Consider the following 53,551-nt stretch of genomic DNA (forward strand, 5'->3'; position numbering starts at 1 on the left):
TTCGGGACACATGGGCGGGCAGATTTCCGACCACGCCTTTCCGCTCACCCCAGCGAAGGCTGGGGTCCAGATGGCGAACTCTGGGCGTGCCGGATTGAAGACGCCTTCGCCCAAGCCGCCTCAGTCTTACGATCTGGACCCCAGCCTTCGCTGGGGTGAGCGGTGGAATAAAGCTACGCAGCGTCTTCCGACGCCGTGATGGTCGCCAGCACCGCGCCGTCGGTCACCTGATCGCCCACCGCGACGCCCAGTTCGCCCACCACCCCGTCGAAGGGCGCGGTCAGGGCGTGCTCCATCTTCATGGCTTCCAGCACGACGATGGACTGGCCCTTGGCGACGGTCTGGCCGGGCTCGGCCGAGACGGCGACGATCTTGCCGGGCATGGGCGCGCGGAGGGAGCCGTCGGAGGCGGCGGCGGTGGCTGACCCGCCGACGGGCCCGAAATCAAAGACGGAGACGTCGCCGTTGCGGAAAGTCCGGATAACGGTCTCGCCATGCGTCGTCGGCAGAGGCTCGCCGGCGTCCAGATCGCTGTAATCCAGTGGGGCGCCATCAACTGTGAATTCGAAGTCCCAATCGCCAGCGCGTTGCACCACACTGATCTCCGCCTCGCGCGGCGTACCGTCCTGCCTGAACTTCAGACGTGCCGACTGCCGCTCGCCGTTGAGCCGGAACCCGAAAAGATGCGCGGGAGAAGGGCCCCAAAGGTCGTTGTCGTGAGCGGCGCCGACGAAGTCTTCAACCTTCCAGCCCAAGGCGGCGGTCAGCGGCAAATCACTCGCCGGCGCGGAGAGAAGAGTCTCCTCCTCCGCGCCGATGAAGCCCGTGTCCACATCCCCCTCCACGAAGCGCGGGTGCTCCAGGCAGCGCACGAGGAAGCCAGCGTTGGTTTTCACCGGCCAGACCTCGACTGCGGCACAAGCTTCGGCCAGCGCTTCGGCCGCCTCTTCCCGCGTCTCCGCCTGCACGATCAGCTTGGCGATCATGGGATCGTAGTGCTGGCTGACTTCGCCTCCCTGCTCCACGCCGGTGTCGACCCGGGCGTCGTCCGGCATGACAAAATGCTCAAGCTTGCCGATGCTCGGCAGAAAGCCGTTGGCCGGGTCCTCGGCGTAGAGGCGGGCCTCCATGGCCCAGCCGTCCAGCTGGATCTTGTCCTGTTGAAGCGGCAGGGGCTCGCCCGCAGCCACGCGGAACTGCCATTCCACCAGATCGACGCCCGTGATCGCCTCGGTGACCGGGTGCTCCACCTGCAGACGGGTGTTCATCTCCATGAACCAGATGCGGTCGGGCTTGAGGCCCTCGGAGGCGTCGGCGATGAACTCGATTGTGCCGGCGCCCACATAGTTCACCGCCTTGGCCGCGCGAACGGCGGCGTCGGTGACGGCCTTGCGCGTCTCGGAGTCCATGCCGGGGGCCGGGGCCTCCTCGATCACCTTCTGGTGGCGGCGCTGCAGCGAGCAGTCGCGCTCGTACAGGTGGACGACCTCGCCGGTGGAATCGCCAAACACCTGCACCTCGATGTGGCGCGGGCGGGTGATGTATTTCTCGATCAGGACGCGAGGATCGCCGAACGAGGCCTCCCCTTCCCGCTGGGCGCCCGCGAGACCGGCGGCGAAGTCAGCCGAGCGCTCGACCTTCTTCATGCCCTTGCCGCCGCCGCCGGCGACGGCCTTGATCAGCACCGGATAGCCGATGGCGTCGGCCTCCTTCTGGAGGCGTTCCAGCGACTGGTCCTCGCCCAGATAGCCGGGGGTGACGGGCACGCCTGCCTTGTCCATCAGGGTCTTGGCCGCGTCCTTCAGGCCCATGGCGCGGATGGCGGCGGGCGGCGGGCCGATCCAGACCAGCCCGGCGGCCATGACCGCCTCGGCGAAGTCGGCGTTCTCGGACAGGAAGCCGTAGCCGGGATGGATGGCCTCGGCCCCGGTCTCCTTCGCGGCGGCCAGCACCTTCTTCGCGTCCAGATAGGACTCGCGGGCGGCGGCCGGGCCGATCAACACGGCATCGTCCGCCTCACGCACATGCAGGGCGTCGGCGTCCGCCTCGGAATAGACGGCGATGGTGCGCACGCCCATGGCGCGGGCGGTGCGGAAGACGCGACAGGCGATCTCGCCACGGTTGGCGACCAAAACGGATTTGAACATGGGGCGACCCTATCCCAGACCACGCGATCTGGCGAAAGCCCTGTCGTTACTCCGCAACCGGGACGGACGGGGCGAAGTCGGCCCGGCGTACTTCCTGAACCCCATCGCCCTCCAGACGGCCCTCGACGATCTCGTAGCCCATCAGGGCGAATATCCGGTCGCCGAGGAAGATGGGACGGGCGTTGCCGTACCAGTCCACGCAGGACACCCGGCAGCCGTCGTCGCGGACGCCGTCCCCGGACGCGTCCAGACGCCCGAGCGGGGACAGCGCGCGCGTCTGACGCCGCAGGAACAGCATGGCCGCATGGGGCGTCCACTCGCCCCATTCCTCATCGGGCGGCCGGTTTGACAGTATGGGCAGGCCCAGCAACCCGTCCTCGCCCCCCGCGTCGGGCCGGAAGAAGAAGGCGTGGCTGCGCGACTCCGTCTGGCTGGCGCGGGGCTGAACGTGACGGGGCCCGAGCGTGGGCGCGCCGGATGACAGATCCAGGGTGGTGAAGGTGACCTCTTCCTGTCCGCCGACGGCCAGGGCGTCGCGCCCGATCTGTTCGATGCGCGCCACGCCGTCAGGCAGGTCGAGGAGCACGGGCTCGCCGGGCGCGATGGGGACCGCCACCAATTGGGCGGGCATGGTGGCGGCCGGCTGGCCGTAATAGGCGCCCGGCCCTGTGGTCGTGCTGTAGAAGGCCCAGTCGCCGATGAAGCGGTGGGCGGTGATGAGGCTGTGGTAGAGCCCCTGGCCCGGCGTGAACTGGTAGTCGGACAGCATGGGCGCCCGCGACCCGTCGCCAAAGCGCGACGTGGGCAGGCGCAGCAGGGCAACGCCCGTGGGCTGATCACCCCATTGCGGTATGGATCCGCGCGCGGCCACGAGCATGTCCAGGCGGCCGGCTTCCGTATTGGCGTGGAAGCCTAGCGGACCGAGCGGGGCCTCCCAGACCTGGGCGGCGGTCACCGGACCGCCGTCGTGGCCGAAGCGATAGACGAAAGCGAACTCTCCGATCTCGTGAGCGACCTCGTTCCAGAGATAGGCCGCGTTGTGCGAGACGAAGAAGGTCGCGTAGTCGTCGCCCATGACCATGGTCGCGGCGCAGTCCAGCTCGACCGCCGCCAGGTCGCAGCGATAGACCACATGCATCATCGCGACGTATTCGGCCCCGGCGCGCTGCAGGACGCGCGGCATGTAGACATCCTGGCTGCGGGCGATACGCCGGAACGCCGGTTCGTCCTGGCCCTCGGTCCAGCGGCTGATCCCCGGCAGGGCGTTCAGGACGTCATCCCCGTCGTAGCTGAAGCGCAGCGGTGAATAGACGATCAGCTGCGTCCCGATCAGGCGCGAGGCGTAGTTGCTGTACGAGAAATAGTCGCTGGCCCGCAGCTGATGGCTGTCGACGAAGGTGAAACGCCCCTCGGGCGACAGGCGGAAGCGATTGATCTCGGTCCCGCCGCGCGAATAGCTGAAGCCGATCACCGTCACCATGTCGCCGATGACCAGCATCTCGTCGTACCAGGTGTGGCTGGGATCGACTCCGGGCGCGAAGGCGTCGATGGCGTCCACCGGCTCCAGCGCGCCGTCGGCCATGGAGACGCTGAACACACGGCCCCGGCGCAGGATCACCAGATGCTCGCCGGAGACCTTGACGATGCCGCCCTCGTCGATGCCGGCCAGCTGGGTGTTGGTGATGGAGGGCGCGTTCGGCGTCGCAGGCTGGGCGCCTGGAGGCGGCGGCGGCGCGGGCGGCGGCGGCGGCGCATGGGGCGGCGGCGCACGAACCCTCAGATGGCCCTCACTGTCCGTCAGGAAGCGGATCAGTTCTGCATCAGACCGGAAATTCGGTACCGACTGGGCGACGACCGAACCGGCCGCCCCGATCAGAATGACCCCGAGCACGGCGGCGAAGACGGCCGCCATGGCCGCGTGACATGAACGCATGATCCCCTCCCGGCCCCCGCCGCCGCTACTGTGGCGAACGACGTTCCTCCAGACAAGTCCGGGCTCAGCTCGCCATTTCGTTGAAGGCGAGAAACAGCCACAGCAGCAACATGAAGCTGCCTGCGATGGTGGTGGCCGTGAACAGGACGAACATGCGCAGCAGGGTCATGGCCGTGTTGCTGGCGTAGGCCCCGCGCATGTGGACGAACAGATGCACGGGCGACAGCCACAGCAGGCTCCAGGCGACGGGCCCGATCCCCATGGCCAGCAGGAAAGTCGTGGTGATCAGCAGCAGCTGGAACGACAGGGAGTGCATGGAGAAGATCAGGTGGTCGAACAGGAAGACCTCGCGCCGCCAGAAGAACATACAGGCCAGAATCAGGGCCGAGACCGGCAGCAGGAGCATGACCACCCGCTGGGCCCAGACGGCGAGGAGCAGGGAGAAGCGGCGAGGTTCCGCCCGCATCCCCTCGGCCCGCTCGTTCACCCAGGCCCTGAAAGCCGTGAGGTTTTCACTGTCGGCGGGGTCAGTGGCCTGCTGCTCGACGATCTGGTCGGCTTCCCGGGCCGCCGTAATCCCCGCAACCAGGCCACCCCAATTGCGCTCCAGGGCCGCCTCGGCGATGCGCTTCTCCTCCTCGGTCATGCTTTCGTCCGCGGCGATCTCCGCGCGCGCCTGATCGAGGGCGGACCGGGGATCGGCCGCCGAGGCGCCGGCCTGCCCGACAAACTCGTCGGCGCTGCCTCTGTTCAGGGCGCACTGGCCCACCACGAAGGTGAGCAGGAGGATCACCAGGAACATGCGCAGCGGCGGCACCTGAAAGGCGCGCTTGCCGTCCAGATAGTCGCGGGTCAGGCGGCCGGGGCGCAGGATCAACTGCGGCAGGGTGCGGGCCAGACGGCCGTCCAGATGGAAGAAGCTCTCCAGCGCCTCCTTGCCCAGCTTCCAGAAGGACTTGTGGAAGTCCTCGGCCAGCTGGCCGCAGGCATGGCAGTAGGTCCCGACCAGCGGCGTCTCGCAATTGGCGCAGGGCGTGCCGGGCGGGATGTCCGCCTGTCTGCGCCGGAAGCGCAGCCAGCCCCCCGCCGAGGCCGCCGCCGCGGTCTCCAGTTCGTTGGTCATGCCCCCTGCCCCCGTTATCGGCTACTTCGCCCAGTTCGGCTTGCGCTTGTCGAGGAAGGCGCGGACGCCTTCCTGGCCCTCGACGCTGACGCGCGCGCGGGCGATCAGGCGGGCGGTGTCGTCCATCAGGCCGGAATCAATGCGCCGGTTGGCCACCAGATGGACCACCCGCTTGGCCTCGCCCATGGCGCCGGGCGCGCAGGCGGTCAGGGTGCTGGTGATCTGGTCGATGAAGCCGTGCAGGGCGTCCACGTCGGGCACCACTGCGTCCACCAGCCCCACATGAGCGGCGTAGTCCGCGTCGAAAGGATTGCCCGTCAGGAACAGGGCCCGGGCCCGGCGGGCGCCCACGGCCTCGACCACATAGGGGGCGATGGTGGCGGGGATCAGGCCCAGCTTGACCTCGGAGAAGGCGAAGGTGGCGCTCTTGACCGCCACGGCCATGTCGCAGGCGGCGACGATGCCCGCCCCGCCGCCCATGGCCGCACCCTCGACCAGGGCCACCGTCAGGGCCGGAATGTCGTAGAGCGCCTTGAGCATGTCGGCCAGGCCCATGGCGTCGTCGCGGTTGTCGCTCTCGGACCAGTCGGCCGCGTCACGCATCCAGTTCAGGTCCGCGCCCGCGCTGAACACACCGCCCGCGCCGCGGATGAACACGGCACGCACATGGTCGGCGCCGTGCAGCGTCTCGAACGCCTCGCGCAGGGCCGCGATGGTCGCGGCGTCAAAGGCGTTCTTTTTTGACGGCCGGTTGATGGTGATGAACACCATGCCGTCGGGGGTGGAGTCGATCACCGCCAGCTTGTCGTCGGCGTCCGGCGCGGCGCCCGCCACCAGCGGATGGTTGATGCGGTTCATCTCGGCGGCCTCGGCGTCGGTGACGTCCAGGGCGTTGAGGTCTTCGGGGGTCTGGGCCATGTCTTGCTCCATTGGAATTACATCCTGAACACGCCGAAGGTGGTGTCCGGTATCGGGGCGTTCAGGCTGGCGCTGATGGCCAGGCCCAGGACGTCGCGGGTCTGGGCCGGGTCGATGACGCCGTCGTCCCATAAACGCGCGGTGGCGTAATAGGGGTTGCCCTCGTCCTCGTATTTCTGGCGGATCGGGGCCTTGAAGGCCTCGGCGTCGGCCTCGGACCAGCTGTCGGCGTCGCGATGGACGGTGGCCAGAACGCTGGCGGCCTGCTCGCCGCCCATCACCGAGATGCGGCTGTTGGGCCAGGTGAACAGGAAGCGGGGCGAATAGGCCCGACCGCACATGCCGTAGTTGCCCGCCCCGAAACTGCCGCCGATCAGGACGGTGAATTTGGGCACTTCCGCGCTGGCCACCGCCGTCACCAGCTTGGCCCCGTGCTTGGCGATGCCCTCGGCCTCGTACTTGCCGCCCACCATGAAGCCGGAGATGTTCTGCAGGAACACCAGCGGGATCTTCCGCTTGCAGGCCAGTTCGATGAAGTGGGCGCCCTTCTGGGCGCTCTCGCTGAACAGCACGCCGTTGTTGGCCAGGATGGCCACCGGCTGGCCCCAGATGCGGGCGAAGCCGCAGACCAGCGACGTGCCGTACAGGGCCTTGAACTCGTCGAAGGTTGAGCCGTCGACGACGCGGGCGATGACCTCGCGCACGTCATAGGGGGCCCGCACGTCGTCGGGGATGATGCCGTAGAGCTCTTCCGGATCGAAGGCGGGCGGGACCGGCTCGGCCAGGTCCAGCTCCACCCGCTTGACCGTGTTCAGATTGGCGACGATGTCGCGCACGATCTGCAGGGCGTGTTCATCGTTCTCGGCCACATGGTCCACCACGCCCGACAGGCGGCCGTGGGTCTCGGCGCCGCCCAGCTGTTCGGCGCTGATGACCTCTCCGGTGGCGGCCTTCACCAGCGGCGGGCCGGCCAGGAAGATGGTGCCCTGATTGCGCACGATGACGGTCTCGTCCGACATGGCCGGCACATAGGCGCCGCCGGCGGTGCAGGAGCCCATGACACAGGCGATCTGGGGGATGGACCGGGCCGACATGCGGGCCTGGTTGAAGAAGATGCGGCCGAAATGGTCGCGGTCGGGGAAGACCTCGGCCTGGTGGGGCAGGTTGGCGCCGCCGGAGTCCACCAGATAGACGCACGGCAGATTGTTCTGTTCGGCGATCTCCTGGGCGCGCAGGTGCTTCTTCACCGTCATGGGGAAGTAGGCGCCGCCCTTCACCGTGGGGTCATTGGCCACGATCATGACCTCGCGCCCCGAGACCCGGCCCACGCCGCAGATCATGCCGGCCCCCGGCGCCTCGTCGCCGTACATGCCATTGGCGGCCAGCTGGCCCACCTCGAGGAACGGCGAGCCGGGGTCCAGCAGCCGCTCCACCCGGTCGCGGGGCAGCAGCTTGCCGCGCGAGACGTGGCGCTCGCGGGACTTCTCGGACCCGCCCAGCGCGGCTTTCGCCACCTTGTCGCGCAGCTCGTCGCGCAGGCACCGGTTATGGGCCTCCAGGGTCTTGAAGGCAGGGGAATTGGCGTCGATGGCCGAGGTCAACTTGGGCATGGCGCAGGCATAAACGGCGCCGGGCTCCGGGGAAAGGGCGTGCGTAAACCCGGACCTGTGCCAAGGCGGAACAGGGCCTGATGCATGCCCGCCACAGTCCGGCCCCAATTCGCTCAAGCGAGGTTCATCCGTCCACGGCCATGCTTCGTCTGCTGTCGATTCTGCGTCAGCATCGTCGTGAAGGAGCGATCATCATGGCCGGCAATGGCAAGACTGAACCGAACCTGCGCGTGGTGAATGCCGAGGCCGAGGTCTATGACCTGATGCGCAAGCCCGAGACCACGGGCGAGCGGGTCAGGCGTCTGCAGCTGGAGGCCCGCGCCCTCGCCGTCGAGCAGGTCGAGACGCTGGAGCGGCTGCTGCTAGAGGCGACGGCCCTGTCGAAAGAGATCGCCGAGGGCGGCGACGCCTATCCGGTGGGCGCCCGCGAGATCGCGTCCCGGCTGGTCGCCGACCTGCCGACCAAGGTCGAGACCATGAAACAGATCATCGGCCGGATGCCGGTGAAGTAGAGCCTCAGAGCAGGATCTTCTTCGGCGACCGGAACGGCTGGGCGCCCACCTCAAGGCGCAGGGCGCCGGGCGTGCGCAGGTTGCGGGCGTGCCAGAAGGACCAGCGCTCCCAATAGATCAGCCGGTCCAGATTGAAACCCCCGGCGCCGAAGCCGCTGTCCTTCGCCCCCGTCAGGGAATCGGCGCGCCAGGCGCCCAGGATCAGCGGCGTGCGCGAGATGGCGACGCGACGGGGGCCGAACAGCTGCACCAGCCGCCACCAGTATTCATTGTCGGCACCGCTGAGCACCTGATGGAAATAGCCGGCGCGCCTCATGACCGGTTCGCGCTCGAACATCAGGGTCGACGGGGCCCAGCGGGTCAGGGGCCAGACGCCCCGGGCGTGGATTTCGCCTTCGGCGTCCACACGCAGGCTGCGGCCGGAATGTGCGGTCAGTTTGCGCGCCCGCATCTCGGCCACCTGACGGGCCAGCCGGTCCGGGTGGGCCCATTCATCGGAGTCCTGAACCGCCACCCAATGTCCTTCGGCCCGGGCCAGAGCGGCGTTGCGGGCGGTGTAGGCGCCGCCCCGTTCGGACTGGCGGATCAGGACGAAGCGCGGATCACCATTGGCGGCGGCCAGCGCCCGCTCGGCGGTGTCGTCAGTGGAGGCGTCATCAACGAACAGGAACTCCAGGTTGCGCCAGCTCTGGTCCAGCACCGAGCGCACCGCCGCCGCGACCCAGCGGGAGGCGTTCCGCGACGGCATGATGACGCTGATCAGGGGGCCGTCGACGGCGGGCGAGGCGTCGGCGCGGGCGTTGACGACACTGACAGGGAGGGCCGGATCGAGGGGCTCGGGCGGCGACAGGCTCCACGCCCCGTAGCCCTCGCACCATGCGAGGTGGGCCTTTGCCGGATCGTGGCGGTCCAGCGAAGCGCACAGAAAGCCGGCCTGCGGGCCCAAGGCGGTGTCCAGGGTGCGCCGCGCGTCATCCCCGCGCCCCGCGGCCAGCATCAAGGCCGCGCGCAGGGAGGCGTCGGGGCCTGCGTATTTGGTCAGGGCCAGGGCCGGATCGAACGCGCTGAGGGACAGGGCCAGATCATGCTCGGGCCGGGGCGCGACGGTGCGGGCGACGTCCAGCGCCTCCCCTGCCCGGCCGGTCGCGGTCAGGCACCGGATACGCTCCACCGGAAAGGCGCGGGCGGCGGCGGGATCGCGGTCGAATGCGCGCGCAGCCAGCCGGTGCAACTCCAGCCGCGACAGGGCGACCGGATCGCCCATGGCGCCCATGGCCAGGGCGGCGGAGCGGCGGCGCTGTCGGATCAGAAGACGGGCGATCGGGTTCATCAAACCGGACATCCCTCGCCGCTTGGGAAAATGGTGGATGCGACAGGGATTGAACCTGTGACCCCCTCGGTGTGAACGAGGTGCTCTCCCGCTGAGCTACGCATCCATCCGGACCGGGTTCGAAGGCTCGAACCGTCGGGAGGCGCGGACATAGCCCGGTCGCCGGGCGGGCGCAAGACCCGTGCGCGGTCAGGCGACGACCAGCGCCTCCAGCACCTTTCGCACGGCGTCGGGAATGGGGACCGGGCGGCGGGTTTCGCGGTTCACATAGACATGGGTGAAGTGACCGAAGGCGGCGGCGTCGGGCTCGTCGTTTCGGAACAGGCCGACTTCATAGCGCACGCTGCTGGTCCCGATGCGGGCCACGCGAAGCCCGGCGTCCACCCGGTCGGGAAAGGTGATGGGGGCGGCGTAGCGGCAGCCGGTCTCGATAACCAGGCCGATGACGGGGCTGATGGCGGGGTCCAGCACCCCCTGCTCGATCAGGTGCGCGTTCACCGCCGTGTCGAAGAAGCTGTAATAGACCACATTGTTGACGTGGCCGTAGACGTCGTTGTCCATCCAGCGCGTGGTGATGGACCGCAGGACCGGGAAGTCGGCGCGGATCGGCAGCGGCTCGCTCACAGGGCTTCCTCATACAGGGCGCGGGCGTCGGCGAGCGTCACCTCGCGCGGATTGTTGATCAGCAGGCGCTGCACCTGCATGGCGTCATGGGCCAGATGGTCCAGATGCTGGACCTCGACCCCGAGGTCAGACAGGCGCTGCTCCATGGGCATCTCGGCGGTCAGGGCGGCGATCTCGTCCACGAAGGCGGCGGCGTCCGGGTTCAGCCCGATGGCGGCGGCCAGTTCGGCGTAGAGCGGCCCGGCGGCGGGCAGGTTGAACCGCAGCACCGGCCCCAGCACCAGGGCGTTGGACAGGCCGTGGGGCGCATGGAATATCCCGCCGATGGGATAGGCCAGGGCGTGGACGGCGGCCACCGGCGCATTGGCGAAGGCCATGCCCGCCAGCAGCGACCCCTGCAGCATGGCCCGTCGCGCCGGCAGGTCAGAGCCGTCAGCGATGACCCGGCGGATGTTGGCGTGCAGCAGCTTGAGCGCCGCGACGGCCAGGCTGTCGGACACCGGGTTCTTCTTGTGTTTCGATGTGTAGGCCTCGATGGCGTGGACCATGGCGTCGATCCCGGTCATGGCCGTGACGCGCGGCGGCAGGCCCGTGGTCAGGGTCGCATCGAGGATGGCCGCGTCGGGATACAGCAGGGGCGAGACCACCCCCTTCTTCTGGTCGACGGGGGTGGTGACGATGGCGATGCTGGTGACTTCCGACCCGGTGCCCGCCGTGGTGGGAACCTGAATCAGCGGCAGGCGCGGCCCCCGAGCCAGACCGATGCCGTAGATGTCGGGCAGGGCCTGATCGGTCCCCGCCAGCAGGGCCACCAGCTTGGCGGTGTCCAGCGACGAGCCGCCACCCAGGCCCACCACGCCGTCGGCATCCGCTTCCCGCGCCGCCGCCACGGCCGCCATGATCGAGGCCTCCGGCGGGTCGGCCAGCACATCGCTGAAGACTGTGGCGGTCACACCCGCCGCGTCCAGGGCGTCCAGAATCGGCTGGACCACGCCCGCGCCGACCAGTCCCGCGTCGGTGACGATGAACGGGCGGGTCACGCCGATGCCGTTCAGGAATTCCGCCAGCTTCAGGGCAGCGCCGTCCTCGCACAGGATTCTCGGCGTGGTCTCGAACGAAAAGCCGGTCATGGTCGCATCCTCCGGGCCGCAGCCAAGCGCGGATGGCGGGCGGCTGCAAGATCACCCAGGGTCAACTGGCGCGCGCGGATCAAGCGTGGCAATGGGCCGGGATGACCGTCGTTCACATCCGCCCCTACACGCCAGCCGATCTGGACACGTTGATCGCCCTGTTCAACGGGGCGGTGCGGCGCGTGGCCGGGCGGGACTACACGCCCGCGCAGATCGCGGCCTGGGCGCCCGGGACGCCGGACCGGGCGGCATGGGCGGCGCGTCTGCTGGGGCGGCCCACACTGGTGGCGGAAATCGAGGGCGTGATCGCCGGTTTCAGCGATCTGGAGCCGGACGGCCACATCGACATGCTGTTCGTGGACGCGGATCATCAGGGCCGCGGCGTGGCGGGCGCCCTGCTGGACCGGATCGAGGCCATGGCGCGGGATCAGGGTCTGGCGCGGCTGTTCACAGAGGCCAGCATCACCGCCCGTCCGGTGTTCGAACATCGCGGCTTCCATATCGTGGCCGCCCAGGACGTGGCGCTGCGGGGCCAGACCTTGCGCAATTACCGGATGGCCAAGGCGCTCTGAGCGCGGCGCCGGCATGGCTGGCGCGGCGAATCCGTGGCACGGTTCGGCCATGACCGCGCATCGCCATCTGATCGTCTTCGCCGCCGCCAACGGGGCCATGGCCGTGATGCTGGGCGCCTTCGCCGCCCACGAGGCGGGCCCGGCGGTCAAGGCCCTGCTGACCACCGGGGCGCAGTATCAGATGGTGCACGCCGTTCTGGCGGTGGCCTGCGCCCTGTGGAGCGGCGGCGGGCGGTGGGCGCGGATCGCCGGCTGGCTGGCGGCGTCGGGCGGGCTGGTGTTCGCGCTGGCGCTGTCGATGATCGCCCTGATGAGCCTGCCGGCCATGGGCATGGTGGCGCCGGTAGGCGGGGCGCTGATGATCGCGGGCTGGGTCGTGTTGCTGTTCGCCGCCCTGCGGGGTGACGGCTGATGGCGCGGGACGCCTGCGCGGTGATCGGCAGCGGCGGCCATGCGCGGGTGGTCATCGCCGCCCTGCGGGCCTCGGGGGCCCGGGTCACGGCCCTGTATGACGAGCGGCCCGAACGGCAGGGGGAAACCGTGGACGGCGCGGTGGTGTCCGGCGACTGCGAGGCGGGGCTGAACACGCCCCTGCCCGCCCATCTGGCCATCGGCGACAACGGCGTGCGCCGCGATCTGGCGGCAACGAAGCCGCCGGGCGGCTGGATGCAGGCGGTGCACCCCTCGGCCCTGGTGGATCCCGCGGCGCGGATCGGGGCCGGCAGTCTGGTGGCGCTGGGCGCCATCGTCCAGGCGGGGGCGTCCATCGGCGCCCATGTGATCGTCAACACCGGGGCCATTGTCGAGCACGACTGCGTGGTCGAGGATTTCGCCCATGTGGCCCCCGGCTCGGTTCTGGGCGGCGGCGTCCATGTGGGCCAGGGCGTGCTGATCGGTCTGGGCGCGCGGGTCCTGCCCGGCGTGCGCATCGGCGCCTGGGCGGTGGTCGGCGCCGGGGCCGTGGTCATGAAGGACGTGGCCGACGGCCAGACGGTGGCGGGCGTGCCCGCCCGGCCCACCCGATGATCCCGCTGTCGGCGCCCGAGGTCGGCGCGCGCGAACAGGCGCTGGTCGCTGAAGCCCTTGCGGCCGGCGATGTGGCCATGGGGCCGCAGGTGGCGGCGTTCGAGACGGCGTTCGCCGAGTTGACCGGCCGCGCCCACGCGCTGGCGGTGTCGTCCGGCACGGCGGCCCTGCATCTGGCGCTGCGCCTGCTGGACCTGAAGCCCGGCGAGGCGGTGATCTGCCCGACCCTGACCTTCATGGGCGGGGTGGCGCCGGTGATCTATCAGGGCGCGACGCCGATCTTCGCCGATGTGGACCCGGTCACCTGGGGTCTGGACCCGGCCTGCCTGCCCGAGGCGTTCGACGTGGCGCGGGCGCGGGGCCTGAGCGTGCGGGCGGTGGTTCCGGCGGACTTGTACGGCCAGTGCTGCGACATCGGGCCGATCCTCGACATCGCGGCGGACCGGGGCGTGCCGGTGGCCCTGGATTCAGCCGAGGCCGTGGGGGCGACGCTCAATGGACGCCACGCGGGTGCCGGGGCGCTCATGGCGGCTTACTCCTTCAACGGCAACAAGATCATCACCACCGGCGGCGGCGGCATGCTGGTCAGCGACGACGCGGCCCTGATGGAGCGGGCGCGCTATCTGTCGACGGCCGCGCGACGGCCGGCCGTTCACTACGAGCACGACGAGGTGGGCTACAATTACCGCCTGGGCGCGGTGGCGGCGGCCATCGGCCTGGCGCAACTGGAGACGCTGGAGGCGCGGGTGGCGCGGCGCCGGGCCATTTTTGAACGCTATGACGACGCCCTGTCTGACCTGCCTGGCGTGCGCTTCGCTCCTGAAGGACCGGGGCGGCGGCACAGCCGCTGGCTCAGCGTCATGCTGCTGGGCCCCGACGCCCGCATCACACCCGAAGCCCTGCGGCTGGCGCTTGAGGCCGGGGGGATCGAGAGCCGACCGGCGTGGAAGCCCATGCACCTGCAGCCGGTGTTCAGGGATGCGCCCCGCGTGGGCGGCGCCACAGCCGAATCGATTTTCGCCCAAGGGCTGTGCCTGCCCTCCAGCACGACCCTGATGGAGACTGATCAGGACCGGGTCATCGCCGTCATCCGCGCCGCCCTTGTCTGATTTTGCAGGACTTTCCCGCCAGCGCATTTGGAAATCACTCGCAAGAGGCGAATAGGTTGGATTTGCCCGGTTCGCCCGTTACCCATGAAAGACAAGCCAAGCTTGGCCGTATGAAGTCAGAGAGAGCGTTGCGCGTATGACGATTTTCGTGGATCAGCCCGACCGTCGCACCCTGTATCCCGAGATCGAGCCCTTCGCGTCCGGCTTCATGGCCACCGGCACGGCGCACGAGATCTACTATGAGGAGTCCGGCTCGCCGGACGGCAAGCCGGTTCTTGTCCTGCACGGCGGCCCGGGCGGCGCGGTCAATCCGACCATGCGGCGCTATTTCGACCCGGCGCGCTACCGGATCATCATGTTCGACCAGCGCGGCTGCGGCCAGTCACGGCCCAACGCCAGCCTGGAAGACAACACCACCTGGGATCTGATCGAGGACATCGAGCGGCTGCGCGAACGCTGCGGGGTCGAGAAGTGGTCGGTGTTCGGCGGGTCGTGGGGCTCCACCCTGTCGCTGGCCTATGCCATCACCCATCCGGAGCGGGCCGAGAGCCTGATCCTGCGCGGCATCTTCCTGCTGACGAAGAAGGAACTGCACTGGTTCTATCAGGACGGCGCCTCGATGATCTTCCCCGATGCGTGGGAAGCCTTCCTCAAGCCTATCCCCGAGGCCGAGCGCGGCGACCTGATGGCCGCCTATCACAAGCGTCTGACCAGCGATGATGAGGCGGTGCGCAACGAAGCGGCTGTGGCCTGGTCCAGCTGGGAAGGCGACACGGTCAGCGTCGAGGGCCCAGCCGCGCGGCCCGAGAAGTTCGCCGAGCCGGAGTTCGCCGTCGCCTTCGCGCGCATCGAGTGCCACTATTTCACCAACGGCGGCTTCTTCCCCCAGGACGGCTGGATCCTGAACAATGTGGAGCGCATCCGGCACATTCCGACGTGGATCGCCCAGGGCCGCTTCGACGTGGTGACGCCCATGTCCGGCGCCTGGGCCCTGCACCGGGCCTTCCCGGAAGCGAAGCTGGATGTGGTGGGCGACGCCGGCCACGCCTCCAGCGAGCCGGGCATCGTGGATTCCCTGATCCGGGCGACGGACTGGGCGGCGGGGCTGTAACAGCCCTTCTCCATGAAGGAACGGCCTGTCGGGGGCTGACCCCCGACAGAAGCCGGCGTCAGCTGTCCAGGAAGCTGCGCAGCTTGCGGCTGCGGCTGGGGTGCTTGAGCTTGCGCAGGGCCTTGGCCTCGATCTGACGGATGCGTTCGCGGGTGACGCTGAACTGCTGACCCACTTCCTCGAGGGTGTGGTCGGTGTTCATGCCGATGCCGAAGCGCATGCGCAGGACTCGCTCCTCGCGGGGCGTCAGGGACGCCAGCACGCGCGTGGTGGTTTCCCGCAGGTTCGACTGGATGGCCGCGTCGATGGGCAGGATCGCGTTCTTGTCCTCGATGAAGTCGCCCAGGTGCGAGTCCTCCTCGTCGCCGATGGGCGTTTCGAGGCTGATGGGCTCCTTGGCGATCTTGAGGACCTTGCGGACCTTCTCCAGCGGCATGGCCAGACGTTCAGCCAGCTCTTCCGGCGTCGCCTCGCGGCCGATCTCGTGCAGCATCTGGCGCTGGGTGCGGACGATCTTGTTGATCGTCTCGATCATGTGCACCGGGATGCGGATAGTGCGGGCCTGGTCGGCGATGGAGCGGGTGATCGCCTGACGGATCCACCAGGTGGCGTAGGTGGAGAATTTGTAGCCGCGGCGATACTCGAACTTGTCCACCGCCTTCATCAGGCCGATGTTACCTTCCTGAATGAGATCAAGGAACTGCAGGCCGCGGTTGGTGTATTTCTTGGCGATGGAGATGACCAGGCGCAGGTTGGCCTCGACCATTTCCTTCTTGGCCTGACGGGCCTCGCGCTCGCCCTTCTGGACGGTCTGGACGATGCGACGGTAGTCGTCGATGGGCAGGCCGGCCTCGGTGGCCACGGCGGCCACGTCGCCGCGGATCTGGGCGATCTGGTCGGCCTCGTTGTCGCTGAACTTGGTCCAGCGTACGCCCATCTCCTTGACCCGCTCGCTCCAGCTCGGGTCAAGTTCGGCGCCGAAATAGGCCTTGAGGAACTCGGGCCGCGAGATGCCGTAGCTGTCGGCGAGGCGCAGCAGGCGGCCTTCCAGGCCGATCAGGCGCTTGTTGATGGCGTACAGCTGCTCGACCAGCGCCTCGATGCGGTTGTTGTTCAGTTTCAGCGTCTTAAGGCGGTCCGAAATGGCCCGGGTCAGGGCCTCGTAGTTCTTCTGGTCCCTGGTCGACAGGGCCTCGCCCTTCAGGCGCGCCTCGACCAGCTTGTCCTGAAGCTTGCGGAAGGCATCGAAGTCCGAGGCCACGGCGTCCAGGATCTCCATGACCCCGTCACGCAGCTCGGCTTCCATGGCCGAAATGGACAGGCCGCCGCCATCGTCGAAGTCGTCGTCGTCCTCGTCGTCGTCCTCACCCTCGGGCTTTTCCGCCTTGGCCTCCGGTTCGGCTTTCTCGCCCTCTTCCTCGCTGTCCTCGTCCTCGCCCTCGGCCTGGGGCGGATTCTGACCGCCGTAGGTCTGGTCCAGGTCGATGACCTCGCGCAGCAGGATGCGGCCGTTGGCCAGTTCGTCGCGCCACACCATGATGGCCTCGAACGTCAGGGCGCTTTCGCACAGACCCGAGATCATGGCGTCGCGGCCGGCCTCAATGCGCTTGGCGATGGCGATCTCGCCCTCGCGGCTCAGCAGCTCCACCGAACCCATTTCGCGCAGGTACATGCGCACCGGGTCATCGGTCCGGTCATAGGCGGGCTTGGCGCCCGTCTCGGCCACGGCGGTTTCGGCGCGCTCGGCCACCTCGGTGGTCTGGCCTTCGGCGTCTTCCTCGGCCTCGACCACATTGACGCCCATCTCCGACAGCATGGCCAGGGTGTCTTCGATCTGGTCGGGGGTGAACTCCTCGGACGGCAGGACCTTGTTCAGCTCCTCCATCGTGACGAAGCCACGGGTCTTGGCCTGGCGGATGAACTTCTTGACGCCGGCGTCAGTCAGATCGAGCAGCGGCCCGTCATTGGTCGTTTCCGCCTCTTGAGTCTCGGTCTGCGCGCTCATTCAGTTTCTCCAGCCGCGATAGGTCGCCGGCTTTAACAACGTTCGAAGACGGGCTTTGTTACGAACCCGCCGCCTCGTCCCATAAGGTTCCAGTCTTGATGGCTCGCCGCAATGCATCGCGCTCGGCTTTCAGACGACTGAAAGCCGAGGCGTCGAAGCCGCGATGCGCCTCCGACTTCGCTGAGCTAAGCGCTCCCTCCAACGCCGCCATGCGGGTCAGAGCGTCGAACGCCTGCGACCATCGGGCCCGCGCTTCGGCGAGGGGCGCGTTTGCTGCCAGGAATGGCGCACCGGACTTTGCCGCCGCCTTCTCGACCTCACGCATGAGCGTATCCAGACCCGATTGCGCCAGATGGCGGCGCAAGGCCGCGCTGTCAAGGGCGAGACCCGACATCCGCAACCGCACCACCTCGTCCGCAAGCTCGGTCAGGGCCGGATCACCGAAGCCATGGCGGCCCACGGCCTCCAGATGATCGTCCAGCCGCTCCGGGTCGTCGATGGCTGCGTGCGCCAGGGCCGCGGCCACGGGTTCGATGGAGCGGGACAGGGCGGTGACCGCCGCCCTGCCCTCGTCGGTGGCGCCGATGATGGCGGGCTTGCCGGGCGTCCAGCGGGCGCCGGGCTGGCGCGGCTGGAACGCCGGGCGGCGCGGGAAAAGGTCATCGAACCGCTCGAACAGCTCGCGGCGGTACTGTTCGGCGAGATCCGCGTCCTGAATGGCCTGGGCGGCCTGACGGAGACGCCCCTTCAGTCCCGCCTTGCGTTCGGGGCTGTCCAGCGGCTCGGCGTCCCGCTCGCGCTCGAACAGCATCTCGGCGAAGGGGCGGGTTTCGGACAGGGCGTTCCGGAGCGCGGGGGCGCCCTTGTCGCGCAGGATGTCGTCGGGGTCCTGGCCGCCGGTTAGCAGGGCGAAGCGGAAGGAGCGGCCGGATTTCAGCTGGGGCAGCGCCCGCTCCACGGCCCGTCCCGCCGCGCGCTGGCCCGCCGGGTCGCCGTCGAAGCACAGCACGGGCTCGGCGCTGACCCGCCACAGCAGGGCCATCTGCTCCTCGGTGAGGGCGGTGCCCATGGGCGCCACGGCGGGGATGCCGGCGCGCTGGCAGGCGATCACGTCCATGTAGCCTTCCACCACCACGATGGCGGCGTCGGACTTCGAGCCCGCGCCAAGGATGCGCCGGGCCTCGGGCAGGCCGTAGAGGGTCGCGCCCTTGTGGAAGAGGGTGGTCTCGGGCCCGTTCAGATACTTGGCCCGGTCGTCGGGGTTCATGGCCCGGCCGCCGAAGCTGACGATGCGTCCGCGCGCGTCGTGGATGGGGAACATGAGCCGGTCGCGGAAGCGGTCATAGGGCGACCCGCCCCCCTCCGGCGCGATCAGCAGCCCGGCGTCCACCAATTCGGACGGCTTGGCCCCGCGCTGAACCAGGGCGTTCTTGAGGCCCTCGCGATCGTTGGGCGCATAGCCGATGCCGAATCGGTCCCACTGGTCCTCGGGCAGGCCGCGGCGCTCCAGCATCTCTCGTGCGGCCTTGCCGACGGACCGGCGCAGATTGGCGGCGAACCATTTCTGGGCCAGATCCATCCAGTCGGCCAGGCCCTGGCGCTTCTGCTCGCGCTCGGCGGCCTGGGGGTCGGGCGCGGGCAAGGCCATGCCCGCCTCGGCCGCCAGACGCTCGACCGCCTCGACGAAGCTGAGGCGCTCGGTCTCCTGCAGGAAGCTGATGATGTCGCCGTGCTTGCCCGAGCTGAAATCGTGGAAGAAGCCCTTCTCGTCGTTGACGAAGAAGGACGGCGACTTCTCCTTGGTGAAGGGCGACAGGCCGGCGAACTCGCGTCCCTGACGCTTGAGCTTCACCGTCCGCCCGATGACGTCCGAGGGACGCAGGCGGCTTTTCAGCTCATCTATGAAACGGTCGTCGAAGCGCACGAATCAGTCAGCCCGCAGAGGGGTCCATGGCAGCAAGGGGCGACGCGTCAGCCTCCCCGGGAGATTGTCCACATGTGGAGCTTTCCGGGGACAAGCCAGGACGTCACGTCCGCCTCTCCTGCCATGCTCCCACGCACGGCGCCACGGCTTATCGGACAAAGCAGGTTGTCGCAGCCCGCGCGGGGGCGCAATCTCCCGGCAGGGCAAGGAGAGGGATCATGGCGCGTCTGGGCCGCATCGTCGCGGGCTGCATCCTGCTGATGCTGGCGACCGCCTGCCAGACCTATCCGCGCCTGGATGTCACCGCGGCCCAGTTGAGCGCCGCCAGCCCCGCCATCCGCTACGATTTCGATATCGAGGAGGCTCAGCTGCGCTTTGTGCGTGAACTGGGCGTCGCGGCCCGGTCCGCCGAAGACGGAACGGTCGATCTGCTGGCCCTGTCCGGCGGCGGGGCCAACGGCGCCTTCGGAGCGGGCGTGCTGAACGGCTGGGGCGAGCGCGGTGACCGACCGGAATTCGAAATCGTCACCGGCGTCAGCACCGGCGCCCTGATCGCGCCCTTCGCCTTTGTCGGCGAAGAGGGCGACGCCGGGCTGGCCCGGGCCTTCACCGACGGCGGATCCGAAGGCTTGCTGCGGTCCCGCGGCCTCGGCGTTCTGTTCCGGCCCAGCGTGTTCCGCCCCGAGCCGCTGGCTCAGCTGGTGGTCAACAATGTGGACGAAGCCCTGCTGCGCGCTGTGGCCGAGCAGCACCGTCGGGGCAGACGATTGTATGTGGCCACCACCAGCCTCGACACCCAGACCCAGATCGTCTGGGACATGGGCGCCCTGGCCCAGCGCACCGACGAGATGTCTCGCCTGCTGTTCATGGACATCCTGATCGCCTCGGCCAGCATTCCCGTGGCCTTTCCGCCCGTTCCGCTGATCCTGAGCAACGGCGGGAATCAGGCGGTCGAACTGCATGTGGACGGCGGCACGGTGGCCAATGTTCTGGTGGCGCCCGAACCCTTCCTGCTGCGCCCGCCGGATGCGGCGCAGACCCTGACCGGCGGGCTGCCCGGCCGCATCTGGATCATCGTCAACGGCCACCCCGAGCCCACCTTCGCCACGGCGAGGCTCAGCGGCGTGTCAGTGGCGGTGCGCAGCTTCGACATCATGCGCAAGGCGATCACCCGCGCCGACGTGGCCCGGACGGCGCAGCTTGCGCGCACGCTGGGGATGGGGCTCCAGGTGGTCTCCATGCCCGATGACGCGCCGGACGCGGCCCTGGACTTCAGCCAGGAGTCCATGCTGCGGAGCTACGGCGCCGGGCGACGGCTGGGCCGGGACGGCTCCGGCTGGGAGACCCTGGCGGAGCCCGTGGCGGAAGAGCCCTAACCCCTCGCTGCGTCCATGTGCTCGGCGAAGCGCTCGAACAGATAGAGGCTGTCCGCGGGGCCCGGCGAGGCCTCAGGGTGGTGCTGCACGCCGAAGACCGGGCGGTCCTTCAGGGCGATGCCGCAGTTGGTTCCGTCGAACAGGCTGACGTGGGTCTCGGTGACCGCCTCGGGCAGGGTGTCGCGGTCCACGGTGAAGCCGTGGTTCATGGACACGATCTCCACCTTGCCGGTGGTGACATCCTTGACCGGGTGGTTGGCGCCGTGGTGGCCCTGATCCATCTTCACCGTCTTCGCGCCCAGGGCCAGGGCCAGCATCTGGTGGCCGAGGCAGATGCCCATGACGGGCTTGCCGCTGTCGACCAGCTTGCGGATTTCCGGCACGGCGTATTCGCCCGTCGCCGCCGGGTCGCCGGGGCCATTGGACAGCATGACGCCGTCGGGATTGCGGGCCAGGATTTCCTCCGCCGTGGTCGTGGCGGGCACCACCGTGATCTTCGCGCCGGTGGCCGCCAGTGCGCGCAGGATGTTGCGCTTCACGCCATAGTCCACAACCACCACCTCGTTGCGGCGGCCGTCGCCGGCGACGTAACCTTCGGGCCAGTCCCAGGTCCCCTCGTTCCAGTCGAAGGCCTGCAGGCAGGACGCATCCTTCGCCAAATCCAGACCCTCAAGACCCGACCATTCGCGGGCCTGGGCCACCAGGGCGTCCAGATCGAACTTGCCGTCCGGGTCGTGGGCGATGACACCGTGAGGCGAGCCGTTCTCGCGGATGGCCCTGGTCAGGGCGCGGGTGTCCACGCCCGCCAGACCCACCACGCCGCGGCGCTTCATCCAGGCGTCGAAGCCGTGATCGCTGCGCCAGTTGGCCGGATCGGTCGGCAGGTCGCGGAACACCGCGCCCAGGGCCGCGGTCCCTGCCCCGCCGTCGCCGATCTGCTCCACGTCCTCGCTGTTGGTCCCCACATTGCCCACGTGGGGAAAGGTGAAGACCAGCACCTGCTTCATGTAGCTGGGGTCGGTCAGGATCTCCTGATAGCCGGTCATGGCGGTGTTGAAGACCACCTCGCCAAGGGCCGAGCCCGTGGCGCCGACGCCGATGCCCTGAAGCACGGTTCCGTTGGCCAGGGCGAGCACGCCGGTGGCTCCGGGCAGCAGGGTGGTCATGGCGGGCTCCTGGGCTTGGGGACGCGGCCTTCATGGGCCGAACAGACCCCGAAGGCAAACGGCCGCGTTCCTATGGATTCGCACACCCATGGTCAAGCGTGGCGGTCGCTTCAGACCGTCAGGCGGTCCATGTTGCAGAACACGGCGTGGGTGGCGCCGGCGGCTGCGGCGGCCTCTCCCCGGGCGGGCGGCAGATTGACCAGCAGAACGTCGCCGGCCACGCCCCGCGCCTGGGCGATCAACTCGGCGGCCGCGCGCCAGTCCACCGCGCTCTCGGTCTCCACCCCGGCGAAATCCAGCGAGACGCAGCGAGGCCGTACCGGCGCCAGACGGGCGATCATGCCCGGCTCAGGCGGGGCATGGACGATCACCCCGCGTCGCTGGGCGCCCAGATGGTCGATGGCGGCGCCCACATCCTCGGCCGTCGCCCGCATGTCCACGCCCATGATCTCGACCAGCAGGAGGCCAGCGTCAACATCTGCCGCAAGGCCCGTATAGAGCAGCGAGAACCGCCCCGCCGACGACGCCACCGTGCGCCAGAAAGCCGGCGTCACACCCGTCGCGCCGCCCGGCAGGTCCAGCAGCCTGACACCATGGCGCAGGGTCTCCACGTCGATGCGTTTCAGGTCGGCGACCTCCAGCCGAACCCGGTGCAGGCCCGCAAGGGCGCTTTCGCCCCCGGCGCGGCGCACGGTGCGCGCCAGCCGCGCGCCCACATGACTTCGTCTTACAAGATCGAAGACCGGCCTGGCGGCCAGGGTGACCGTCAGCTCTCGATGAGTCTCGGTGACCAATGGAAAGGTCAAACTCTTGACCCCGACGGGACTGAAGCTGCGCGCTTCGACCGGGCGGTCCCCATCCGCTCTGACTGGCGTGTCGCTCAATCCCGTCGGGAGCGATTGCCCCGTCGGGTAAGCCATCACAATGTCTCCCACCATCAATTCCCGCGTAATGCGGGCTCATGAAGCCGGAAAACATGCCATGGAAAACGGAACGTAACGCTAAGAAACGGGGTGAAGAATCGCGGTTAGCAAACGCGGTTATTCCGCAATGCGCTCGCCCTTCCAGTCGAACACGAAGCCGGAATCTTCCTGTTTCAGCCCGTCGACCACGCCCAGCAGGCGGGTCGCGGAATGATCCGGCGTGAACAGCTTGTCCGGCGCCACGCCCTTCTGGAAGGGCTCGCTCAGCGCCGTATCCACGGTGCCCGGATGCAGCCCGACGCAGATCAGGCCCGGATGGGTGCGCGCCAGCTCCACCGCCAGGGTCTTCAGGATCATGTTCAGGGCCGCCTTGGAGGCCCGGTAGCTGTGCCAGCCGCCCAGCCGGTTGTCGCCGATGCTGCCGACCCGCGCCGACAGGGCCGCGAACACCGCCCGCCTCTCGCGCGGCGCCAGCGGCAGAAAGGCCCGCGCCGCCAGGGCCGGCCCCATGGCGTTGACCGCAAAGTCCCGCCTCAGGTGGTCGGCGTCCAGAGCCCGCCAACTGCGCTCGGGCTGGAAGCCGTCGTGCAGGACGCCGCTGGCCACGACGCACAGGTCCACCGGCGCCCCCACGGCCGCCGCAGCCGCTTCGAGCGACGGCAGATCGGTGACGTCCGCCTGCAAGCCGGTGACGCAGTCCGGCGCCCGGCCCGAGCGCGACACGCCGAACACGGCCTCATAACGCCCGTCGGCCGCCAGTCGCGCAGCCATGGCCGCACCGATGCCGCCCGACGCTCCAATTATTACAGCCCGCATGAGGCGCACTCCCAACCGCTTTCCGCCGCTTCCGTCTCCATGATAGGGAGCCGCCATGCCCATCACCACCATCGGCCTCGATGCCGACGACACCCTCTGGCACAACGAGACCATCTTCCGGCTGACCCATGATCGGTTCGCCGATCTGTTGTCGGAACACCACGACCGCGACCGGATCGAAGACCGTCTGGCGGCCACCGAGCAGCGCAACCTGCGCCTCTATGGCTACGGGGTGAAGGGCTTCACCCTGTCCATGATCGAGACGGCCATGGACCTGACCGACGGCGCGCCCCCGCCCCGGGTCATCAGCGAGATTCTGGCCGCCGGGCGCGAGATGCTGTCCCATCCGGTGGAGACCCTGCCCGGGGTGGCGGAAACCCTGAACCGCCTGTCGGACCAATACCGCCTGGTGCTGATCACCAAGGGCGACCTGATGGATCAGGAGCGCAAGCTGGCCGCTTCCGGGTTGGGCGATCTGTTCTCGGCCGTGGAGATCGTGTCGGAGAAGACCGCCGAGACCTATGACCGCGCCTTCCGCCGGCACGGGACGGGGGCCGAGCAGGCGGCCATGGTGGGCAATTCAATGAAGTCCGATGTCCTGCCCGCCCTGCAGGCCGGGGCCTGGGCCGCCCACATCCCCTACGCCGTCACCTGGGCGCACGAACTGGCCGAGGCGCCGGAAAACGAGCCGCGGTTCGCCGCGCTGGAGGCGATCGCCGAGGTGCCGCCGTGGATTGATCGGCGCATAGAGCGATAAGGAGCTTGTCGCATCCGCCAAGGCTCTCTAAACGGGCCGCTTAACCGACAACCCCATCCGTCTCGCCCCGCCCCGGCGCGGGCGTTCGCGCGCGTAAAACCGGAGCCAGAGCCGCCTTGTCCGACGCCCCCAGCCATGAGGAACGTGACGCCATGGTGCGCGCCGCCCTGGCCGAGCACGGCGACAGCGGGCGGACGCCGCGGCACACCCTGTTCTATTTCCACGGCGGCGGGGCCCATGACGACCTGAACGAGGTGGCCCGGCGGGCGGGCTTCCTGACGCGCGGCCAGGACGAAACCACCATCCTCGAGACCACGATCCCGGTGGACGAGGCGTCTTTCGCCTCCGTCTCCGCCATGATGCAATCCTGGGCCGCGGCCTTCCAGCTGGACTACGACGGCTGGGAGTGCGCGGTCGTGACGAACTGAGTAGGCGCCCATGCCCAAACGCACAGACATCAAATCCATCCTGATCATCGGCGCGGGGCCCATCGTCATCGGGCAGGCGTGCGAGTTCGACTATTCGGGCGTGCAGGCGTGCAAGGCGCTGAAGGCCGAGGGGTACCGGGTGATCCTGGTCAACTCGAACCCGGCCACCATCATGACCGACCCGGAGGTGGCCGACGCCACCTATATCGAGCCGATCACGCCGGAGATGGTCGAGAAGATCATCGAAAAGGAGCGGCCCGACGCCCTGCTGCCCACCATGGGCGGCCAGACGGCGCTGAACACCGCCCTGGCGCTGGACGCCTCGGGCGCCCTGAAGCGGCTGGGCGTGGAGATGATCGGGGCCCGGGCCGAGGTCATCGACAAGGCCGAGGACCGCCAGAAATTCCGCGACGCCATGGACAAGCTGGGTCTGGAAAGCCCCCGCTCCAAGGCCGTGCACCACATCGACGAGGCCGAGGACGCCCTGGCCTTCGTGGGCCTGCCGGCCATCGTCCGCCCCAGCTTCACCCTGGCCGGCACCGGCGGCGGTATCGCCTACAACGTCGAGGAGTTCCGCGAGATCGTTGAGCGCGGGCTGGACCTGTCGCCGACCACCGAGGTGCTGATCGAGGAGTCGGTACTGGGCTGGAAGGAGTACGAGATGGAGGTGGTCCGCGATCATGCGGACAACTGCATCATCGTCTGCTCCATCGAGAACATCGACCCGATGGGAGTCCACACCGGCGATTCCATCACCGTGGCCCCGGCCCTGACGCTGACCGACAAGGAATATCAGCGGATGCGCACGGGCTCGATCAATGTGCTGCGCGAGATCGGCGTCGAGACCGGCGGCTCGAACGTCCAGTGGGCCATCAATCCCAAGGATGGCCGCATGGTCGTCATCGAGATGAACCCGCGCGTGTCGCGCAGCTCCGCCCTCGCTTCGAAGGCCACGGGCTTCCCCATCGCCAAGGTCGCGGCCCGTCTGGCCGTCGGCTACACCCTGGACGAGCTGACCAACGACATCACCCGGGTGACCCCGGCCAGCTTCGAGCCGTCCATCGACTATGTGGTCACCAAGATCCCGCGCTTCGCCTTCGAGAAGTACCCGGGCGCCGAACCGATGCTGTCCACCTCCATGAAGTCGGTGGGAGAGGTCATGGCCATCGGCCGGACCTTCAAGGAGTCCATGCAGAAGGCCCTGCGCGGGCTGGAGACCGGGCTGAACGGCTTTGACGAGATCGAGATCGACGGGGTGACGGGCGCCGAGGACGAGGCCGCCATCAAGGGCGCCGTGGTGCGCGCTTTGGGCCTGCCGACGCCGGACCGCATTCGCGTCATCGCCCAGGCCTTCCGTCACGGGCTGAGCGTCGAGGAGGTTCAGGCCGCCTGTTCGTATGAGCCCTGGTTCCTGCGCCAGATCGCCGAGATCGTGCGCGAGGAAGGCCATGTGCGCGTCAAGGGCCTGCCGACCGACGCCGCCGACTTCCGCCGCCTGAAGGGCATGGGCTTTTCCGACGCCCGTCTGGCGAAGCTGACCGGCGCCACCGAGAAGGCCGTGCGCGACGCCCGCCGGGGTCTGTCGGTGCGTCCGGTGTTCAAGCGCATCGACACCTGCGCCGCCGAGTTCGCCAGCGCCACGGCCTATATGTATTCCACCTATGAGACCGGCGCCCTGGGTCAGGTCCCGGACTGCGAGGCCGCGCCGTCGGACCGCAGGAAGGCGATCATCCTGGGCGGCGGGCCAAACCGCATCGGCCAGGGCATCGAGTTCGACTACTGCTGCTGTCACGCGGCCTTCGCCTTCGCCGACATCGGGGTGGAGTCGATCATGGTCAACTGCAACCCGGAGACCGTCTCCACCGACTACGACACCTCCGACCGGCTTTATTTCGAGCCGCTGACGGCCGAGGACGTGCTGGAGTTGATCGATGTGGAGCGCTCGAAGGGCGACCTGATCGGCGTGGTGGTCCAGTTCGGCGGCCAGACGCCCCTGAAGCTTGCCCATGCGCTGGAAGAGGACGGCGTGCCGATCCTGGGCACCAGCGTCGACTCCATCGATCTGGCCGAGGACCGCGAGCGGTTCCAGAAGATGCTGCACGACATCGGCCTGCAGCAACCGCCCAACGGCCTGGCCCGCTCGGCCGAGGAAGCCGCCCAGAAGGCCGAGGAGGTGGGCTATCCGGTGGTGTTGCGTCCCTCCTACGTGCTGGGCGGCCGGGGCATGATGATCGTGCACGACCGTGAGCAGCTGGATCGTTACGTGGGCGAGGCCATGAAGGTCTCCGGCGACGATCCGGTGCTGATCGACCACTATCTGAACCGCGCCACCGAGGTGGATGTGGACGCCATCTGCGACGCCGACGACGTGTTCGTGGCGGGCGTGCTGGAGCACATTGAGGAAGCCGGGGTCCACTCGGGCGACAGCGCCTGCTCCATGCCCCCCTACTCCCTGTCGGAGGCGGTGGTGGCCGAGCTGATGCGCCAGACCGAGGCCATGGCGAAGGCCCTGAAGGTGCGCGGCCTGATGAACGTGCAGTTCGCCATCGAGGAGCCGCACAGCGACAACCCCCGCATCTTCGTGCTGGAGGTCAATCCGCGCGCCAGCCGCACCGTGCCCTTCGTGGCCAAGACCATCGGCGAACCTGTCGCCGCCATCGCCGCCAAGGTCATGGCGGGCGAGACGTTGGCCTCCTTCGGGCTGACGCACAAACCCTATGACCACATCGCGGTGAAGGAGGCGGTGTTCCCCTTCGCCCGGTTCGCCGGCGTCGACACCGTTCTGGGCCCGGAAATGCGCTCCACCGGCGAGGTCATGGGTCTGGACTGGAAGCGCGAGGACGAGTCGGACATGCAGGGCGCCTTCGCCCGCGCCTTCGCCAAGTCGCAGCTGGGTGGCGGCACCATTCTGCCCACCAAGGGCTGCGCCTTCGTCTCGGTGCGCAATGACGACAAGCCGTTCATCCTGGGCGCGGTGAAGAAGCTGATCGAGCAGGGCTTCTCCATCCTGGCCACCGGAGGCACCCACGCCTATCTGACCGAGCAGGGGCTTGAGGTCGGGCTGGTCAAGAAGGTGCTGGAGGGCCGTCCCCACATCGTCGACGCCATGAAGAACGGCGAGGTGCAGCTGGTCTTCAACACCACCGAGGGCAAGCAGTCCCTGTCGGACAGCTTCTCCATCCGCCGCACGGCCCTGATGATGAAGATCCCCTACTACACCACAACCCCCGCCGCCCTCGCCTCGGCCCAGGCCATCGCCGCCATCAAGGCGGGCGAACTGGATGTGCGGCCGTTGCAGGGATACGCGTGACCAAAGCTTAACTGGACGCCCCGCCGCGGCCTGTGTTCCCTGCCCTTCGCATTTGGGGGATGGCGCATGGCGACGGAAAAACGGATCAACTGGCGCTTCCAGATTTGGCTGTCCGTGGCGGTGATCCTCACCTTCGCCCTTCACGAGGCGGGGCACTGGGCGGTCGGCGAACTGCTCGGCCATGAGGCCTATTACGGCCTGAACAGCGCGGGCGTCCGAGGCGAGGTCCCCGACGACCATCGTCTGCTCATCATCGTCGGCGGGCCCGCCGTCACCGCCATGCAGGCCTTCGTCGCCCTGGCTCTGGTCCTCGCTCGCGAGAGCCTCTCGGCCTACGCTGTCCTCTATGCAGCCGCCTTCATGCGCTTCATGGCGGCCGTCATCACGATCATGAATCCAAATGATGAGGCCCGCCTCAGCCTGGCCCTCGGTTGGGGGACATGGACCCTGCCGGTGGTCACGGTTCTGGCCCTTGTCGGCCTGGTCTGGGTTGGCGCGCGGCGCCTGGGGGTGTCTTGGAAGACCAACCTCGCCGCCTACGGCGTCGCCACATTGGCCACCAGCGCCGTGGTGGGCGCAGACATGCTGCTCAAGGGCTGATCAGGCGCGTCCGCATGGGTGAGCGGGAGATTGCCTCGCCCGACGGCTCGGTTACAGTCCCCTCTGAACACAGGGGCTGAACCATGAAACGACTGCTGATGCTGGCGGCCTGCACGGCCGCCCTCGCCTCGCCCGCCTTTGCGCAGGACGCGGCGCTGGAGCGGGCGGTGGCGCAGGACTATCAGGCCAACCTGGCGGCGCTGTGGGACCACTTCCACCGCAATCCGGAGCTGTCGGGGCTGGAGGTCCGGACCGCCGCGCGCATGGCGCAGGAGCTGGAGGCGCTGGGCTATGAGGTGACCACCGGCGTCGGCGGCCACGGCGTGGTGGCGGTTCTCAGGAACGGCGACGGGCCCACCGTCATGCTGCGCGCGGACATGGACGGCCTGCCCATCGCGGAAGACTCCGGCCTGGCCAACGCCTCCACCGCGCGGCAGGTGGACCACGACGGAACCGAAAAGCCCGTCATGCACGCCTGCGGCCATGATGTGCACATCACCGCCCTGGTGGGCACGGCGCGCCAGATGCAGGCGCGACGCGACAACTGGTCCGGCACCCTGATCCTGATCGCCCAGCCTGCGGAGGAGACCATCTCCGGCGCCCGCACCATGATGCAGGACGGGCTGTACGAGCGTTTCCCCAGGCCGGACTACGCCGTCGCCTTCCACGTGGCCTCGGGGCTGGAGGCCGGGCGCATCATGGTGCCCGAGGCCATCGCCTATTCCAGCTCGGACAGCGTGGACATCACGGTCCGGGGTGTGGGCGCCCACGGCGCCTCGCCGCATATGGGGGTGGACCCGGTGCTGGTGGCCAGCCAGATCGTGGTGTCGCTGCAATCGGTTGTCAGCCGCGAGATCGCGCCCCTGAATCCCGGCGTGATCACGGTGGGTTCGATCCACGGGGGCATCAAGCACAACATCATCCCCGACCGGGTGGACCTGCAGCTGACGGTCCGGTCGGATGACTTCGAGGTGCGCGAGCAGCTTCTGGACGGGATCGACCGGGTGGCGCGGGGCACGGCCCTGGCGCTGGGCGTGCCCGACGACCTGCTGCCGGTGGTCACGCGGTCGCAGACCCAGACCACGCCCCCCACCATCAACCACACGCCCACCGCCGCCATCGTGCGCTCGGCCATCGCGGCGGGGATGGGTGATGACATTCTCATCGAGCGCCCGCGCGAGGGCATGGGAGCCGAGGACTTCTCCTATTTCATCGCACCGGACACGGGCGTGCGCGGGGTCTATTTCGCGGTAGGCGGCACGGCCCAGGGCGAGCTGGAGACGGCGTCGTCCCACCACTCGCCCTTCTTCCGCATCGAGCCGGAGCCCTCTGTCACCGCCGGGGTGACGGCCATGGTGCTCGCGGCCGAGGCTCTGTTCGCCGCCGACTAGACATCAGGCGCCGGGTTCGCGCGGCGCCTGGCCCTGAACGCCGATGGAGTCGTCGATGGAATCGACCTCGTCCTGAACGTCTTCCAGATCTTCGTCGTCCGCGTTGGCGGCCTGGATCGCGTTCGGATCGTGCTGGGCCTCAAGTTCGCGCTGGCCCAGGCCCAGGCCTTGCTGGCTGGCGCGATCAGCCCTGGTCTCGTCGGTTTCGAAACGGGGATCCTCGGGGGCGGTGTTGCTGTCGGTCATGGTGCTCTCCGTCGGGCGGACAGTCCGCCTTCCACAGCAGCAACCTCGGGCCCGGGGGAATGTTCCTGTGGCTCAATCGCAACCTTTCGGGTCCCGGAAGCGTAGTTGCCGTGAAGCTTGAACCAACCGAAAGCGGGCCATGTCCTCCATCAATCGCCCCACCTCCGCCCAGCAGACGCGGCGCTTCGTCGTGCTGGCTGCGGCCCTGTTCGCGCCCATCGTGGGATACGGCCAGATTCTCCTCGGATGGGGTCAGAGCCCGGCCGAGTTCTCGGCCGACGGCGACCAGACCCTGCGTGTGGCGGGCTACGCCTTCAGCATCTGGGGTCTGATCTACGGCTGGCTGATCGCCTATGGCGTCTGGCAGGTGCTCCCACGCACTGGCGAGAGCGATCTGCTCAGCCGCATGGGCTGGCCCTCGGCGGCGGCCATGTTCGGCATTGGTCTGTGGGTCGTCGCCTCGGCGGCCGGCTGGGACGCGGCCACCGTCGTGCTGATCGCAGGCTCGGGGCTGGTGCTGATCGCGCCCATGCTGATGAGCACCCAGTTGATCCGCGCCGCGCCGCCGCGGGACTCCGACCGCTGGCTGATCGCCTGGCCGCTGGGCCTGCTGGCCGGGTGGTTGACCATCGCCACGGCCGCCAACGTTCTGACGGTCCTGACCGCGAACGACGCCCTGCCGCCCGGCCTGCCGCCCACGGGCTGGGCCCTGCTGGCCGTGACCGTCGTCGTGGCCGCCGCCCTGCTGGTGACCTGGCGCCTGCGCCTGATGGCCTATCCCCTGCCCATCGCCTGGGGCCTGATGGCCGTGTTCGTGGCCGAGCAGGAGCGCAACCCGATGCTGGGCTTCTCCGCCCTCGCCGCATCGCTGCTGGTTCTGATCGTCGCCCTGATCCTGGTGTTCCGCCTGAAGCGCGACATCGCCCGCTGACGCACAGAGAGGCTGACAGGTCTCCCCGGGAACGCTAGAAGCGCGCCCATGAGCGCGCACACCCCCACAATGGCCGAACTGGCCGCCGAGTACGGCTTGGCCGAAAACGAATATCAGGTCGTCCTGGACCGCCTCGGGCGAGAGCCCAACAACGTGGAGTTGGGCGTCTTCTCGGTCATGTGGTCCGAGCACTGCTCCTACAAGTCGTCAAAGATCCATCTGGGCAAGTTCCCCACAAAGGGGCCGCGCGTCATCTGCGGGCCGGGGGAGAACGCCGGAGTCATCGACATCGACGACGGCGACGCCTGCATCTTCAAGATGGAGAGCCACAACCACCCGTCCTTCATCGAGCCCTATCAGGGCGCGGCCACCGGCGTGGGCGGCATCATGCGCGACGTCTTCACCATGGGCGCGCGGCCCGTGGCCCTGCTGAACGCCCTGCGCTTCGGCGATCCGGAGCACGAGAAGACCCGCCGCCTCGTCACCGGCGTGGTGGCCGGCATCGGCGGCTACGGCAACTGCGTGGGCGTGCCCACCGTGGCGGGCGAGACCAATTTCCACCGGGGCTACAACGGGAACATCCTGGTCAACGCCATGTGCGTGGGCGTGGCGAAGGCCGACTCGATCTTCTATTCGGCCGCCCCGGCGGCGGGCCACTCGGTGGTCTATTTCGGGTCGAAGACCGGGCGGGACGGCATCCACGGCGCCACCATGTCCTCGGCCGAGTTCGACGACGAGTCCGACGCCAAGCGCCCCACGGTGCAGGTGGGCGACCCCTTCGCCGAAAAGCTGCTGATCGAGGCGACGCTGGAACTGATGGCCTCGGGCGCCGTGGCGGCCATTCAGGACATGGGCGCTGCGGGCCTGACGTCATCTTCCGTCGAGATGGCGGGCAAGGGCGGCGTCGGGGTCGAGCTGGACCTGGACCATGTGCCCCAGCGCGAAGAGGGCATGACCGCCTATGAGATGATGCTGTCCGAAAGCCAGGAAAGGATGCTGGCGGTGCTGAAGCCAGGCCGCGAGGACGACGGCCGCCGCATCTTCGAGAAGTGGGGCTTGGACGCCGCCGTCATCGGCAAGACCACCGACACCGGCCATCTGGTGCTGAAGCACAAGGGCGAGGTTGTGTGCGACGTGCCGCTGGCGCCCCTGTTCGACGATGCCCCCCTGTATGACCGGCCGTGGACCCAGCCCGCGCTGCATCCGCGCATCGATCCCAAGGATGTGCCCGCTCCCGCCGACTGGACCGAGGCGGTGCTCAAGGTCATCGCCTGCCCCGACATGGCCTCCAAGCGCTGGATCTGGGAGCAGTACGACCGGCACGTGATGGCCGACACCCTACAGGACTCCGCCACCGGCGCCGACGCGGGCGTGGTTCGGGTTCACGGCACGGACAAGGGGCTCGCGGTCACCAGCGACTGCACTCCCCGCTATGTCCAGAACGACCCCTATGAGGGCGGCAAGCAGGCCGTGGCCGAGGCGTGGCGCAACCTGACCGCCGTGGGCAGCCGCCCCATCGCCATCACCGACAATCTGAACTTCGGCAATCCGCAGCGGCCGGAGATCATGGGCCAGATCGTGCGGGCCATCGACGGCATGGCCGAGGCCTGCGCCGCCCTGGACTTTCCGGTCGTGAGCGGCAACGTCTCGCTCTACAACGAGACCAACGGCGTCGCCATTCCGCCCACCCCCACCGTCGGGGCGGTAGGCCTGCTGCCCAACTATGACGTGACCACCGGCTTCGCGGGCATGGTCGACGGCGATGCGCTGGTGCTGATCGGCGACACCCACGGAGAGCTGGGGGCGTCCATCTATCTGCGCGAGGTGCTGGGCCGTGAGGATGGCGCGCCGCCGCCTGTGGATCTGGCCCTTGAACGCAAGACCGGCGACTTCGTGCGCGGCCTGATCGAGGCGGGCAAGCTGACCGTGGTTCACGACCTGTCCGACGGCGGCCTGATCGGCGCGGCGGCCGACCTGGCCCTGGCGTCGGACGCCGGCGTTATGCTGGACGCCACCAGCGAGCAGCATGCCCACATCCTGCTCTTCGCCGAGGATCAGTCCCGTTATCTGGTGGCAGTTCAGGACGCCGACGCGCTGATCACCGCCGCCCGCGAGGCCGGGCTGCACGCCTCCGTGGTGGGCCGCGCCGGGGGAACCGACTTCGCCTCCAAAGGCTTGTTCAGCATTCCCCTGGCCGAGCTTCGTCGCCGTCACGAAGGCTGGCTGCCCGACTGGATACAAGGCTGACCTCATGAGCATCACGGCGGACACGGTTTACAGACCCCAGGTTCCGCCGCGGCGCTCCGGCGGCCCGCTATCCACGCCCGCCTTCCTGTGGCTGAGCTGGCGCGACCCGCTGCGCATCTGGTCCGATCGGCATTTTGAACTGCCGCAGATCCACGGGCGCGGGTTGTTCGGCGAGATGCTGGTGGTCAGCCATCCCGACGGCGTTCGCCATGTCCTGACCGAGAACGCCGCCAACTATGTGAAGGGCGACCTGCAACGGCGCGTTCTGGGGCCCCTGCTGGCCGAAGGTCTGCTGCTGGCCGAGGGCGAGGACTGGCGCCGCGCCCGGCGTATCATGGCGCCCCTGTTCACCCCCGCGCGCATCGGCGGCCTGACCCGGCGCATGGCCGAGGTCTGCAAGGCGCGGATCGCCGGGTGGAGCCTGGCGCCGCAAGGCCGCATCATGGACATGGACAGCGAGCTGTCGGGCCTGACCTTCGACATCCTGTCCGCCACCATGTTTTCCGATGATCTGGGGGGACAAGCCGCCGGCTTCGAGCGCGCCCTGAACAGCTATCTGTCCGCCGGGGCCCGCATCGATCCGCTGGACGTGATGGGCGCGCCGGACTGGGCGCCGCGGCTGGGCCGCATCGCCAGCCATCGCTCGGCGGTGTTCTTCGAGAAGCGCGTCACCGCCCTGGTGGCCGCCCGCCGCGCCCGCGTGGACGCGGGTCATCCGGCGCCGCCCGATCTGCTGACCGCCCTTCTGACCGCCCGGGACGAGGGCGGCGGGCGCGGGCTCAGCGACAGCGAGGTGGCCGCCAACATCCTGACCTTCATCCTGGCCGGGCACGAAACCACCGCCCGGGCGCTGGGCTGGACCCTGCACCTGCTGTCGCGCCAGCCCGAGGTCATGGCCAGGGTGCAGGCCGAGGCGGACGGTTTCGACATCGACCAGCCGGGCTGGGCGGACCGCCTGCCCTGGATTCGCGCCGCCTTCGAGGAGACCATGCGGCTGTTCCCGCCCGCCCCGACCATGGCGCGCAAGGCGCTGGAGGCGGACGTGATCGGCGGCCAGGCCATCGGCGCGGGAACCACGGTGGTGATCTCGCCCTGGGTGCTGCAGCGTCACCGTCGGCTGTGGGATGATCCGGACGCCTTCAAGCCGGAGCGCTTCCTGCCGGAGAACCGCAAGGCGGTCGACCGCTACGCCTACATCCCTTTCAGCGCGGGGCCGCGGGTCTGCATCGGCGCCAGCTTCGCCGTGCAAGAGGCGATGATCGCCTTGGCCGTGATCCTGCGCGAGGCCCAGGTGGAGGCGATCACGCGGGCCGAGCCCCGGCCGGTGCATCAGGTGACGCTTCGCGCCCGCCGTCCCATTGAGCTGCGCCTGCGAAAGCGTCGGGCCGCGTAAGCCGCCCCTTAAGGATTATCCGCCATCCTTAACGGCGTTATTCGGAGGCTCACTTCCCATGCCCATGCCTGTCGAGGCGCTGGAACAGCATCTGCGCGAGGCGTTTCCCGACGCCGAGATCGAGATTCACGATCTGGCCGGGGACGGCGATCATTATCGTGCGCGCATCGTCTCGTCCGCCTTCGCCGGGCAGTCGCGGGTGAAGCAGCATCAGGCCGTCTATGCGGCCCTCAAGGGCAAGATGGGCGGCGAACTACACGCGCTGGCGCTGGAGACCAGCGCCCCTGAGGGAGCCTGACCCATGCGCTATCGTCCCCTTGGCCGCTCCGGTTCGGCCGTTTCGGCCCTGACCCTGAAGATCGGCTCCGAGGCGCTCGCGGGCGGGCCCTCGCGCGCCCAGGCGCTGGTGTTCGCGGCTCTGGAGGCGGGCATCAACACCGTTCACCTGACCAGCGCCGATCCGGTGCTGGCCGAAGCGGTGGGCCAGGCCCTGTCCCAGGTGGACCGCAAGCTCATTCAGATATCCATCAGCCTCGGTCGTGCCGACGCGCGGCGGGGCGGCCGTGATTTCTCGCCCGAGGCCCTGACCGGCTCCATCGACCGCGTCCTGCACGCCTCCGGTCTCGATTCGATCGATCTGGCTCTGCTGGACGAGCCGGGCGAGGACGAGATGCCCCAGACCGCTCTGAACGCCCTCAAGGCCCAGCGCACCGCCGGACGCATCCGCATGCTGGGCATCGCCGGGGACGGCGAGGTGATGGACGCCTACATCTCCACCGGCGCGTTCGATGTCCTGGCCACCAGCTATCATGTGAACTCCCCCTGGCAGACCAGGCATCGCATCCGCGCCGCGCTGGAGCGAGACATGGCGGTGGTGGCCTATGGCTATTTCCCGGAGGAACTGGACACGGCGAAGAAGGCGGAATCCGTTCATGTCCCCAGGAAGGGTCTGTTCGGCCTGGGCGGGCGCCCCAAGCATGATCCACTGGCCGGTGCGGGCACCTTTGCCTTTCTGCATCAGACACACGGCTGGAGCGCCGAGCACATCTGCCTGGCCTTCGCCCTGACCGACCCGTCCATCGCCACGGTTCTGGTCGACGCGCCTGACAGCGAGCGCATCGAGGCTCTGGCCGCCGTGCCCGAGCGCGATCTCCCTCCCGGCCTGGCCGCCCAGATCGAGATGGCCCGGGTCCGCATGGCGGCGGCCTGACAGCCCTCAACCAGCGAGCGTCGGCGGCGTGAGCGACAGGGCAAAGGCCCACTCGCCTTGACCCGGCCCTGATCGATCCCTAGCTGACGGGTTCCTCCTGAACAGGCGAACTCCCGTGACCGACCCCATCGAGAACCCCGTCCACGCCTTCATCGCCGCCACCGTGGCCGAGCACCCTGTGGTGCTGTTCATGAAGGGCACGCCCGATGCGCCCAAATGCGGCTTTTCGGCTGTAACCGTGCAGATCCTGGACCACGTGGGCGCGGCCTTTGTGGGCGTGGACGTGTTGCAGGACGAAGCCCTGCGCGACGGCATCAAGACCTTCACCGACTGGCCCACCATTCCCCAGCTTTATGTTAAGGGCGAATTCGTCGGCGGCTCGGACATCGTGCGCGAGATGTTCCAGTCCGGCGAGCTTCAGCAGGCCCTGACGGAAAAGGGCGTGGTCCTGGGCGAGGCCTGATTGTGGCCCGGCGGGAACTGACCCCGCGCGAGGATCGTCAGGTCTTCACCCTGCCCCTGACCATCAGGGGCGAGCATATCGACGAGAACGGCCATGTGAACAACGTGGTCTATGTGGGCTGGCTGCAGGAAGCCGGCACGGCCCACTGGAACAGCCTGTTCAGCGCCGAGGACCGCGCTCGCTGGTCTTGGGTCGCCCTGCGGCACGAGGTGGACTATTTCCGCCCCCTGCCCCCCGGCGCGACGGCCATGGCCCGCACCTGGGTCGGCGATCCGCAGGGGCCGCGCTTCGCCCGTTATGTCCGCATCGAGGACGGCGAAGGCCGCCTTTGCGCCCAGGGCCTGTCCGAATGGTGCCTTGTGGACGCCAGGACCTTGCGCCCGCACCGCATCCCCCCTGAAATGGTCAGGCCGTTCGAGGCCTGACCTTTCGTCACTCTCGGGGCACGAGCAGCGGATTGGCCAGCACCAGGGCGGCGCCCTGCTCCAGGCCCAGCTCAGCATAGGTCCAGGACAGCTCCACACCCTCAGGGACCAACGCGCGGCAGTGGTCCGGTTCGGTGCGCACCAGGGTCATTTCCCCGGCCATGCCGGCGCCGTCCACGATCTCGACGCGGAAGTCGGACTTGTCCGTGCAGCCGTTGGAGGTCACGCGCACCACCGCCTGGCCGCGCTCGAAGCGGACGCCGTGCACGCCTTCCAGTTCACGCGACGCCAGCTCGACAGAGGCTGCCGGAGCCGTGCGCACCGTGGTCGTCTCGCCGCTGTCGCTGGCGTAGATGACGCAGCCGCCCAGCATCAGCGGGGCCGCCAGAAGAACAGGCAGGGCGCGCATCAACGGTTCGAATCGTCGCTGGTGGTGATCACGCGCGTGGAGGGCTTGTCCGTGGCGATGATGATGCAGCCCGAAAGCATGGGTGCGGCGATGGCGGCGATGAGCAGGATGCGAAGCATTGAAAGGACCCCGTGGATGACGTGATGCCCGATACTGCCAAGGCGCGCGGGCAAAGACACGTGAACAATCGGAAAGGGTGAAACGGAGCCATCTCCCGTCAGGAGAGGGCTAGTCCTTTTCGTCCCCTTCCACGAAGTCCTGCACGAACTCCGGCGTGTCGCCGTCCTCTATGGGATCCTCGTCCTCGCCGTCGCCGCGCGAGGGGTCCGGCACCTCGAACCCGGCGGGCAGGGACAGGTCCAGCAGGCCGGCGGCCTTCATCTCCTGCACGCCCGGCAGGTCATACAGGCTGGCCAGGCCGAAATGCTCCATGAAGCGGTCCGCCGTGGCGTAGGTGACCGGCCGCCCCGGCGTGCGCCGCCGCCCCTTCAGCTTCACGAAGCCCATCTCCAACAACAGGTCCAGGGTGCCCTTGGAGATGCTGACTCCGCGCACGCTTTCGATCTCGGCGCGGGTGACGGGCTGGTGGTAGGCGATGATGGCCAGGGTCTCCAGCGCGGCCCTGGACAGCCGGCGCGGCTCCTCGCGCTCCTCGGTCATCAGGAACGAAAGGTCAGGCGCCGTGCGGAAGCGCCAGCGGCCCGCCACGCATTCCAGCTCCACCCCCCGGCCTGCATAGCGCTCGATCAGGGCGGTGAGCGTCCCGCCTACATCGGCCCCTTCGGGCAGGCGGCGCGCGATCTCCTCCACCGACAACGGCGCGGCGGCGGCGAACAGCAGGGCCTCGATGCGGCGCTCCAGATCGTCGGGTTCCACGGTCACGGCGTCAGCTCCAGCGGCTGGCCGATATCGCGGCGGCGCAGGTAGAGGTCATCGAAGGCCCGGGTCTGGCGCACGTCCATGGCGCCTTCCTTGACCAGCTCCAGGCTGGCCGACAGGGTCGAGGCCACATAGGAGGCCTGGGTTGGCCCCTCCCCGCCCCGCTCGCGCGTGGGGGCCACCTTCTCAAGCGGGGTCCAGTCGGCCAGTTTGGGCATCATCTCGCGCAGCCAGTCGCGCGCTTCCTCAAGCGCAAAGGCCTCCACCCGCTGGGTGGGGGTATAGCGGCGCTGATCCTCACGTCGGCGCTGGACCACATAGGCCACCATCAGATCATAGAGGCTGACATCCACCCGGTCGGACGGCACGATGACGGTGGCTTCCGGATCGCCGCGGGTGAACACGTCGCGCTTCAGCTGCGGTCGGGCCGTGATGGCCTCCACCGCCGTGCGCATGGCCTCCAGCTTCTTGAGACGGAAGGCGAGGGCCGCAGCCATCAGCTCGGCAGGCGGCTCGTCCTTCGCCTTCTGCTCGTTGCGGGGCAGCAGCAGGCGCGATTTCAGATAGGCCAGCCAAGACGCCATCACCAGATAGTCGGCCGCCAGCGAGAAGTTGCGGCTGCGCGCCTCGTGCACGAAAGCCAGGTACTGTTCGGCCAGCTTCGTGATCGACAGCTTCAGCAGATCGACCTTCTGGGTGCGGGCCAGGGCCAGCAGCACATGAAGCGGCCCTTCATAGCCGTCGATGTCCACCACGAAGGTCTGGTCGTCGGGCGCCGCGTCCACGGCGTCGAAACCCAGATCGATCTGGAATTCCTCACTCATGCCTCACCCGCCGCCGGTCCGGCCGCCGCCGTCATCCGGCCCGCCAGCCGCGCCTCGAACCGGGCGCGGGCGGGGGCCTCGTCCAGCGGCTCGGGCGTGGCCGGAACACGGGCCAGCGCCGCCCCGGCCCGCTTCGCCGCCGCGCCCCGCAGGCGCCCGACGCCCTCGGCCACCGCGCGCATCTCGTTCAGATTGCCGTTGCAGTGCAGGACCACGTCGCATCCGGCCTTCAGCGAGGCCTCGGCCCGTTCCCGCAGCGAGCCGCTGAGGGCGTTCATGGACAGGTCGTCGGTGATGATCAGCCCGCCGAAGCCCAGGCCCCCCCTAGCCGCGTCCTCGCGCATCAGCCGGACCGCCTTGCGCGAGGTGGTGGCCGGGCGCTTCCTGTCGATGGCCTCGAACACCACGTGGGCGGTCATCGCCATGGGCATGTCTGACAGGGCCCGGAACGGCGCGAAATCCCAGGCGTCCAGGGTCTTCAGGGGATCAGCCACCACCGGCAGGGCGTGGTGGCTGTCCGCCGTGGCGCGGCCGTGGCCGGGCATGTGCTTGATCACCGGCAGGACCCCGCCCGCCAGCAGGCCCTCGGCCGCCGCCCGTCCCAGCTGGGCCACAGTGGCGGGATCGTGGGCGTAGGCCCGGTCGCCGATGATGTCGTGGGCCCCAGGCGTCGGCGTGTCCAGCACCGGCAGACAATCCACCGTGATCCCCAGCGCCAGCAGGTCATGGGCGATCAGCCGGGCGCCCAGACGCGCCAGCTCGCGCGCCTCCAGCGGATCGTTGGTCGCCTTCAGATAGGCCGCGCCGGGCGGATAGGCGGGCCAGTGCGGCGGGCGCAGGCGCTGGACCCGCCCGCCCTCCTGATCGATCAGGATCGGTGCATCGGCCCGGCCCACCGTCTCGCGCAGGGCGGCAGTGAGGGCGCGGACCTGATCGGGCGTCTCCACATTGCGGCGGAACAGGATGAAGCCCCAGGGCCGGACGTCGCGGAAGAAGCGTCGCTCCTCCTCGCCCAGCACCGGGCCTTCGCACCCGTAGATCGCCGCCGAGATCACTAGCGGACCAGACAGTCGCGCCCGGCGTTCCTGAGCGCGGCGCAGAACGCCGTCGCCTGCTCGCGCGAGAAGCCGTTGAAGGTGGTGCGGTAAAGGGTCGAGCCCGACGAACTGGTGACCTGCTCCACGCCCTTGGTGCGGCCCCGCGCATATTCGGGAAAGGCGGCGGCCACGGCAGCGTACTCGCGGTCGGCCACCTCACGGGAAGAGAAGGCGCCGATCTGCACTGCGGAGCCTCCCGCCGTCGGCGTCGGCGTCGGGGCGGCCGCAGCGCGATCCGGAACCGTCTCCGTGCGCGGCGGCGCGGCGTCCGCGGCGGCGGCGGGGCGGGTGGTCTCGGGCACCCGGGCCGGCGGCAGGGGGGCGGCTTCCGCTTGCGGCTCGGGCCGGGGCTGCACCGCTTCCGGCGGCGGGGCGAACTGCGGCGTTTCGGCCTGGGGCGCCGGGTCATAGGCGGTGATGTCGCCTTCAGGATCCACCGGCTGGGCGTCCACGGGCGCGGGACCGGTCAGCTCGCCGACAGACTCGCCCACAACCGGCGGCGCATCTCCCGGCGATCGCACGCCGCCCAGGCCGTAGATCAACCCGATGGCCGCGAGCAGCACCAGCAGCACCACCACGCTGATGATCAGCATCATGGGAACGGGCTTTTTCGGATCACCCCCGCGCGCGTCGAAACCGCCCCGGCGGAACGGCAGATCGTCATCGTCCGGGGGCGTGTAGGCGCCGCGGTCGGGGTCGTTTCGGTTGTTGTCGTCGTAGGACATGGCGCGCTTCCAGGTCAGGCCGCCCGCGAATCGCGGGGTGGAACCCTTATCTTACGCCCCGCCCGGCCTTCGGTTTAGTCGAATCACAGATCGAGCTGCAGGTCGAGGCTGAACAGCTTCCTGTGCTCCTCGATGGCGTAGCGGTCGGTCATGCCCGCGATGTAGTCGCACACCGCCCGCGCGCGCCGGTCCGGGTCCTCACTTTTCGCCTTGCCGCTCCATTCCGGGGGCAGGACGTCGGGCTCGCGCATGAACAGGGCGAACATCTCGGACAGGATGCGCTTGGCCTGGCTGCGCGTGCGGTTGACCCGGTAGTGGCGGTACATCCGCTCATAGAGGAACGCCCGCAGCCGCCCCAGATCCTCCATCATGGGCCCGGAAAACTGCACCAGGGTGCGGCTGGCCGCGCGCACGTCCTCCGCCGTCCTGATCCCGTCCTCGGCGATGCGGCGCTCGGTCTCGGCCAGCACATCGTCGATCATGGCCCCGATCATGCGCCGCACGGCCTCCAGCCGGATCATGCGGTTGTCCAGATCAGGCCAGTCCTTGCGCGTGCCGTGCAGGATCGGCCCGATCAGCGGCACATCGTTCAGGTCGTCCAGGCGGAACAGCCCGGCCTGCACCCCGTCATCCACATCGTGGTTGTTGTAGGCGATGTCATCGGCGATGGCGGCCGCCTGGGCCTCCAGCGAGGCGAAGCTGTCCAGACGCAGGTCCCACTCGGCCCCGTAGTCGGCGATGGCGCGCCAGGACGGCTTGTGCAGCTGGTCCGTGACCGGCCCGTTGTGCTTGACCACGCCCTCGATGGTCTCCCAGCTCAGGTTCAGGCCGTCGAAGGCCGGATACCGCTCCTCAAGCTTCGTCACCACGCGGAAGGTCTGGACGTTGTGGTCGAAGCCGCCGTGGGCCGTCATGCACAGCTCCAGCTCGTCCTCGCCCGCGTGGCCGAACGGCGGATGGCCCAGGTCGTGGGCCAGGGCGACCGTTTCGGCCAGATCCTGATCCAGCTTCAGCGCATGGGCGATGGACCGCGCGATCTGGGCCACCTCCAGGCTGTGGGTCAGGCGCGTGCGGTAGTGGTCGCCCTCATGGGCCACGAACACCTGGGTCTTTTCCTTCAGGCGGCGGAAGGCTGTGCAGTGGATGATGCGGTCCCGGTCCCGCGCAAAGGCGTTACGCGTGCGGCTGGCGGTCTCGGGAAACAGACGGCCCCGCGACTGGTCGGGGGCCTCGGCATAGGGGGCGCGCTGGGCGGACAAGGTCACTTATGGCGTCTTTGTCTGATCGCGGGCCTTTGCGAATGCCCGCAAGCGCCTCATATAGAGGGACGTGAGCACCGTCCAACCCATGATCCCGGCCGGCCTGGCCCTCAGCATCGCCCCGCGCGCGCCCGAGGGCATCGTGCTGTCCGAAAGCGGCGCCCGCCGCCTGGCCGAACTGTCGGCCGACGAAGGCCGCCCGGTCCTGCTGCGCGTGGCCGTGGACGGCGGCGGCTGTTCCGGCTTCCAGTACCGCTTTGAACTGGTCGAGGCCGCCGAGGACGACGATCTGCGCGTGGAGCGGGACGGTCAGGCCGTGGTGATCGACCCGGTCTCCATCCCCTTCCTCAAGGGCTCCGAGATCGCCTTCGTGGACGAGCTGGCCGGCGCCCAGTTCATGGTGCGCAATCCCAACGCCGCCTCGTCCTGCGGCTGCGGCGTCAGCTTTTCGATCTGATCCCGCTTGCCTTCCGGCGTCATACTCGGGCCTGACCCGAGGATCCAGAGACACCGACGGATCAAGGCGAGCCCGAAAACTCCGTGACTCTGGATTCCCCGGTCAAGCCGGGGAATGACGATGGTCGGACATCCGCTCGGACAAACGCGGACTTGCATTTAGGATTATTCCTAATTAGCCTCTCTCCTATGAACAGCGTGTTCAAGGCCCTGTCCCACCCGGTCCGGCGGCGCATTATCGCCATGCTGAGAGGCGGGCCCATGGCGTCCGGCGACATCGCCGCGGCCTTCGACATGGCCTGGCCGACGGTCACCGGGCACCTGACCGCGCTGAAGGACGCCGGGCTGGTCAGCGCCGAGCGGGATGGATCGTCCATCCGCTATCGGCTCGACATCTCGGCGGTGGAGGAGGCGCTGGCGTTCCTGATGGATCTGACCGGCTCGCGTGACGACATGAACAAGGAGGGGTGATGAACCAGAGATTGAACCTGATCGACCTGGCCACTGCGGCGGCCAGCCTGGCCATTCTGGCCTACGCAGGCTGGATGCTGCTGTCCGGGCCGCAGGGCGCCATTCCCATGCACTACGGCGCCGATGGAGCGCCGGACCGCTTCGGCGACCGGATGGAGGCCGGGCTGGTGATCGGCTCAATGGGCCTGATGCTGGCCGGCATCGGCTGGGGCTTCGCCCATTACGCTCGCCGCACGGATGACCCGGCCCGTCGCCGGGGGCTTCTGGCCGGACAACTGGTCACCCTGCTGACCGTCGGCGCCACAGCCGCCTTCATGGTCATGATGATGACGGGCGGCGCCCTGCCCTCGCCCGCCCTGCAGATGGGCGGCATGAGCCTGCTGTTCCTGGCCGTGGGCGCCTTTCTGGGCCGGGTGGGGCCCAACATCGCCGTGGGCGTCCGAACGCCCTGGACCTTCAAGAGCCGGCTGGCGTGGGAGAAGTCCAATCGCCTGGCCGGCCGCCTGTTCAGCCTGCTGGGCCTGGCGGGCATCGTCGCCGCGCCGTTCGCCCCCCAGCCGGCCGGCATGATGGTCCTGGTCGGCGGCGTATCCATCGCGGCCCTGTGGTCCGTCCTTGAAAGCTGGCGCGTCTGGCGCGCCGATCCTGACCGCCAGCCCTTCTGAACCGGAGACCCTCATGCTCAGCGCCCTCGCCCTCGCCGCCCTGATCCAGTCCGCGCCGGTCTCGGAGGATATCTTCATCCTGTCGGAGCCCGCGCCTCTGCACGGCACGCTGCTGACCCCTGCAGAGACACAGGCCGCCGCCGTGCTGATCCCCGGCTCCGGGCCGACGGATCGCAACGGCGACCAGTTGCCCGCCATCCGGGCCGCGACCTTGCGTCTGCTTGCAGAGGGTCTGGCCGGGCAAGGCGTCGCCACCGTGCGCATCGACAAGCGCGGCGTGGGCGCCAGCGCCGCCGCGGCCCTGTCCGAAGACGCGCTGCGGTTCGACCACATGGTCGAGGACGCGCGCGCCTGGGCCGCGGACCTGGCGATGCGGACCGGCCGGGACTGCGTCTGGCTGATGGGCCACAGCGAGGGCGGGCTGGTGGCCCAGGTCGCGGCGGCGGACAATCCGCAGGTCTGCGGCGTCGTCCTGCTGGCGTCTGCCGGACGCCCGGCGGCGGACATCCTTCGCGAACAGTTGGCCGCCCTGCCCCAGCCCCTGAACGATCAGGCCCTGCACGGGCTTTCCGAACTGGAGGCCGGGCGCACCGTGGAGACCGTCCCCGGACTGGAGGCGCTGTTCCGCCCCTCGGTCCAGCCCTATCTGATTTCGTGGTTCCGGCATGACCCGCGCGAACTGGCGGCGGCCTATGATCGGCCCATGCTGGTGGTTCACGCCGAGCGCGACATTCAGGTGAACGAAGTGGACGCCGACGCCTTGGAGACCGCCCAGCCGAACGCCCGGCGTCTCGATCTTGAGGGCGTCAACCACGTGCTGAAGGCCGCGCCCGAGGATCGCGCGGGCAACATCAGCGTCTATGCCGATCCCGACGCCCCGCTGGCCGAGGGCCTGGCGGACGCGGTGGCGGCGTTCATTCTGGAGAACTGACGCCGATCAGGCGTCCAGGACGGCGTCCAGGGCGGTGGCGACTTCGTCGATTCCGCCCATGCCGTCGATCTCCACCAGCTTGCCCTTGCTTTGGTAGTAAGGCAGCAGCGGCGCGGTCTGGCGATTGTAGACCCCCAGACGCTCCTTGAAGGTCTCTGGGTTGTCGTCCGGGCGGCCCTGTTCGGCGAAGCGCCTGGCGATGCGGTCGATCAACGCCGCGTCATCGACCTTGAGACGGATCACCTTGTCGATGCCGCTGCCCCGTTCGGCCAGCATGGCGTCCAGCGCCTCGGCCTGGGCCACGGTGCGGGGAAAGCCGTCGAAGATGGCGCCGCCGGCGGCCTCGGCCTCAGGCAGGCGCTCCTTGATCAGGGCGATGACGATCTCGTCCGTCACCAGATCGCCGCGCGCCAGCACGTCCTTGACCGTCTGGCCCAGCTCCGAGCCCGAGGCGATGGCCGCGCGCAACATGTCGCCGGTGGACAGCTGAACCATGCCGCGCTGCTCGACGAGCCGCTTGGCCTGGGTTCCCTTGCCCGCCGCGGGCGGTCCAAACAGGATGATGTTCAAGTCGCAGCCCTCCCCGGCCGGTTTATTTGCGGCCGGGCGCCAGGGCCCCGCGGCCACGCAGCTTGGCCTTCTTGATGAGGCCTTCGTACTGGTGGGCCAGCAGATGTGACTGAATCTGGGCCACCGTGTCCATGGACACCACCACCACGATCAGCAGCGAGGTGCCGCCGAAATAGCCGAGGCTGGCGAAGCGGGTGATCATGAACTCCGGCAGCAGACAGACCGCCGTGATGTAGGCCGCGCCGATGGTCGTCAGGCGGGTCAGCACATAGTCCAGATACTCCGCCGTGCGCTTGCCCGGACGGATGCCCGGCAGGAAGCCGCCGTACTTGCGCAGGTTCTCGGCCGTGTCCTCCGGATTGAAGGTGATGGAGGTGTAGAAGAAGCAGAAGAAGATGATCAGCGCGCCATAGAACACCATGAACACGGGCTGGCCGTGCTGCATCTGTCCCACGATCCACTGCATCCACGGACCCATGTTGGCCTGCGGGGCCATGGCGGCCACCGTGGTCGGCAGCATCAGCAGGGACGAGGCGAAGATGGCCGGGATGACGCCGGCGGTGTTGACCTTCAGCGGCAGGAAGGAGCTTTCGCCGCCGACCATGCGGTTGCCCTGCTGTCGCTTGGGATACTGGATCAGCAGGCGACGCTGGGCCCGCTCCATGAACACGATGAAGACCACCACGGCGATGGACAGGACGGTGATGAACAGCAGGGCGAAGGCCGAGATCTGACCCTCCTGGGCCAGGCCCAGCAGACGGCCGATGGCGCTGGGCAGAACCGCCACGATGCCGGCGAAGATGATCAGGCTGATGCCGTTGCCGACGCCACGCGCCGTCACCTGCTCACCAAGCCACATCAGGAACATGGTGCCGCCGGTCAGGGTCACGACCGTGGTCAGCACGAAGAAGGCGCCCGGCTGATCGACCATGCCCTGCGAGTTCTGCAGGCCCACGGCGATGCCGAAGGACTGGGCGATGGCCAGCACGACCGTCAGGTAGCGCGTGTACTGGTTGAGCTGCTTGCGGCCGGCTTCGCCGCCTTCCTTCTTCAGCTTCTCCCACGGCGGATAGACCGCCTGCATCAGCTGCACGATGATGGACGCCGAAATGTAGGGCATCACGTTCAGGGCGAAGATCGCCATACGCTCGACCGCGCCGCCCGAGAACATGTTGAACATGTCCAGGATGCCGCGCTGCTGGTCCGGGTTTCCGAAGAAGTCCAGGAACGCCTGCGAATTGATGCCCGGGATCGGGATGTAGGTGCCGATGCGGTACACGATCAGCGCCATCAGGGTGAACAGGAGGCGCTTGTGCAGCTCCTTCGCGCGGGCGAAAGAGCCGAAATTCATGTTCGCGGCGAGTTGTTCGGCGGCCGAAGCCATATTGTGTGTCCCCCGAGGACGCTGACGGTTCGACGTCAGATAGGTGAAAAGCGGCCCTCATGCGAGGGCCGCCTTTGTCTAATCGTCATCGCGGACCTGGCGCGCGGCGCCGGGCCGCGATGACGACGGGTCTCAAGCCTTGGGCTTGCCGCGGGCGGCGTTGCGCTTGTCGACGCGCGCCTTGGCGGCTTCCTCGGCGGCGATGCGCTGTTCGACGACCGAGCCGCCGGCCGCCTCGATGGCCTTCTTCGCGCCGGCCGAAGCCGACCAGACAACCAGGTTCAGCTTGGCCTTCAGTTCACCGGTTCCCAGAACGCGCACGCCGTCCCGGGTGCGGCGCAGGACGCCGGAGGCGACCAGGGCCTCGCCGTTGATCTCGGCCTTGGCGTCCAGCTTGCCGGCGTCCACGGCGTCCTGCAGACGCCACAGGTTCACTTCGGCCAGCTTCAGCGCGTTCGGATTGTTGAAGCCGCGCTTGGGCATGCGCATGTACAGCGGCATCTGGCCGCCTTCGAAGCCGCCGATGGCGACGCCCGAACGGGACTTCTGGCCCTTGACGCCGCGTCCAGCGGTCTTGCCCTTGCCCGAACCCGGGCCGCGGCCGACGCGCATGCGCTTCTTGTGGGCGCCTTCATTGTCGCGGATTTCGTTCAGTTTCATGTGCCTGATCCTTTCGGGTTCTCGCGCCTGGCGAAGCCAGACTCGGCGTTGAAAAATTGAACGGCCGCTTCTAGGCGGCCCGTCATCAGAGTGCAACAAGCGAAACGCCCTCCCCCGAACCGGGAGAGGGCGAAACGGCTTACTTCTCGACCACTTCCACCATGTGGGCGACCTTGGCGATCATGCCGCGCACCGAAGGGGTGTCCTCCAGCGTGGACTCGCGGCCCATGCGGTTCAGGCCCAGGCCCGCCAGGGTGGCGCGCTGGTCGTTCTTGCGGCGGATCGGGCTGCCGATCTGACGCACGGTGACGGTCTTCTTGTCCTTGGCGGCCATCTATCAGCCCTCCACGGCTTCAGGCGACGAGGCGCCGTCGTTGCGGCGACCCAGCAGATCCGAGACCTTCTTGCCGCGCTTGGACGCGACCTGACGGGGGGACGACTGGACCTTCAGCGCCTCGAAGGTGGCGCGGATCATGTTGTAGGGGTTGGACGAGCCGGTGGACTTGCCCACCACGTCCTGCACGCCCAAGGTCTCGAGAACGGCGCGCATCGGGCCGCCCGCGATGATGCCGGTGCCGGGAGGCGCCGCGCGGACCATGATCTTGCCGGCGCCCCAGCGGCCGTTGCCGTCGTGGTGCAGGGTGCGGTTCTCGCGCAGCGGCACGCGGATCATCGTCTTCTTGGCTTCTTCCGTCGCCTTGCGGATGGCTTCCGGCACTTCACGCGCCTTGCCATGACCGAAGCCGACCCGGCCCTTGCCGTCGCCCACCACCATCAGGGCGGCGAACGAGAAACGACGGCCGCCTTTGACGGTCGCGGCCACACGGTTGATGTGGACCAGCTTTTCAACGATGTCGCTGTCCGGGCCGTCGGCCTGGGGAGCGTTGCGGTTGTCACGACGATTGCGATCGTTGCCGCCGCCGCCGCGTTGGGGTTGGTGCGCCATGCTGCGGTTCCTTAGAAGTTCAGGCCGGCTTCGCGCGCGGCTTCCGCCAGCGCCTTAACCCGACCGTGATAGATGTAGCCGCCGCGGTCGAAGACCACGTCCTTGACGCCCTTTTCGATGGCGCGTTCGGCGATCAGCTTGCCGATGCGCGTCGCGGCGTCGACATCCGAGCCCTTGTTCTTCTTGCCCTTCTCGCCTTCCAGCGAGGAGGCCGAAGCCACCGTGACGCCCTTGGCGTCGTCGATGATCTGGGCCGAGATGTTCTTGTCCGAACGGTGGACCGACAGGCGCAGACGACCATTGGCCACCGCCTTGAGGCGACGACGGGTGCGCTCGCTGCGGCGCTTTGCGGTTTGGATAGAAGAGAGAGCCATGACTTACTTCTTCTTGCCTTCCTTACGCCGGACCTTTTCGCCGGCGTAACGGATGCCCTTGCCCTTGTAGGGTTCGGGCGGACGGAGCTTGCGGATCACCGCGGCGATCTGACCCACCGACTGCTTGTCGGAGCCCGAGATCTTGATCTCGGTCTGCTTGGGCACGGCGAAGGTGATGCCGGCGGGCGGGGCGATGTCCACGTCGTGGCTCAGGCCCAGCTGCAGGGACAGCGACTGACCCTTCATGGCGGCGCGGTAGCCCACGCCGACCAGTTCCAGGGTCTCCTCGAAGCCGTCGGTCACGCCGATCACCATGTTGGCGACCAGGGTGCGCGACAGGCCCCACATGGAGCGGGCCCGCTGGGTGTCGGAACGCGGGGTCAGCGAGAGCTCGTCGCCCTCGTGCTTGACCTCGATGTCGTCGACCACGGTCCACGTCGCTTCGCCCTTGGGCCCCTTCACCGAAACGGTCTGGCCGTCCAGGGTCAGGGTCACGCCCTTGGGCACGGAGATGGTTTGCTTGCCGATCCGGGACATATCAATACACCTTGCAGAGGACTTCGCCGCCCACGTTGGCCTCGCGGGCCGCCGTGTCGGACATGACGCCCTTGGAGGTGGACAGGATCGAGATGCCCAGGCCGTTCTTGACCGGCTTCAGGTCGCCGATGGCCGAATAGACGCGGCGGCCAGGCTTGGACACGCGGCTGATTTCCGCGATGACCGGCTGGTCATCGAAGTACTTCAGCTCGATCTCGAACTGCGGGAACTCACCGGGGTTCTGAACCAGCGAATAGCCGCGGATGTAGCCCTCGTCCTGCAGCACGTCGAGGACGCGCTGGCGCAGGCGGGAAGCCGGGGTGAGCACCTTGGAACGCTTGCGCATGGCGGCGTTCCGGATGCGGGCGATCATGTCGCTCAGGGGATCGTTGATCATCATGTCTGTTCGCTCCCCTTACCAGCTGGACTTGGTCATGCCGGGGATCTGTCCCAGCGATGCGAGTTCGCGCAATGCGATACGGCTCATCTTGAGCTTGCGGTAGTAGGCGCGCGGACGGCCCGTGACCTCGCAGCGGTTGCGGATGCGAACGGCGGCCGAGTTGCGCGGCAGCTTGGCGAGCTTGAGGCGAGCCTCGAAGCGCTCTTCCAGCGGCTTGCTCTCGTCGTTGGCGATCGCCTTGAGCGCGGCGCGCTTCTCGGCGTATTGCGCGACGAGCTTCTTGACGCGTTCGTTGCGGTTGACGGCGGATTTCTTAGCCATATCGGTTCTTTTCCCTTCCCGCTCAGTTCGTCACGAACGGGAACTTGAACTCGGTGAGGAGAGCCTTGGCTTCCTCATCGGTCTTGGCCGTGGTGCAGACGACAATGTCCATGCCCCACATCTGGTCGATCTGGTCGTAGTTGATTTCCGGGAACACGATGTGCTCGCGCAGACCCGTGGCGTAGTTGCCGCGACCGTCGAACGAGGTGCCCTTCAGGCCCCGGAAGTCCTTCACGCGCGGCAGGGCCACGGTGATGAAGCGGTCCAGAAACTCGTACATGCGGTCGCCGCGCAGCGTGACCTTGCCGCCAATGATCATGCCTTCACGCAGCTTGAACCCGGCGATGGAGTTGCGGGCCTTGGTCGGCACCGCCTTCTGGCCGGCGATCATGGTCAGATCCTTGAGGGCCGTGTTGGCCTTCTTGGTGTCCGCCACCGCTTCGCCGATGCCCATGTTCAGGACGATCTTGTCCAGACGGGGGGTCTGCATGGCGTTGGTGTAGCCGAACTTCTCGGTCATCAGGGCGCGGATGCGGTCCTGATAATCGGCCTTCAGCCGGGGGGTGTACTTTTCGGTGGCCATCAGATGACGTCTCCGGTCGTCTTGGCGAAGCGGACCTTCTGGTCCTTCTCCACCTTGAAGCCCACGCGGGTCGCCTTGCCGTTGGCGTCGGCGATCGCGACGTTCGACAGGTGAAGCGAGGCTTCCTTGTGCTTGATGCCGCCGTTCGGGTCAGCCTGGGTCGGGCGCGTGTGGCGCTGGACCATGTTGACGCCCTGGACGACGACGCGGTTCTCGGACGGCAGCACCTTGACCACCTGGCCCGTGCGGCCCTTGTCCTTGCCGGTCAGGACGATCACGTTGTCGCCCTTCTTGATCTTGGCGGCCATGTTACAGGACCTCCGGAGCCAGCGAGATGATCTTCATGTGGTTCTTGGCGCGCAGTTCGCGAGGAACCGGGCCGAAGATCCGCGTGCCGACCGGCTCGTTCTGCTTGTTTACGATGACAGCAGCGGACTTGTCGAAGCGGATCACCGATCCGTCCTTGCGCTGGATGTCCTTGGCGGTGCGCACGACGATGGCGCGCACGACGTCGCCCTTCTTCACGCGGCCGCGCGGAATGGCTTCCTTGACGGAAGCGACGATCGTGTCGCCCACCGAGGCGTAGCGGCGCTTGGAGCCGCCCAACACCTTGATGCACATGACCCGGCGAGCGCCCGAATTATCGGCCACCTCCAGGTTAGTTTGCATCTGGATCATGGGATCCGATCCTTCTTCTTAACTGGCCGAGGCCTGGGTGTCGGAGACGACTTCCCAGCGCTTCAGCTTGGACTTCGGGGCGCACTCGGCGATGCGGACGATTTCGCCTTCCTTGGCGACGTTCGCTTCGTCGTGAGCGTGGTACTTCTTGGACAGGCGCACCGTCTTCTTCAGAAGCGGGTGCAGAATGGTGCGGTTGACGCGGACCACCACGGTCTTGTCGCCCTTGTCGGACACGACCACGCCTTCGAGAATACGCTTGGGCATCTTCGTTTCCTTACGAGGCCGCCTGCTTCTCGCGCAGAAGCGACGAGACGCGGGCGATGTCCTTGCGGACTTCATTGACGCGGTGCGTCTTCTCAAGCTGGCCGGTGGCCGCCTGGAAGCGCAGGTTGAACTGTTCCTTCTTGAGCTTGATCAGCTCGTCGGACAGCTGGTCCGGGGTCTGGCCCCGCAGGTCGGCGATCTTGGTCATGCCGCTTGCTCCGAATGGGCGACGCCGGCGTCAAGGCGGGTGACCACCTTGGTGCGGATCGGCAGCTTGGCGGCGCCCAGGCGCAGCGCCTCGCGGGCGATGTCGTCCGGCACGCCGTCGATTTCAAACATCACGCGGCCCGGGGCCACGCGGGCGGCCCAGTGATCCACCGCGCCCTTGCCCTTGCCCATGCGGACCTCGGCGGGCTTGCCGGAGACCGGCACGTCCGGGAAGATGCGGATCCACACACGGCCCTGGCGCTTCATCTGGCGGGTGATCGCGCGGCGGGCCGCCTCGATCTGACGCGCGGTGATGCGCTCGGGCTCCATGGCCTTCAGGCCGTAGGAGCCGAAGTTCAGCGCGAAGCCGCCCTTCGAGGCGCCGTGGATACGGCCCTTGAACGCCTTGCGGAATTTGGTCTTTTTGGGTTGCAGCATGACTTAGCTCTCACGTCCCCGGTCACGGCGCGGACCGCGGTCACCGCGGGGGCCACGCTCGCGGCCTTCATTCGACGACGGGCCGGAAGCTTCCTGGGCCCAGCGCTTGTCCTGCGCCATCGGGTCGTGCTCCAGCACCTCGCCCTTGAAGACCCACACCTTCACACCGATGATGCCGTAGGTCGTCTTGGCCTGGATGAAGCCGTAGTCGATGTCGGCGCGCAGGGTGTGCAGCGGCACACGGCCTTCGCGATACCATTCCATCCGCGCGATTTCCGCGCCGCCCAGACGGCCCGACACGTTGATCCGGACGCCCTTGGCGCCCAGACGCATGGCGGACTGCATCGCGCGCTTCATGGCGCGACGGAACGCGATCCGGCGCTCCAGCTGCTGGGCGATGTTCTCGGCGATCAGCTGGGCGTCGGTCTCGGGCTTGCGGACCTCGACGATGTTCAGGTGAACCTCGCCCTCGGTCATCGCCGCGATGTCCTTGCGCAGCTTCTCGATGTCGGCGCCCTTCTTGCCGATCACGACACCCGGACGGGCGGCGTAGATCGTCACGCGGCACTTCTTGTGCGGACGCTCGATGATGATGCGCGAGACCCCGGCGCCCGACAGGCGACCCTTCAGGTATTCACGCAGCTTCAGGTCCTGGTGCAGCAGGCGCGCATAGTCGCGGTCGCCGGCGAACCAGCGGCTGTCCCAGGTGCGGTTGATGCCCAGTCGGAAGCCGACCGGATTGATTTTCTGTCCCATCAGGCGGCCTCGCCGGCTTCACGGACCACGATGGTGATCTCGCTGAACGGTTTCAGGATGCGCGACGAGCGACCGCGAGCGCGGCTCGCGAAACGCTTCATCACCATGTTCTTGCCCACGAAAGCCTCGGCGACGATCAGATTGTCGATGTCGAGGTTGTGGTTGTTCTCGGCGTTGGAGACGGCCGAGTACAGCGCCTTGCGCACGTCGGTCGAGATGCGCTTGCGGCTGAATTCCAGCTCGTTCAGCGCCTTCTGGACCGGCAGGCCGCGGATCGACTGCGCGACGAGGTTCAGCTTCTGAGGGCTGATGCGCACGTTGACCAGCTTGGCGCGGGCTTCGGCGGCGCCGACACGGCGCGGATTGGAGGACTTGCCCATGGCTTACTTCCTCTTGGCCTTCTTGTCCGCCGCGTGACCCGGGAAGCTCCGGGTCGGGGCGAACTCGCCGAACTTCATGCCGACCATGTCCTCGGACACGTGCACAGGGATGTGCTTCTGCCCGTTGTGGACACCGAAGGTCAGGCCGACGAACTGCGGCAGGATGGTGGAGCGGCGCGACCAGGTCTTGATCACGTCCTTGCGGCCCGAGGTCTGGACCGTTTCGGCTTTCTTGAGGAGATACCCGTCGACAAACGGGCCTTTCCAGGACGAGCGGGCCATATCAGCGAGCCTTCTTCACGTGGCGGCTACGGATGATGAACTTGTCCGTGGCCTTGTTCTTGCGGGTGCGGGCGCCCTTGGTGTCCTTGCCCCACGGCGTGACCGGGTTGCGGCCGCCCGAGGTGCGACCCTCACCACCACCGTGCGGGTGGTCGATCGGGTTCATGGCGACGCCGCGAACGTGCGGACGGAAGCCCATGTGACGCTTGCGGCCCGCCTTGCCCAGGTTCTGGTTCATGTGGTCCGGGTTGGACACGGCGCCGATGGTGGCCATGCAGCCGTCCAGGACCATGCGC

At 68.3% G+C, this 53,551-nt stretch carries 62 protein-coding genes and 1 tRNA gene (1 of these 63 cut by a window edge); 23 read left to right on the forward strand and 40 right to left on the reverse strand.

All coding sequences use genetic code 11. The annotated features are described in order from the left end of the window. Positions 1 to 173 precede the first annotated feature (173 nt). From C0461_RS01250 to C0461_RS01270, 5 genes are all read right to left on the reverse strand, one after another. Positions 174 to 2,147 carry an acetyl/propionyl/methylcrotonyl-CoA carboxylase subunit alpha gene (locus C0461_RS01250; RefSeq protein WP_292103261.1) on the reverse strand — a complete coding sequence of 658 codons (1,974 nt, stop codon included), beginning with the start codon at positions 2,145 to 2,147 and terminating at the stop codon, positions 174 to 176. 46 nt (positions 2,148 to 2,193) lie between these two features. Beyond that, positions 2,194 to 4,080, reverse strand: a complete 1,887-nt coding sequence (locus C0461_RS01255; RefSeq protein ID WP_292103262.1) for a beta-propeller domain-containing protein — start codon at positions 4,078 to 4,080, stop codon at positions 2,194 to 2,196. Positions 4,081 to 4,144: 64 nt separating this feature from the next. After that, positions 4,145 to 5,203 carry a DUF3667 domain-containing protein gene (locus C0461_RS01260; RefSeq protein ID WP_292103264.1) on the reverse strand — a complete coding sequence of 353 codons (1,059 nt, stop codon included), beginning with the start codon at positions 5,201 to 5,203 and terminating at the stop codon, positions 4,145 to 4,147. Between the two features lie 21 nt (positions 5,204 to 5,224). After that, a complete protein-coding gene (locus C0461_RS01265) occupies positions 5,225 to 6,121 on the reverse strand; it encodes an enoyl-CoA hydratase-related protein (protein ID WP_292103265.1) in 897 nt (298 codons plus the stop codon). Between the two features lie 17 nt (positions 6,122 to 6,138). Next, positions 6,139 to 7,731 (reverse strand): carboxyl transferase domain-containing protein, encoded by a 1,593-nt coding sequence (locus C0461_RS01270; protein ID WP_292103266.1) that lies wholly within the window; start codon positions 7,729 to 7,731, stop codon positions 6,139 to 6,141. Positions 7,732 to 7,925: 194 nt separating this feature from the next. Here C0461_RS01270 and C0461_RS01275 point away from each other — a divergent pair, with 194 nt between their 5' ends. Beyond that, positions 7,926 to 8,243, forward strand: a complete 318-nt coding sequence (locus C0461_RS01275; RefSeq protein ID WP_292103267.1) for a hypothetical protein — start codon at positions 7,926 to 7,928, stop codon at positions 8,241 to 8,243. Between the two features lie 4 nt (positions 8,244 to 8,247). Here C0461_RS01275 and C0461_RS01280 read toward each other — a convergent pair whose 3' ends face one another. The 4 genes from C0461_RS01280 to C0461_RS01295 form a co-directional block, all read right to left on the reverse strand. After that, complete coding sequence (locus tag C0461_RS01280) at positions 8,248 to 9,573, reverse strand: glycosyltransferase family A protein (protein ID WP_292103268.1); 1,326 nt, start codon at positions 9,571 to 9,573, stop codon at positions 8,248 to 8,250. Between the two features lie 31 nt (positions 9,574 to 9,604). After that, positions 9,605 to 9,679, reverse strand: a tRNA-Val gene (locus C0461_RS01285). 83 nt (positions 9,680 to 9,762) lie between these two features. Beyond that, positions 9,763 to 10,197 carry a thioesterase family protein gene (locus C0461_RS01290; RefSeq protein WP_292103269.1) on the reverse strand — a complete coding sequence of 145 codons (435 nt, stop codon included), beginning with the start codon at positions 10,195 to 10,197 and terminating at the stop codon, positions 9,763 to 9,765. Further along, positions 10,194 to 11,327 (reverse strand): iron-containing alcohol dehydrogenase, encoded by a 1,134-nt coding sequence (locus tag C0461_RS01295; RefSeq protein WP_292103271.1) that lies wholly within the window; start codon positions 11,325 to 11,327, stop codon positions 10,194 to 10,196. Before C0461_RS01295 ends, C0461_RS01290 begins: the two co-directional genes overlap by 4 nt. A gap of 101 nt (positions 11,328 to 11,428) precedes the next feature. Between C0461_RS01295 and C0461_RS01300 the strand changes: the two genes are divergently transcribed. From C0461_RS01300 to pip, 5 genes are all read left to right on the forward strand, one after another. Continuing rightward, a complete protein-coding gene (locus tag C0461_RS01300; protein WP_292103273.1) occupies positions 11,429 to 11,899 on the forward strand; it encodes a GNAT family N-acetyltransferase in 471 nt (156 codons plus the stop codon). 13 nt (positions 11,900 to 11,912) lie between these two features. Next, positions 11,913 to 12,311 (forward strand): DUF423 domain-containing protein, encoded by a 399-nt coding sequence (locus C0461_RS01305; RefSeq protein ID WP_292103275.1) that lies wholly within the window; start codon positions 11,913 to 11,915, stop codon positions 12,309 to 12,311. Beyond that, positions 12,311 to 12,925: a NeuD/PglB/VioB family sugar acetyltransferase gene (locus C0461_RS01310; protein WP_196838229.1), complete on the forward strand. Its 615-nt coding sequence runs from the start codon at positions 12,311 to 12,313 to the stop codon at positions 12,923 to 12,925. Before C0461_RS01305 ends, C0461_RS01310 begins: the two co-directional genes overlap by 1 nt. Continuing rightward, a complete protein-coding gene (locus tag C0461_RS01315; RefSeq protein ID WP_292103278.1) occupies positions 12,922 to 14,034 on the forward strand; it encodes a DegT/DnrJ/EryC1/StrS family aminotransferase in 1,113 nt (370 codons plus the stop codon). Before C0461_RS01310 ends, C0461_RS01315 begins: the two co-directional genes overlap by 4 nt. Before the next feature lie 136 nt (positions 14,035 to 14,170). Continuing rightward, on the forward strand, positions 14,171 to 15,145 hold the full coding sequence (gene pip / locus C0461_RS01320) for a prolyl aminopeptidase (RefSeq protein ID WP_292103279.1): 975 nt from the start codon (positions 14,171 to 14,173) through the stop codon (positions 15,143 to 15,145). A 58-nt stretch (positions 15,146 to 15,203) separates the two neighbouring features. On the opposite strand, the gene rpoD is transcribed toward pip, so the two are convergent. Both rpoD and dnaG read right to left on the reverse strand, forming a co-directional pair. Continuing rightward, complete coding sequence (gene rpoD, locus C0461_RS01325; protein ID WP_292103280.1) at positions 15,204 to 17,150, reverse strand: RNA polymerase sigma factor RpoD; 1,947 nt, start codon at positions 17,148 to 17,150, stop codon at positions 15,204 to 15,206. A gap of 58 nt (positions 17,151 to 17,208) precedes the next feature. Further along, positions 17,209 to 19,074: a DNA primase gene (dnaG, locus tag C0461_RS01330; RefSeq protein ID WP_292103281.1), complete on the reverse strand. Its 1,866-nt coding sequence runs from the start codon at positions 19,072 to 19,074 to the stop codon at positions 17,209 to 17,211. A gap of 218 nt (positions 19,075 to 19,292) precedes the next feature. Here dnaG and C0461_RS01335 point away from each other — a divergent pair, with 218 nt between their 5' ends. Continuing rightward, positions 19,293 to 20,450 carry a patatin-like phospholipase family protein gene (locus C0461_RS01335; protein WP_292103282.1) on the forward strand — a complete coding sequence of 386 codons (1,158 nt, stop codon included), beginning with the start codon at positions 19,293 to 19,295 and terminating at the stop codon, positions 20,448 to 20,450. Here the strand turns inward: C0461_RS01335 and carA are convergent. The 3 genes from carA to C0461_RS01350 form a co-directional block, all read right to left on the reverse strand. Beyond that, positions 20,447 to 21,616: a glutamine-hydrolyzing carbamoyl-phosphate synthase small subunit gene (gene carA / locus C0461_RS01340; protein WP_292103283.1), complete on the reverse strand. Its 1,170-nt coding sequence runs from the start codon at positions 21,614 to 21,616 to the stop codon at positions 20,447 to 20,449. The genes C0461_RS01335 and carA overlap by 4 nt on opposite strands. A gap of 110 nt (positions 21,617 to 21,726) precedes the next feature. Beyond that, entirely contained in the window at positions 21,727 to 22,422 is a 696-nt protein-coding gene (locus C0461_RS01345) for a hypothetical protein (RefSeq protein ID WP_292103285.1), read from the reverse strand. A 234-nt stretch (positions 22,423 to 22,656) separates the two neighbouring features. Further along, positions 22,657 to 23,355, reverse strand: a complete 699-nt coding sequence (locus C0461_RS01350; RefSeq protein WP_292103287.1) for an SDR family NAD(P)-dependent oxidoreductase — start codon at positions 23,353 to 23,355, stop codon at positions 22,657 to 22,659. A 55-nt stretch (positions 23,356 to 23,410) separates the two neighbouring features. Here C0461_RS01350 and C0461_RS01355 point away from each other — a divergent pair, with 55 nt between their 5' ends. The 5 genes from C0461_RS01355 (at position 23,411) to C0461_RS01375 (ending at position 29,841) form a co-directional block, all read left to right on the forward strand. Next, entirely contained in the window at positions 23,411 to 24,112 is a 702-nt protein-coding gene (locus C0461_RS01355; protein WP_292103289.1) for an HAD family hydrolase, read from the forward strand. 116 nt (positions 24,113 to 24,228) lie between these two features. After that, positions 24,229 to 24,540 (forward strand): hypothetical protein, encoded by a 312-nt coding sequence (locus tag C0461_RS01360; protein ID WP_292103291.1) that lies wholly within the window; start codon positions 24,229 to 24,231, stop codon positions 24,538 to 24,540. Between the two features lie 10 nt (positions 24,541 to 24,550). Continuing rightward, positions 24,551 to 27,850, forward strand: coding sequence for a carbamoyl-phosphate synthase large subunit (gene carB / locus C0461_RS01365; protein WP_292103293.1), 3,300 nt, complete (start codon positions 24,551 to 24,553; stop codon positions 27,848 to 27,850). Positions 27,851 to 27,916: 66 nt separating this feature from the next. Further along, positions 27,917 to 28,450 (forward strand): hypothetical protein, encoded by a 534-nt coding sequence (locus tag C0461_RS01370; protein WP_292103295.1) that lies wholly within the window; start codon positions 27,917 to 27,919, stop codon positions 28,448 to 28,450. A gap of 83 nt (positions 28,451 to 28,533) precedes the next feature. Continuing rightward, positions 28,534 to 29,841 (forward strand): amidohydrolase, encoded by a 1,308-nt coding sequence (locus tag C0461_RS01375; RefSeq protein WP_292103297.1) that lies wholly within the window; start codon positions 28,534 to 28,536, stop codon positions 29,839 to 29,841. A gap of 3 nt (positions 29,842 to 29,844) precedes the next feature. Here C0461_RS01375 and C0461_RS01380 read toward each other — a convergent pair whose 3' ends face one another. Continuing rightward, entirely contained in the window at positions 29,845 to 30,087 is a 243-nt protein-coding gene (locus C0461_RS01380) for a hypothetical protein (RefSeq protein ID WP_292103298.1), read from the reverse strand. A 139-nt stretch (positions 30,088 to 30,226) separates the two neighbouring features. On the opposite strand from C0461_RS01380, the gene C0461_RS01385 reads away from it, so the two are divergent. The 7 genes from C0461_RS01385 to C0461_RS01415 all read left to right on the forward strand — a co-directional run bounded on the left by C0461_RS01385 (position 30,227) and on the right by C0461_RS01415 (position 36,756). After that, positions 30,227 to 31,018, forward strand: coding sequence for a hypothetical protein (locus C0461_RS01385; protein ID WP_292103299.1), 792 nt, complete (start codon positions 30,227 to 30,229; stop codon positions 31,016 to 31,018). Between the two features lie 48 nt (positions 31,019 to 31,066). Continuing rightward, the gene (purL, locus tag C0461_RS01390; RefSeq protein WP_292103300.1) at positions 31,067 to 33,265 is read left to right on the forward strand and encodes a phosphoribosylformylglycinamidine synthase subunit PurL; all 2,199 of its coding nucleotides are present in this window, start codon (positions 31,067 to 31,069) and stop codon (positions 33,263 to 33,265) included. Between the two features lie 4 nt (positions 33,266 to 33,269). Next, positions 33,270 to 34,658 (forward strand): cytochrome P450, encoded by a 1,389-nt coding sequence (locus tag C0461_RS01395; RefSeq protein WP_292103302.1) that lies wholly within the window; start codon positions 33,270 to 33,272, stop codon positions 34,656 to 34,658. A gap of 58 nt (positions 34,659 to 34,716) precedes the next feature. Beyond that, positions 34,717 to 34,956: a BolA family transcriptional regulator gene (locus C0461_RS01400; RefSeq protein ID WP_292103304.1), complete on the forward strand. Its 240-nt coding sequence runs from the start codon at positions 34,717 to 34,719 to the stop codon at positions 34,954 to 34,956. A gap of 3 nt (positions 34,957 to 34,959) precedes the next feature. Further along, positions 34,960 to 35,868, forward strand: coding sequence for an aldo/keto reductase (locus tag C0461_RS01405; protein ID WP_292103305.1), 909 nt, complete (start codon positions 34,960 to 34,962; stop codon positions 35,866 to 35,868). 115 nt (positions 35,869 to 35,983) lie between these two features. After that, positions 35,984 to 36,331, forward strand: a complete 348-nt coding sequence (gene grxD, locus C0461_RS01410) for a Grx4 family monothiol glutaredoxin (RefSeq protein ID WP_292103306.1) — start codon at positions 35,984 to 35,986, stop codon at positions 36,329 to 36,331. A gap of 2 nt (positions 36,332 to 36,333) precedes the next feature. After that, positions 36,334 to 36,756: a thioesterase family protein gene (locus C0461_RS01415; RefSeq protein ID WP_292103307.1), complete on the forward strand. Its 423-nt coding sequence runs from the start codon at positions 36,334 to 36,336 to the stop codon at positions 36,754 to 36,756. A gap of 7 nt (positions 36,757 to 36,763) precedes the next feature. Here the strand turns inward: C0461_RS01415 and C0461_RS01420 are convergent, their stop codons facing one another. The 6 genes from C0461_RS01420 to C0461_RS01445 form a co-directional block, all read right to left on the reverse strand. Further along, a complete protein-coding gene (locus C0461_RS01420; RefSeq protein ID WP_292103308.1) occupies positions 36,764 to 37,165 on the reverse strand; it encodes a hypothetical protein in 402 nt (133 codons plus the stop codon). 228 nt (positions 37,166 to 37,393) lie between these two features. Further along, positions 37,394 to 38,047 (reverse strand): SMC-Scp complex subunit ScpB, encoded by a 654-nt coding sequence (gene scpB / locus C0461_RS01425; RefSeq protein WP_292103309.1) that lies wholly within the window; start codon positions 38,045 to 38,047, stop codon positions 37,394 to 37,396. After that, positions 38,044 to 38,868 (reverse strand): ScpA family protein, encoded by an 825-nt coding sequence (locus C0461_RS01430; protein ID WP_292103311.1) that lies wholly within the window; start codon positions 38,866 to 38,868, stop codon positions 38,044 to 38,046. Before C0461_RS01430 ends, scpB begins: the two co-directional genes overlap by 4 nt. After that, complete coding sequence (gene nagZ, locus C0461_RS01435; protein ID WP_292103313.1) at positions 38,865 to 39,923, reverse strand: beta-N-acetylhexosaminidase; 1,059 nt, start codon at positions 39,921 to 39,923, stop codon at positions 38,865 to 38,867. The genes C0461_RS01430 and nagZ overlap by 4 nt, the downstream gene beginning before the upstream one ends. Then, positions 39,923 to 40,690, reverse strand: coding sequence for an SPOR domain-containing protein (locus C0461_RS01440; protein WP_292103315.1), 768 nt, complete (start codon positions 40,688 to 40,690; stop codon positions 39,923 to 39,925). Before C0461_RS01440 ends, nagZ begins: the two co-directional genes overlap by 1 nt. Before the next feature lie 83 nt (positions 40,691 to 40,773). Next, complete coding sequence (locus C0461_RS01445; RefSeq protein WP_292103317.1) at positions 40,774 to 41,955, reverse strand: deoxyguanosinetriphosphate triphosphohydrolase; 1,182 nt, start codon at positions 41,953 to 41,955, stop codon at positions 40,774 to 40,776. A gap of 82 nt (positions 41,956 to 42,037) precedes the next feature. Between C0461_RS01445 and erpA the strand changes: the two genes are divergently transcribed. The 4 genes from erpA (at position 42,038) to C0461_RS01465 (ending at position 44,472) form a co-directional block, all read left to right on the forward strand. Beyond that, a complete protein-coding gene (erpA, locus tag C0461_RS01450) occupies positions 42,038 to 42,406 on the forward strand; it encodes an iron-sulfur cluster insertion protein ErpA (RefSeq protein ID WP_292103362.1) in 369 nt (122 codons plus the stop codon). A 188-nt stretch (positions 42,407 to 42,594) separates the two neighbouring features. After that, the gene (locus C0461_RS01455; RefSeq protein ID WP_292103318.1) at positions 42,595 to 42,876 is read left to right on the forward strand and encodes a metalloregulator ArsR/SmtB family transcription factor; all 282 of its coding nucleotides are present in this window, start codon (positions 42,595 to 42,597) and stop codon (positions 42,874 to 42,876) included. After that, complete coding sequence (locus tag C0461_RS01460) at positions 42,876 to 43,541, forward strand: SdpI family protein (RefSeq protein WP_292103319.1); 666 nt, start codon at positions 42,876 to 42,878, stop codon at positions 43,539 to 43,541. Before C0461_RS01455 ends, C0461_RS01460 begins: the two co-directional genes overlap by 1 nt. Positions 43,542 to 43,554: 13 nt before the next feature. Beyond that, entirely contained in the window at positions 43,555 to 44,472 is a 918-nt protein-coding gene (locus C0461_RS01465) for an alpha/beta fold hydrolase (RefSeq protein ID WP_292103321.1), read from the forward strand. Between the two features lie 6 nt (positions 44,473 to 44,478). Here the strand turns inward: C0461_RS01465 and C0461_RS01470 are convergent, their stop codons facing one another. From C0461_RS01470 to rplB, 19 genes are all read right to left on the reverse strand, one after another. Beyond that, positions 44,479 to 45,042 carry an adenylate kinase gene (locus tag C0461_RS01470; RefSeq protein ID WP_292103323.1) on the reverse strand — a complete coding sequence of 188 codons (564 nt, stop codon included), beginning with the start codon at positions 45,040 to 45,042 and terminating at the stop codon, positions 44,479 to 44,481. 22 nt (positions 45,043 to 45,064) lie between these two features. Beyond that, positions 45,065 to 46,426 carry a preprotein translocase subunit SecY gene (secY, locus tag C0461_RS01475; protein WP_292103325.1) on the reverse strand — a complete coding sequence of 454 codons (1,362 nt, stop codon included), beginning with the start codon at positions 46,424 to 46,426 and terminating at the stop codon, positions 45,065 to 45,067. A gap of 132 nt (positions 46,427 to 46,558) precedes the next feature. Then, entirely contained in the window at positions 46,559 to 47,086 is a 528-nt protein-coding gene (gene rplO / locus C0461_RS01480; RefSeq protein ID WP_292103327.1) for a 50S ribosomal protein L15, read from the reverse strand. 139 nt (positions 47,087 to 47,225) lie between these two features. Next, positions 47,226 to 47,420 carry a 50S ribosomal protein L30 gene (rpmD, locus tag C0461_RS01485; protein ID WP_292103329.1) on the reverse strand — a complete coding sequence of 65 codons (195 nt, stop codon included), beginning with the start codon at positions 47,418 to 47,420 and terminating at the stop codon, positions 47,226 to 47,228. 3 nt (positions 47,421 to 47,423) lie between these two features. Further along, positions 47,424 to 48,032: a 30S ribosomal protein S5 gene (rpsE, locus tag C0461_RS01490; protein ID WP_292103331.1), complete on the reverse strand. Its 609-nt coding sequence runs from the start codon at positions 48,030 to 48,032 to the stop codon at positions 47,424 to 47,426. Positions 48,033 to 48,043: 11 nt separating this feature from the next. Then, complete coding sequence (gene rplR / locus C0461_RS01495; protein WP_292103333.1) at positions 48,044 to 48,406, reverse strand: 50S ribosomal protein L18; 363 nt, start codon at positions 48,404 to 48,406, stop codon at positions 48,044 to 48,046. A 3-nt stretch (positions 48,407 to 48,409) separates the two neighbouring features. After that, positions 48,410 to 48,943: a 50S ribosomal protein L6 gene (gene rplF / locus C0461_RS01500; RefSeq protein WP_292103335.1), complete on the reverse strand. Its 534-nt coding sequence runs from the start codon at positions 48,941 to 48,943 to the stop codon at positions 48,410 to 48,412. A 1-nt stretch (position 48,944) separates the two neighbouring features. After that, positions 48,945 to 49,343: a 30S ribosomal protein S8 gene (rpsH, locus tag C0461_RS01505; protein ID WP_021698485.1), complete on the reverse strand. Its 399-nt coding sequence runs from the start codon at positions 49,341 to 49,343 to the stop codon at positions 48,945 to 48,947. Positions 49,344 to 49,358: 15 nt separating this feature from the next. Then, positions 49,359 to 49,664, reverse strand: a complete 306-nt coding sequence (gene rpsN, locus C0461_RS01510) for a 30S ribosomal protein S14 (RefSeq protein ID WP_292103337.1) — start codon at positions 49,662 to 49,664, stop codon at positions 49,359 to 49,361. A gap of 22 nt (positions 49,665 to 49,686) precedes the next feature. Continuing rightward, the gene (gene rplE / locus C0461_RS01515) at positions 49,687 to 50,247 is read right to left on the reverse strand and encodes a 50S ribosomal protein L5 (RefSeq protein ID WP_292103338.1); all 561 of its coding nucleotides are present in this window, start codon (positions 50,245 to 50,247) and stop codon (positions 49,687 to 49,689) included. After that, entirely contained in the window at positions 50,247 to 50,555 is a 309-nt protein-coding gene (gene rplX, locus C0461_RS01520; protein WP_021698482.1) for a 50S ribosomal protein L24, read from the reverse strand. The genes rplE and rplX overlap by 1 nt, the downstream gene beginning before the upstream one ends. Position 50,556: 1 nt before the next feature. Further along, a complete protein-coding gene (rplN, locus tag C0461_RS01525) occupies positions 50,557 to 50,925 on the reverse strand; it encodes a 50S ribosomal protein L14 (RefSeq protein WP_021698481.1) in 369 nt (122 codons plus the stop codon). Positions 50,926 to 50,943: 18 nt separating this feature from the next. Further along, positions 50,944 to 51,192, reverse strand: coding sequence for a 30S ribosomal protein S17 (gene rpsQ, locus C0461_RS01530; protein WP_021698480.1), 249 nt, complete (start codon positions 51,190 to 51,192; stop codon positions 50,944 to 50,946). A gap of 10 nt (positions 51,193 to 51,202) precedes the next feature. Then, positions 51,203 to 51,400, reverse strand: coding sequence for a 50S ribosomal protein L29 (rpmC, locus tag C0461_RS01535; RefSeq protein WP_292103339.1), 198 nt, complete (start codon positions 51,398 to 51,400; stop codon positions 51,203 to 51,205). After that, positions 51,397 to 51,837 (reverse strand): 50S ribosomal protein L16, encoded by a 441-nt coding sequence (rplP, locus tag C0461_RS01540; protein WP_292103341.1) that lies wholly within the window; start codon positions 51,835 to 51,837, stop codon positions 51,397 to 51,399. The genes rpmC and rplP overlap by 4 nt, the downstream gene beginning before the upstream one ends. A gap of 3 nt (positions 51,838 to 51,840) precedes the next feature. Further along, complete coding sequence (gene rpsC / locus C0461_RS01545; protein ID WP_021698477.1) at positions 51,841 to 52,593, reverse strand: 30S ribosomal protein S3; 753 nt, start codon at positions 52,591 to 52,593, stop codon at positions 51,841 to 51,843. After that, a complete protein-coding gene (gene rplV, locus C0461_RS01550) occupies positions 52,593 to 52,973 on the reverse strand; it encodes a 50S ribosomal protein L22 (RefSeq protein ID WP_292103345.1) in 381 nt (126 codons plus the stop codon). The genes rpsC and rplV overlap by 1 nt, the downstream gene beginning before the upstream one ends. A 3-nt stretch (positions 52,974 to 52,976) precedes the next feature. Further along, positions 52,977 to 53,255: a 30S ribosomal protein S19 gene (gene rpsS, locus C0461_RS01555; protein ID WP_021698475.1), complete on the reverse strand. Its 279-nt coding sequence runs from the start codon at positions 53,253 to 53,255 to the stop codon at positions 52,977 to 52,979. 1 nt (position 53,256) lies between these two features. Continuing rightward, positions 53,257 to 53,551, reverse strand: the final stretch of a protein-coding gene (gene rplB / locus C0461_RS01560; RefSeq protein ID WP_292103348.1) for a 50S ribosomal protein L2. 542 nt of this gene lie beyond the right edge of the window; only the last 295 of its 837 coding nucleotides appear in the window; the start codon falls outside the window, past its right edge; the stop codon is at positions 53,257 to 53,259.

The organism is Brevundimonas sp. (genome assembly GCF_013823285.1).
Classification (GTDB): Bacteria; Pseudomonadota; Alphaproteobacteria; order Caulobacterales; family Caulobacteraceae; genus Brevundimonas.

What these genes read in the sequence shown, in the direction of transcription:
- C0461_RS01250 (WP_292103261.1), bottom strand. Translation starts at nt 2,147, where the DNA reads ATGTTCAAATCCGTTTTGGTCGCCAACCGTGGCGAGATCGCCTGTCGC.
- C0461_RS01255 (WP_292103262.1), bottom strand. Translation starts at nt 4,080, where the DNA reads ATGCGTTCATGTCACGCGGCCATGGCGGCCGTCTTCGCCGCCGTGCTC.
- C0461_RS01260 (WP_292103264.1), bottom strand. Translation starts at nt 5,203, where the DNA reads ATGACCAACGAACTGGAGACCGCGGCGGCGGCCTCGGCGGGGGGCTGG.
- C0461_RS01265 (WP_292103265.1), bottom strand. Translation starts at nt 6,121, where the DNA reads ATGGCCCAGACCCCCGAAGACCTCAACGCCCTGGACGTCACCGACGCC.
- C0461_RS01270 (WP_292103266.1), bottom strand. Translation starts at nt 7,731, where the DNA reads ATGCCCAAGTTGACCTCGGCCATCGACGCCAATTCCCCTGCCTTCAAG.
- C0461_RS01275 (WP_292103267.1), top strand. Translation starts at nt 7,926, where the DNA reads ATGGCCGGCAATGGCAAGACTGAACCGAACCTGCGCGTGGTGAATGCC.
- C0461_RS01280 (WP_292103268.1), bottom strand. Translation starts at nt 9,573, where the DNA reads ATGAACCCGATCGCCCGTCTTCTGATCCGACAGCGCCGCCGCTCCGCC.
- C0461_RS01295 (WP_292103271.1), bottom strand. Translation starts at nt 11,327, where the DNA reads ATGACCGGCTTTTCGTTCGAGACCACGCCGAGAATCCTGTGCGAGGAC.
- C0461_RS01300 (WP_292103273.1), top strand. Translation starts at nt 11,429, where the DNA reads ATGACCGTCGTTCACATCCGCCCCTACACGCCAGCCGATCTGGACACG.
- C0461_RS01305 (WP_292103275.1), top strand. Translation starts at nt 11,913, where the DNA reads ATGGCTGGCGCGGCGAATCCGTGGCACGGTTCGGCCATGACCGCGCAT.
- C0461_RS01310 (WP_196838229.1), top strand. Translation starts at nt 12,311, where the DNA reads ATGGCGCGGGACGCCTGCGCGGTGATCGGCAGCGGCGGCCATGCGCGG.
- C0461_RS01315 (WP_292103278.1), top strand. Translation starts at nt 12,922, where the DNA reads ATGATCCCGCTGTCGGCGCCCGAGGTCGGCGCGCGCGAACAGGCGCTG.
- pip (WP_292103279.1), top strand. Translation starts at nt 14,171, where the DNA reads ATGACGATTTTCGTGGATCAGCCCGACCGTCGCACCCTGTATCCCGAG.
- rpoD (WP_292103280.1), bottom strand. Translation starts at nt 17,150, where the DNA reads ATGAGCGCGCAGACCGAGACTCAAGAGGCGGAAACGACCAATGACGGG.
- C0461_RS01335 (WP_292103282.1), top strand. Translation starts at nt 19,293, where the DNA reads ATGGCGCGTCTGGGCCGCATCGTCGCGGGCTGCATCCTGCTGATGCTG.
- carA (WP_292103283.1), bottom strand. Translation starts at nt 21,616, where the DNA reads ATGACCACCCTGCTGCCCGGAGCCACCGGCGTGCTCGCCCTGGCCAAC.
- C0461_RS01350 (WP_292103287.1), bottom strand. Translation starts at nt 23,355, where the DNA reads ATGCGGGCTGTAATAATTGGAGCGTCGGGCGGCATCGGTGCGGCCATG.
- C0461_RS01355 (WP_292103289.1), top strand. Translation starts at nt 23,411, where the DNA reads ATGCCCATCACCACCATCGGCCTCGATGCCGACGACACCCTCTGGCAC.
- carB (WP_292103293.1), top strand. Translation starts at nt 24,551, where the DNA reads ATGCCCAAACGCACAGACATCAAATCCATCCTGATCATCGGCGCGGGG.
- C0461_RS01370 (WP_292103295.1), top strand. Translation starts at nt 27,917, where the DNA reads ATGGCGACGGAAAAACGGATCAACTGGCGCTTCCAGATTTGGCTGTCC.
- C0461_RS01375 (WP_292103297.1), top strand. Translation starts at nt 28,534, where the DNA reads ATGAAACGACTGCTGATGCTGGCGGCCTGCACGGCCGCCCTCGCCTCG.
- C0461_RS01380 (WP_292103298.1), bottom strand. Translation starts at nt 30,087, where the DNA reads ATGACCGACAGCAACACCGCCCCCGAGGATCCCCGTTTCGAAACCGAC.
- C0461_RS01385 (WP_292103299.1), top strand. Translation starts at nt 30,227, where the DNA reads ATGTCCTCCATCAATCGCCCCACCTCCGCCCAGCAGACGCGGCGCTTC.
- purL (WP_292103300.1), top strand. Translation starts at nt 31,067, where the DNA reads ATGAGCGCGCACACCCCCACAATGGCCGAACTGGCCGCCGAGTACGGC.
- C0461_RS01395 (WP_292103302.1), top strand. Translation starts at nt 33,270, where the DNA reads ATGAGCATCACGGCGGACACGGTTTACAGACCCCAGGTTCCGCCGCGG.
- C0461_RS01400 (WP_292103304.1), top strand. Translation starts at nt 34,717, where the DNA reads ATGCCCATGCCTGTCGAGGCGCTGGAACAGCATCTGCGCGAGGCGTTT.
- C0461_RS01405 (WP_292103305.1), top strand. Translation starts at nt 34,960, where the DNA reads ATGCGCTATCGTCCCCTTGGCCGCTCCGGTTCGGCCGTTTCGGCCCTG.
- C0461_RS01420 (WP_292103308.1), bottom strand. Translation starts at nt 37,165, where the DNA reads ATGCGCGCCCTGCCTGTTCTTCTGGCGGCCCCGCTGATGCTGGGCGGC.
- C0461_RS01430 (WP_292103311.1), bottom strand. Translation starts at nt 38,868, where the DNA reads ATGAGTGAGGAATTCCAGATCGATCTGGGTTTCGACGCCGTGGACGCG.
- C0461_RS01440 (WP_292103315.1), bottom strand. Translation starts at nt 40,690, where the DNA reads ATGTCCTACGACGACAACAACCGAAACGACCCCGACCGCGGCGCCTAC.
- erpA (WP_292103362.1), top strand. Translation starts at nt 42,038, where the DNA reads ATGATCCCGGCCGGCCTGGCCCTCAGCATCGCCCCGCGCGCGCCCGAG.
- C0461_RS01455 (WP_292103318.1), top strand. Translation starts at nt 42,595, where the DNA reads ATGAACAGCGTGTTCAAGGCCCTGTCCCACCCGGTCCGGCGGCGCATT.
- C0461_RS01460 (WP_292103319.1), top strand. Translation starts at nt 42,876, where the DNA reads ATGAACCAGAGATTGAACCTGATCGACCTGGCCACTGCGGCGGCCAGC.
- C0461_RS01465 (WP_292103321.1), top strand. Translation starts at nt 43,555, where the DNA reads ATGCTCAGCGCCCTCGCCCTCGCCGCCCTGATCCAGTCCGCGCCGGTC.
- secY (WP_292103325.1), bottom strand. Translation starts at nt 46,426, where the DNA reads ATGGCTTCGGCCGCCGAACAACTCGCCGCGAACATGAATTTCGGCTCT.
- rplO (WP_292103327.1), bottom strand. Translation starts at nt 47,086, where the DNA reads ATGAAACTGAACGAAATCCGCGACAATGAAGGCGCCCACAAGAAGCGC.
- rpmD (WP_292103329.1), bottom strand. Translation starts at nt 47,420, where the DNA reads ATGGCCGCCAAGGACAAGAAGACCGTCACCGTGCGTCAGATCGGCAGC.
- rpsE (WP_292103331.1), bottom strand. Translation starts at nt 48,032, where the DNA reads ATGGCGCACCAACCCCAACGCGGCGGCGGCGGCAACGATCGCAATCGT.
- rplR (WP_292103333.1), bottom strand. Translation starts at nt 48,406, where the DNA reads ATGGCTCTCTCTTCTATCCAAACCGCAAAGCGCCGCAGCGAGCGCACC.
- rplF (WP_292103335.1), bottom strand. Translation starts at nt 48,943, where the DNA reads ATGTCCCGGATCGGCAAGCAAACCATCTCCGTGCCCAAGGGCGTGACC.
- rpsH (WP_021698485.1), bottom strand. Translation starts at nt 49,343, where the DNA reads ATGATGATCAACGATCCCCTGAGCGACATGATCGCCCGCATCCGGAAC.
- rpsN (WP_292103337.1), bottom strand. Translation starts at nt 49,664, where the DNA reads ATGGCTAAGAAATCCGCCGTCAACCGCAACGAACGCGTCAAGAAGCTC.
- rplE (WP_292103338.1), bottom strand. Translation starts at nt 50,247, where the DNA reads ATGGCCACCGAAAAGTACACCCCCCGGCTGAAGGCCGATTATCAGGAC.
- rplX (WP_021698482.1), bottom strand. Translation starts at nt 50,555, where the DNA reads ATGGCCGCCAAGATCAAGAAGGGCGACAACGTGATCGTCCTGACCGGC.
- rplN (WP_021698481.1), bottom strand. Translation starts at nt 50,925, where the DNA reads ATGATCCAGATGCAAACTAACCTGGAGGTGGCCGATAATTCGGGCGCT.
- rpsQ (WP_021698480.1), bottom strand. Translation starts at nt 51,192, where the DNA reads ATGCCCAAGCGTATTCTCGAAGGCGTGGTCGTGTCCGACAAGGGCGAC.
- rpmC (WP_292103339.1), bottom strand. Translation starts at nt 51,400, where the DNA reads ATGACCAAGATCGCCGACCTGCGGGGCCAGACCCCGGACCAGCTGTCC.
- rplP (WP_292103341.1), bottom strand. Translation starts at nt 51,837, where the DNA reads ATGCTGCAACCCAAAAAGACCAAATTCCGCAAGGCGTTCAAGGGCCGT.
- rpsC (WP_021698477.1), bottom strand. Translation starts at nt 52,593, where the DNA reads ATGGGACAGAAAATCAATCCGGTCGGCTTCCGACTGGGCATCAACCGC.
- rplV (WP_292103345.1), bottom strand. Translation starts at nt 52,973, where the DNA reads ATGGGCAAGTCCTCCAATCCGCGCCGTGTCGGCGCCGCCGAAGCCCGC.
- rpsS (WP_021698475.1), bottom strand. Translation starts at nt 53,255, where the DNA reads ATGGCCCGCTCGTCCTGGAAAGGCCCGTTTGTCGACGGGTATCTCCTC.